This window comes from Pantoea stewartii subsp. stewartii (assembly GCF_008801695.1).
Taxonomy (GTDB): domain Bacteria; phylum Pseudomonadota; class Gammaproteobacteria; order Enterobacterales; family Enterobacteriaceae; genus Pantoea; species Pantoea stewartii.
The window spans coordinates 1-51404 of sequence record NZ_VZPF01000032.1; the positions used below are offsets into that span (position 1 = coordinate 1).

The following is a 51404-nucleotide window of genomic DNA, read 5'->3' on the forward strand; positions in this document are numbered from 1 at the left end:
AATGGAGGCGAAGCGCCTCAAGGAGCCATGTCCGGTGTTTCACGCGATAGTGTCCATTAAAAAATGATGGACACTATTTTCCCGGAACCGGAGCCCGCTGCACAGACGGTTTAAATGTGACGCTTACTTTCCATCCAAGAATACTCAATTGCACTTTCTCTGGATCGACAAAGTAATCGTTATTCATGATGAAAATATCATTCTCAGCTATAACAGAAAGTTCTTGGGCGATTTTGTTCATTAAATCACCTTTTACCGCTTTCTTTTTCGCTGTTAAGTACAGCCTTTTTTCATCATCGACAATCTCATGCTCCTGCATCAGATCATGATATATAATATCTTTGATTCTCTGATTATCGTCATTAATATTTTTGAATGAATGAAAATTAGTCACATCATCAAGCCAGATTTGCCACCCAGTTAACATATCTGTGGGAATTCTAAAAAATGTTTTATCACTAATAATGAGAACTCGCTCAACTGGTGTTTTGAGGAAATCCAGTACTGTATTAATGACATTTTTACCTCTTGGCATTAAATCACTAATCAGTAATTTAGATCTATCAAATTTTTTAGATGTATCTGTTGCAAGTTTCTGTGTGTTTTGTACGATAATAAATTTTTCAGTACTGCCTTTAGTGTTAAGTACCCGATTGATCATATTACATAATGAAGTAGTTTTCCCTGAACCACACTCAGCAGATACATACTTAAACTTGGTAAAAATAGATGTAGGATTAATCATTTGTATACGCTCCATATTGATAAATTTAGAAAGGCCGATTCATGCGAGTGAGTCGGCCTTTTTTTGAGGTGATAGATTAGTTGGTTAACTGGGGGCGGTGTAAATTCTTAAGTTTTACTTTTTGATACCAGTTTTTGTATTTCGTGAGTTTGTTACTTCTTAGCTTCTCTATGTATCCTTTTGGTAATCGCACTTTTAATATGTTACATATTCGTGCTGAGGTCATATCGCTACATAGAATGTTTTCATATTGATCAAAAGTAAGTGATATTTCTGATGAAATTGTTTTTTTACGAACTGATTTATTCAGCGTCTTTCTATTGGTACGTATTTCCCTTTTCTTCAATTGTTATTCTCCATAATTTTTTCTTTTGCTAAGATATTGTTGCAGCCATTTTGTTGCAACAATACTCATATCTGGTGGGGAATTGTTGAAATACATCGCTTCATCATATTCTTCTTCCAGTCTTTTTTGATTAGATAATATTTAATTTTCTAAATTATCTTTTACTTTCATTTTAATACCTATGTGTATAAGATTTGGTTTTCAGATTTTAGTATAGGTCACAAAAAAAACTTGTTTCATGAGAAAATAACAGTTAATTACTGTCTCAACAGATTATTCCTGTTGAAGGTAATTAAATAGCGGTAAGTAATGAATAAAGTAGGGTATCTACTTATTTTTCTAAACATGATTCAAAACTTCATTTGGCGATAATAATGATTAATTCTGTCCATAGTTTCTAACTATAACCGTTTTACATGGGTAAAGAATAATCAAGGTTTTTGTTTTCCTGTGGGGTACAAAATGGGGTACAGGCTGGGGTACTATGCTCAATAGTGAGATTCGTAAAAACAACCTTATACAAACAGGTAAACTTACATAACTCACTAATTAATAAAGAAATGTAATCTACATGACTCGGGGTGCCCTTCTTTGTGAAGGCTGAGAAAAACCCGTATTACCTGATCTGGATAATGCCAGCGTAGGGAAGTCTGATGCCTGACCGCATTCGCCTTCTTGTCCGCCGGTTGGGAGTTCTGATGACACATCAACCGCACCATCTTTCTGATGCGCAATGCGCGCCCATCCTGCAACAGTTTCGCCGTCAGTCACCGCTCGTGCACTGCATGACCAATGATGTGGTGCAAATGCTCACGGCTAATGTCCTGCTTGCTCTGAACGCGTCACCTGCCATGGTCATCGATCGCGAGGAAGCACCGCAGTTCAGCGGTATCGCGGATGCACTGTTAATCAATGTCGGCACATTAACGCACGAACGCCAGCAGGCCATGGCCGCGGCAATCGAGGCGGCTAATCTGGCAGGCACGCCCTGGACGCTGGACCCGGTGGCGGTGGGCGCACTGACGTTGCGTAACCGGTTTTGTCAGCAGGTGCTGATGCAGTCGCCTGCCGTGATTCGCGGCAATGCTTCCGAGATTCTGGCGCTGGCCCAGCAGGCTGACGGCGGACGTGGCGTGGACAGCCAGCACGCCGCCGAAAGCGCCCTGCTGGCCGCCCAACAACTGGCGCGTGAGTATCAAACCTGTGTGGTGGTCACTGGCGAGGTGGATTATGCCACCGACGGAATGCGTACCCTGTCGATTGTCGGCGGATCGCCCTTAATGACGCGGGTGGTCGGCACCGGCTGTGCGCTGTCTGCGGTCGTCGCCGCCTTTGCCAGCCTGCCGGGTGACAGACTGGTCAATATCGCCAGCGCCTGTCGGGTGATGGCACTGGCCGGAGAGAAAGCCGCACAGGCATCAACCGGGCCGGGCAGCTTTGCACCGGCGTTTCTGGACGCGCTCTGGACACTGGAGGCCACCCTGTGAAACGCATCAATGCTTTAACGATTGCCGGTACCGATCCCAGCGGCGGTGCCGGGATTCAGGCCGACCTGAAAACCTTCTCCGCACTGGGCGCTTACGGCACCAGCGTGATTACGGCCCTGGTGGCGCAAAATACCTGTGGCGTACAGTCGGTGTACCGTATTGATCCTGATTTTGTCAGCGCGCAGCTGGATTCCGTTCTTGATGACGTGCGCATCGACAGTGCAAAAATTGGCATGCTGTCCGACGCGGCGATCGTGGAGCGGGTGGCGGCTGGCTTGCAGCGCCGGGCAATCCCGTTTGTGGTGCTGGACACGGTGATGGTGGCCAAGAGCGGCGATGCCTTACTGAGTCCTGATGCCATTGCCTGTGTCCGCGAGCGCCTGTTGCCACAGGTGTCACTGATCACACCTAATCTGCCCGAAGCCGCCGCGCTGCTCGAATGCCGTATGGCCAGCAATGAGAACGAGATGCTGACGCAGGGCGATGCCCTTCTGGCGCTGGGTTGTCAGGCCGTGCTGATGAAGGGTGGACATCTGGATCATGGCGAAAGTCCTGACTGGCTGATCACGCCAGCGGGGCGGCAACGGTTCAGCACGCCTCGGGTGAAGACGCGCCATACGCACGGTACCGGTTGTACGCTGTCTGCTGCGCTGGCGGCCCTGCGTCCACGGCACAGTGACTGGGCGGAGACGGTTAATGAAGCCAAAACCTGGCTACAACAGGCCCTGCTGACAGCCGATTCGCTGGAGGTGGGCCACGGGACTGGACCTGTGCATCATTTTCATCAGTGGTGGTAACGGCTTCGCTCAGCGATTGTACGGCGCGCTACTCAGCCTCGAACCAGTCACGGTTTTGCCTGATCACGGGCGCGAGCGAAAACATCATTGCCTGCAGATGGTGACGCAGGGCGGTTTCTGCCTGGTCCGCATCGCGCGCTTTCAGGGCGGCAAAAACGGCTTCATGTTGTTCGATCAGCGTTTCAGCGGGCGCGACCTGATTCAGGGTGAGATAGCGCACCCGGTCCATCGTCGCCTTGATGTTTTCAATGGTTTCCCATGCCAGCATACAGTCGATGCTCTCCGCAATCAGACGATGGAATTCATCGTCCAGGCTGAAAAACATCTGGCTGTCGCCCCGGGCGGCAGTGATGCGCTGGAGCTGCAGATTATGCTCCAGCGCCATCAGTCCGCGCTGGCTTGTTTCCCGCGCTGCGCGGCGTATCACGGCCAGTTCTACCGCTTCCCGGATAAAGCGTCCATCTTCAACCAGCTTCGCTGAAATCTTACGCACAAAGGTGCCGCGCTGTGGAAGGATTTGTACCAGACCGGCTTCTGCCAGCTTAATGAACGCCTCACGTACCGGCTGGCGAGAGAGATGAAAACGGGCGGAAACCTCTTTTTCCGACAGCAAAGCGCCCGGCTGAATGACGCAGGTGACGATATCTTTGCGTAGATAACGGTAAATCTGCTGATTGACCGGTTCACTTGTCGTGATGGTGTAGGAAAGTGTCATGTTCTGTCCCTGTTAACATTAACCCGATTTCGCCAGCGCGTTAAAACGCCTTAGCCCTGTGCGATGGCCTGTTGCACGGCCGCCCGTGCCCCCACTTTCGTCAACTGTATATAGCAGGCGGAGAGCGCGTCAACAAAGGCTGTATTATCCGCCAGATCCTCGCCGAAAACGGTTTTCAGGCCCAGTAAGGCCCGCACCCGCTCCTGACCTTCCGCACTTTCTGCCACACAGGTGGCCAGCTGGGCTTTAAGTGGGTCACGGATCGCTATAGGTTCGCCTTTTTCATCGACCGCACCGACATAGCGCATCCAGGCGGCAATGCCCAGCAACAGCAGCGGGCAGGGTGTGCCGTTAGCGAGATGCCAGCGCACGCTGTCGAGAAAGCGTTGTGGCAGTTTCTGGGTGCCATCGGTTGCAATCTGGTAAGTGCGGTGTCTGATAGCGCGGTTGGCAAAGCGAGCGATTAAGGCGTCGGCATAAGCCGGTAGATCCACCCCCTGCGTGGTTAACGTCGGCGCCTGTTCGTTAACCATCAGCGCACGTGCAGCCGCCCGGAATGCGTCGTCAGCCATACAATCGCTGATGTGTTCATAACCCGCAAGGTAACCAAGGTACGCCAGAAAGGAGTGGCTGCCATTGAGCATGCGCAACTTCATTTGCTCAAACGGCAGCACATCCTCCACCAGTTCGGCACCGGCCTTGTCCCAGTCAGGTCGGCCACTGACAAAATGGTCTTCAATCACCCACTGAAAGAAAGGTTCAGCCTCAACGGCCACCGGATCGGACGAACCAATACGGGCACGTAACGCGTCAAAGGCGGCCTCATTCATTGCCGGAACAATGCGATCTACCATGGTGGAGGGAAAGGTGATGTTGTGCTGAATATAGTCCGCCAGCGACGCATCATGCTGCCGGGCGAGCTGCGTCACCACATTCCGTGTGACGTGGCCATTTTCAGGCATGTTATCGCAGGACATCACGCTGAAAGGCGCTAAACCCAGATCGCGTCGACGGCGGATGGCGGCGACAATCAATCCGGGCAGCGAGCGGGGCTGTGCGGGGTGCGCCAGGTCATGCACGATATCCGCATGTTGCAGATCGAGATTGCCGCTGGCGGGCAGGTGACAATAGCCTTTTTCCGTCACGGTCATCGACACAATCGCCACGTCCGGCTGGCACAGGGCCGTAATCACGGCATCAATGCCGTCCGTTTTGCCGTGCAGTGCCGCGGTAACCACCCCAATGACCCGGGTTTTCACGGCGTCGTCACTTTTTTCGGTCAACGTATAGAGAAAGTCCTGCTGGCGGAGTGCCTGAATCAGTTCGCCACTGTTAAGGTTAACCTCGCAGATTCCCCAGTCGCTACCCTGTTCGGCCAGTTTATCCGTGCACAAGGCCTGATGAGCGCGATGAAAGGCACCAAAGCCGATATGCACTATACGGGTTTTAAGCTGGCGACGGTCATAGGCGGGCAGATGAACATCCGCAGGAAGGTGATCGATGTGTAGCATAAAGCATCCTTGTGGCAGACGGACGGCAGGCCATGCTGGCATTAAGGATGAAAAATTACGCGTCCCGCTACTACCATACAAGTTGAAGTAGCGGAATTGTGAATGTAATCACGAACTGTTTACATTAAGGCCGGGAGCCAGGGCTCCCGTGAGAATTAACTCAGCAGGGCACACTGCGGCGGCAGGCGGCAGCTTAACGCGCCCGGCATGATATCGATGGTAAATGACTGGCCTGTCAGCGGTTCGCCATCCAGGTTAAAGGTCATTTCATGCGGTGAGCGAATCGTCAGGGACGATAAGCGCGTAGAAACGATGCCGGGATTCTCTTCATCGCCGGTCAGGGAATGCAGCAGGGTAGGCAGCAACTCCTGCGCGGTAACAATGCTGACGTCCAGCAGGCCATCGTTAATCAACGCCGACGGGCATAAACGCTGACCGCCTCCGGCCTGACGACCGTTGCCGATGCCGATGACCAGCGCATCGCCCTGCCAGTTAAAACCGGGCCCGGTAATTTCACAACTGTCCGGTTTAAGCGTGTCCATGCGCATCAACCCATGAATAAAATAGGACACGCCGCCCAGCGCGGATTTGAGTTTTTCCGGCGTCTCGGTCGTAATGCGCGTGCCAAATCCTCCGGTCACCATATTAATAAAATAGTGATGCTGGTTAACGCGGGCGAGGTCGATATCACAGGCTTTACCCTGGATAGCTAGGCGCAAGGCGTGCTCAATCTCTTCAGGAATGCCGACGCTGGTGGCAAAATCGTTCGCTGTGCCCAGCGGCAGAATCCCCAGAACCGGGCGCTCATCCGCGTTGACCGACGCCAGTGCGGTAGCGATTTCGTTGACGGTGCCGTCACCGCCGCCCGCCACTACGGTTTCCGCCTGCAGTTCAAGGGCTTCTTCCACGTAACGCTCACCGTCTCCTTTTTCATACGTCACGCGCACGGCTATGTTAAAGCCCTCGGCGCGCAGCTTCGTGATCGCTTCACGGAGATCGTCATTACCTGCGCCTTTACCATTCAGGATTAGCAGCGTAAGCGATTGTTTGTCCATTATCTGTTCCTTGGAGATCGAAAGCGTAGTTAGTGGTTATAGCATAGCCGGAAGAGAAAAATGATTGGCGAAAGGGAGAAAAAAGAAAACCCGCACGGGGGAGCCGGGCGGGTGAATGAGGTGGATCCAGTTACTGCTGCTGATAATTGTTACTCATTGGTAGCAGGCAGCACTATAGTTCAGTAAAACCGAGCCGTCTGTGATCCTGTTCTTGCTTTTGACAAATTTTGTCAGGCCGTGGCGTGAGCGGCATGCGGATCCTGAGTGTTCTGGCCTGGCGCAAAGTTACGCAGCAGCAAGGCAAACCGCAAATCTACCTCCGGCGGCACTTTCATCCAGACGCGATGCCCGTCTCCCGGGGCCACCTCTGTCGGTTCTCCACGGCTGTTTTGCAGGGCATCAAGGGTGCAGATCAGGTTACCGGACGGCGTCATGATCTCCAGGCTGTCATGCAGAACAAATTTATTCTTTACCCGTACTTCCGCCCAGCCCTCGCGCTGTTCACCGCTGAACTCCCCGACGAACTGCTGGCGCTCTGAGACAGAGTAGCCGGTCTGGTAATTCTGGTAGCTGTCGTGGGTGTGACGACGCAAAAAACCTTCGGTATAGCCGCGATGTGCCAGGCCTTCCAGGGTTTCCAGCAGGGCAGAATCAAACGGTTTACCTGCCGCCGCATCGTCAATGGCTTTGCGATAAACCTGTGCGGTGCGGGCGCAGTAATAATAGGATTTGGTGCGACCTTCGATTTTCAGCGAGTGAACGCCCATCTGGCTCAGGCGCTCGACGTGCGCCACGGCACGCAGATCTTTCGAGTTCATGATGTAGGTGCCGTGTTCATCTTCAAAGGCGCTCATCATTTCGCCGGGTTTCATTTTCTCCTCCAGCAAAAACACCTTGTCGCTGGGTTGCCCAATGCCCAATGTAGGCGTCACGTCCTGTACGCTGACCGGCTGATGAATTTCAACAATGTTGCCGACGTCATCTTGTCTGGCTTCCTGCAACTGATATTCCCAGCGGCAGGCGTTGGTGCAGGTTCCCTGGTTAGGATCGCGTTTATTCATGTAGCCCGACAGCAGACAGCGCCCGGAGTACGCCATACACAGTGCGCCGTGCACAAATACTTCCAGCTCCATGTCCGGCACCTGCTCGCGAATATCGGCGATCTCCTCCAGCGACAGCTCGCGGGATAAAATCACCCGACTTAAGCCCATTTGCTGCCAGAATTTCACCGTTGCCCAGTTTACGGCGTTAGCCTGCACAGATAAGTGGATGGGCATGGCCGGAAACGCCTCACGCACCAGCATGATCAGGCCAGGATCGGACATGATTAACGCGTCGGGCTGCATCTCAATTACCGGCGTTAAGTCGCGAATAAAGGTTTTCAGCTTGGCGTTATGCGGGGCGATATTCACCACCACATAAAACTTTTTACCCAGCGCGTGGGCTTCGTTAATGCCTTTCGCCAGGTTTTCATGGCTGAATTCGTTATTGCGTACCCGCAGGCTGTAGCGCGGCTGGCCGGCATAGACGGCATCGGCCCCATAGGCAAACGCGTAACGCATGTTTTTCAGCGTTCCGGCGGGGGAAAGTAATTCGGGTTTCATGATGTGCTCACTGATGTCAGGTCAGCATGTCGCCTGGGCGACATGTGCAGGGGGAAACCCTGCAAAAGGTGCGGAATTGTAGGCAGGGTGAAAACGGAAGTAAATTGATCTGGGTCAATCTAAATCAACTGGCAGACATCGGCTTCCCAGCGATAGCCCATGCCATATACCGCGCGGATAAAGGGTTGTTCGCTGTCCAGGCTTTCCAGTTTCCTGCGCAGGTTCTTGATATGGCTGTCAATGGTTCGGTCGGTGACAACCCGGTAATCGTCGTAGAGATGGTTTAACAACTGTTCACGGGAGAAGACTTTTCCCGGTTCAAGGGACAGCGTTTTCAGCAGACGAAATTCAGCGGGCGTTAAATCCAGCGGCTCATCACGCCAGCTGGCCTGAAAGCGGCTTTCATGAACTTTCAGCAAAGACGCGACGGGCGCTTCTTCGGGAGATCGCTTCACCCGGCGCAAAATGGTTTTGACCCGCGCTACCACTTCGCGTGGGCTGAATGGCTTGCAGATATAGTCATCCGCACCAATCTCCAGGCCCAGCAGGCGATCGATTTCTTCCGTGCGCGCGGTCACCATAATAATCGGCAAGTCGGAATCACGGCGAATCTCACGGCACAGCGTCAGGCCATCTTTACCCGGCAGCATCAAATCCAGCAGGATAAGATCGGGCGGCGTCTGTTTAACGTAGTCCAGTATCGCGTTGCCGTGCGCCAGATGATGCGTGCGATAGTTAGAAGCCTCAAGGTAATCAATCATCAGCTGTGCCAGCTTGGGTTCATCTTCAACCACAAGGATTAGCGGGTAAGTGTTTTCCCGGTTCATAATCTTCTAAACGGGAGGAACATAACGCAATTGTAGCGCGATTTTCAGCCCACCTAAATCCGCATGCGAGGCGCTGATGCTGCCACCGTGGGCATCAACAATGTTTTTACAGATGGCCAGCCCCAGGCCAGAGCCGCCGCTGGCGCGATTGCGCGAACCTTCTGTGCGGAAAAAACGCTCAAATATTTGTGCCTGTTGATCGCCTTCCACGCCGGGCGCGCTGTCCTCTACGGTGACGTGCCAGTAGGGCGCGTCATACCAGAGCCGCACCCGGACTTCGCCGCCGGCATCGGTGTAACGCAGGCTGTTTTCCAGCAGGTTAATAAACAACTGCATCAGTCGGTCAGGATCGCCAAAAAACGGCGCGTCATCCGGCATGTCGAGCTTCAGGGTTAAATCATGGCTACGGTAGCGCTCGGTAAAATTGCCTGCGCTGATCTCAATAAGCTGCACCAAATCGGTGGCCTGCTTGCGATAGGCCAGTGCGCCGACGTCAGAGAGCGAAAGCTGGTGCAGATCATCCACCAGCTTGGTCAGCAGCGCCACTTCGCTTTGCAGAGAGGTAATCGCGTCTGGCGTGAGTTTACGTACACCATCCTGCATGGCTTCCAGCTCACCGCGCAAAATCGCCAGTGGCGTGCGCAGTTCATGCGAGATGTCGGCCATAAAGGCCCGACGCATACTTTCATTTTTCTCCAGCGAACTGGCCAGCAGGTTAAAGTCATGGGCCAGCTGGCCCAGTTCGTCCTGGCTGTCAACCTTAACCCGTGTGGCTAAATTCCCCGCTGCCAGATGATGCGTACCGTCTACCAGTCTTTTCACCGGTGCCAGCAAGCCCCGCGCCATCAGCCAGGTGACCAGGGCGGCAAGCAGAGTAGAGAGGCCCACGATATACCAGCTGGTTCGTCGCTGCTGCTGATCAAAATTGATATCGGTGCTGCGCGTCAGGCGCTCTGGCGGCGAGCTGATGATCCAGCCCACGACTTTACCATTACTGAGCGTAATATCATGACGTATCCCTTCCGGGGGAACCTGTGAGCGCGGGCCGACCATCACTTTGTAGTGCTGATCGAGTACCCAGAACTGGGTGCGCCAGCCGTGAGGCGGTAACTGGTTACTGCTGTCCGGGTTTTGCTCCAGCGAGCGCAGCATAGAGAAGATCAGCCGGTCGTTATTACGCAGAAAATCCCAGTCGCCATGCTGTTCATACTGATCGGCCAGCGCCGCACCCAGCAAATTCAGCCGCTGTTCATTCCCGCGTTTAATATAGTCGACAAAGCCATGTTCAAAGCTGAGCCGGACGCCCCAGTGCATGGTAATCAGGACCAGCATGCAGGTGGAGAATATGGCCATGAATAATTTGGCACCGATGCCAAAATGCAGGAACGATCTCATTCACTTCTCCGACGTCGCAGATCGACGCTTTTACTCATCTCTTTCGGAACCCGCCAGAACACCAGCGCAGGCAGAATAATGATCAGCGCCATACAGAGATAAACACAGATAAACGCCTGATGGCTTAAACCCTGCTCCCCGGACGTTGCATGACCAAACGCGCCCAGCAGCAGGCACGCCACGGTTACGCCAATACTCATTGAGAGCTGCATGATCATCGATAACAGGCTGTTGCCGCTGGAGGCCAGGTCATCGGGTAGATCCTTGAGCGTCAGCGTGTTCATCGAAGAGAAGCGAATCGCATTCACCATGCCTTGCAGAAACAGCACCAGCGGCAGCATGACTGTCCAGCCGAGCATCGCCACCAGTGGAAACAGCAAGACCACCAGCGCCAGGCCTATTGTTGAACCCACCAGCACGTTGCGATAGCCAAACAGGTTAACAATGCTGACAACCACACGCTTCATGCCCATATTGCCCAGCACCATGGCAATCATCATCAAGCCGGCATGAAACGGGCTGAAGCCCATGCCGATTTGCAAGAACAGCGGCGTCATAAAGGGCAACATGCCGCTGCCGATGCGGCCAGTCAGACTACCGAGTAAGCCAATAGAGAAAATGCGGTTGTCGAACAGCTTCAGGCTGAACAGCGCACTGTCGTTTTGGCGCGCATGCAGCAGATAAAACAGAAGAGAGCCGGTGCCGATGAGGATCATCGCGGCCAGTAACAAGGCAGAGCCGCCGCTACTGCGTTGACCGTCAAGCGCCAGCGTTAACGTAGCCATTCCGTCGGCCAGCAGGACAAACCCGACAAAATCAAAGCGTCGCGGCGGCATCGCGTAGTTCGGCAGTAACTTCAACGTGGCGACGGCACCGATGATGCCGACCGGGATGTTAATCAGGAAAATCCAGTGCCAGCTGGCATATTCCACCAGCACACCGCCCAGTGCGGGCCCCAGCAGCGGCCCAATCTGGCCGGGCAGGGTGACAAAGGTCATCGCAGACATATACTGGTCACGCGGTACAATGCGCATTACCGTCAGCCGTCCTACCGGCACCATCATGGCCCCGCCAATCCCCTGAATCACACGCGCCATGATAAGCTGATTCAGCGTGCCTGACAGGCCGCACAACAGCGATCCCACGCTGAACAGCACAATCGCGCTAAAAAAGATATTTCTCACGCCAAACCGGTCCGCCAGCCAGCCGCTCAGCGGCAGCGTCACCGCCACCGTGAGCACATAGGCCACAATCACCGAATGCATATGCAGTGGGCTCACGCCCAGATCGTGCGCCATGGACGGGATCGCCGTGTTGACGATGGTGGTGTCCAGCGTCTGCATAAAAAAACCAAAGGCAACAATCCACAACTGCCAGCGGACCGTGACGCTCTGCATGATATTTACCCCTTAATGCTGAGTGGCATTCATCCTCTGGGTGCGCGTTTTACGTCGCAGTTTGTCCATCATTAAGTACACCACCGGCGTGGTATACAGCGTGAGGAGCTGGCTCATGATCAAGCCGCCGGCAATGGTGATGCCCAACGGCTGACGCAGCTCGGCGCCGTCTCCGCTGGTCAGCACCAGCGGTAACGCGCCAAACAGGGCCGCCAGCGTGGTCATCAGGATAGGGCGGAAGCGTAACAGGCAGGCCTGGAAAATCGCCTCGCGGGCGCTCAGATTGCCGTTGCATTCTGCGTCAAGCGCAAAGTCGACCATCATGATGGCGTTCTTTTTTACTATCCCGATCAACAACAGAATCCCGATCAAGGCAATCAGGCTGAACGGCGTATCAAACAGCTCCAGCGCCAGCAGGGCACCGACGCCCGCAGACGGCAGCGTCGAAAGAATGGTCAACGGGTGCACATAGCTTTCGTAGAGAATCCCCAGCACGATATAAACTGCCGCAACCGCAGCCAGCATCAACCAGAGTTGACTGCTTTGCGATTGCTGGAACGCCTGTGCGGTGCCGGCAAAGCTGCCGCGCACGCTGGACGGTACGCCAAGCGCCGTCATAGTGCGATCGATCGCCTCGGATGACTGGGAAAGCGACACACCTTCTGGCAGGTTAAAGGAGAGGGTTGACGCGGCAGACAAGCCCTGATGATTAACCGACAGCGGCGCGTTGGCCGGTTGCCATTTGGCGAACCAGGAGAGCGGGATGGGTTTGCCGTCGCTGTTAATCACAAACATCTGATCCAGTGAACTGATGTCCTGGGTATAGCGCGGATCCACTTCCATGACGACCTTGTACTGGTTCAGCGGCTGATAGATGGTGGAAATCTGACGCTGACCAAACGCATCGTTGAGCAACGCATTCGCTTCGGAAACATTAATGCCCAGCCGCGCCATGCTGGCCCGGTCATACGTCAGGGCCATTTCGCTGCCCTGATCCTGCTGATCGGAGTTAACGTCGGCCAGTTCCGGCAGGGCGGTAAAGGCCTGACGGATTTTCGGTTCCCAGGTGCGCAGCGCAGCCAGATCGTCTGTTAACAGAGAATACTGATAGCTGGCGTTGGCTTCGCGACCGCCCACCCGGATATCCTGCACCGCATTAAGATACAGGTTGGCACCGGGCTCCTTTGCCAGCTTGGTACGCAGGCGGGCAATCACCGCCTGTGCATTATCTTTGCGTTCGGACAAGGGTTTCAGGGAGATAAACATCAGGCCCATATTGGTGCGCATGCCGCCGGTAAAGCCCACCACGCTTGAGACATCCGGATCGGCCCCCACGATTTTCATGAAGTCCTGCAACTTACCGCGCATCGCCTGAAACGAAATGCTTTGGTCGGCAGAAATAAAGCCGGACAGGCGGCCGGTATCCTGCTCGGGCAAAAAGGTTTTAGGAATACTGATGAACAGCCACACCGTCAGGGCGACAGTGCCCACGAGCAACAGGATGACCCAGCGCGCATGGTTCAGCACGACGTTCAGAGAGCGGGCATAACCCTGTTGTACCGCCAGCAGCAGGCGGCCAATGCCCCGTCGCCGCGGCTGACTGCGCGGCGCATGGGGTTTCAGCAGGTAAGCACACATCATGGGCGTCAGCGTGATGGACACAAACAGCGAGATCAGAATAGCAACCGACAGGGTGATGGAAAACTCTGCGAAGAAGCGGCCAATCAGTCCGCCTGTCATCAGCAGCGGCAGGAAGACCGCGATCAGCGACAGGCTCATCGACAGCACCGTAAAGCCCACTTCACGCACGCCTTTGAGCGCGGCGGCCAGCGGTTTCATGCCCGATTCAACATGACGGGCAATGTTTTCCAGCACCACAATGGCATCGTCCACGACAAAGCCGGTGGCGATGGTCAGCGCCATCAACGACAGATTGTTCAGGCTAAAGCCGCACAAATACATGGCGGCAAAGGTGCCAATCAGCGAGACCGGCACGGCTGCCGCCGGAATCAGCGTGGCGCGACCTGAGCGCAGGAAAACAAACACCACCAGAATGACCAGGCCAACGGCGATAATAAGCGACTGCTCCACTTCTTCGAGCGACGCGCGGATGGTGGGTGAGCGATCCTGGGCAATCTGCAGATCGATCGCCGTCGGGATGATTTCGTGCAGTTCGGGCAGTTCAGCGCGAATACGATCAACCGTCTCAATCACGTTCGCATCCGCCGTTTTGCGAATCACCAGCAAAACGGCCGGTTTGCCCCGCGACATACCGGCGTTGCGCACATCCTGCACGGAGTCCTCAACGGTGGCGACATCGGACAACCGTACTGCCGCGCCGTTGTTGTATTGCACGATCAGCGGCTGGTATTCCCGGGCAGTTTGTAATGCATCGTTGGTCCGTAACTGCCAGCGCTGTTGCCCGTCTTCCAGCGCGCCCTGCGGACGGCGCTGGTTAGCGTTAGCGATGGTCTGACGCACCGCATCCAGCGACACGCCCTGATTAAATAACGCCTGCGGATTGAGCGCCACGCGCACTGCGGGCAGCGAGCTGCCGCCCACGGTGACATCGCCCACGCCATTAATCTGCGACAGCTTCTGTGCCAGCTGTGTCGACGCATAATCATAAAGCTGGGCTGGCGTGTACAGATCTGACGTCAGCGTCATAATCATGATCGGCGCGTCAGACGGGTTGGCTTTGCGGTAGGTCGGACGCGACGGCATGCCGGTAGGGAGCAGACTCTGCGCCGCGTTAATGGCCGCCTGTACATCACGTGCCGCGCCGTTAATATCACGATTAAAATCGAACACCATAATAATGCGGGTCGAGCCCAGCGAACTGGTCGAGGTCATTTCACTGACGCCTGCAATTCGGCCCAGCGATCGCTCCAGCGGCGTGGCGACCGAAGACGCCATCGTTTCGGGCGAGGCTCCTGGCAGGGATGCTGACACCATAATGACCGGAAAATCCACCTGCGGCAGCGGCGCCACCGGCAGCAGGCGGAAGCCCAGAATGCCCGCCAGCGCAATGGCCAGCGTCAGTAGCGTCGTGGCGACCGGACGATGGATAAACAAAGCAAAAAACTTCACGGCTGCGCCTCCGTCTGACCCAGGCGACGACGCAGGTTATGCGCCAGGCGGTCAAACAGCAGGTAGATTACCGGCGTGGTAAACAGCGTCAGAATCTGGCTCAGAATCAGGCCGCCGACCATGGCGATCCCCAGCGGCTGCCTCAGCTCTGCACCCACGCCAGTGCTGAGCATCAGCGGTAATGCACCCAGCAGGGCGGCCAGCGTCGTCATCAGAATCGGTCGGAAACGCAGCAGGCAGGCCTGATAAATCGCATCATAGGGCTTCATGCCCTGTTCACGTTCCGCCGCTAACGCGAAGTCGATCATCATAATGGCGTTCTTTTTCACAATACCAATGAGCAGAATGATGCCGATGATGGCAACAATATCCAGCTCATTCCCACTTATCATCAGCGCCAGCAGCGCACCGACGCCCGCCGTGGGCAACGTGGAGAGAATGGTGATGGGATGGATAAAGCTCTCATACAGCACGCCGAGCACGATATACATCGCCACGACTGCCGCCACAATCAGCCAGACGGTACTGGTCAGGGCAGCCTCGAAAGCCAGCGTGCTGCCCTGGAACTGCGTCATCACCTCTGACGGCATCCCCAGTTCCGTCTCTGCCTGGTTGATCGCTTTGGTCGCATCTTCCAGCGAATAGCCCTTCGCCACATTGAAAGAGAAGGTGGCGGAGGGGAACTGACTCAGGTGGTTAATCGTTAAAGGCGCATGGCGCTGGGCAATGCTGGCGATCGCGCTCAACGGCACGCTGCCACCGTCAGTGCTGTTCAGACGAATACCGTCCAGGCTTTGCAGGCCCGGCATGGTGCTGTTGTCCTGTTCCAGCACCACGCGGTACTGATTCGCCTGGGTATAAATCGTGGAGATCAGCCGCTGACCAAAGGCGTCATACAGCGCGTTATCTACGTCCGCCATGCTGATGCCCAGCCGGCTGGCACTGTCGCGGTCCACTTTGATATAGGCTTCCAGCCCCTGGTCCTGCCAGTCACTGCTGACGTCACGTAGCGCAGGGTGTTTCTGCAGGGCGTTAAGCAGGGCAGGGACCCAGGTGCTGAGCGAATCCAGCGAACCGGACTGCAGAGTAAACTGATACGGCGTACGGCTGGCCTGGGTGTCAATTGTCAGGTCCTGCACCGCCTGCAACCACAAGGTGACGCCAGGAATTTTGCTGATCTGCGCTTGCAGCCGCTGCTGAATCTCCGGAATACGCTCGCTGCGCATATCCAGCGGTTTGAGGTTAATCTGCAACCGGGCGCTGTTGAGTGACGGATTGGTGCCGTCCACGCCCACGAACGAGGTCAGAATCTGCACAGCCGGATCTTTCATAATCACAGAGGCAACATCGCGTGTCCGCTCCGCCATACTGGCATAGGATACCGACTGCGGTGCCTCCAGCGTCCCCTGAATAATGCCGTTGTCCTGCTGCGGAAAGAAACCTTTCGGAATGGCCATCCACAGCAAAACCGTCAGCAGCAATGTGCCGAGCGCCACGGACAGCGTCAGCCAGGGGTGATTCAGCACCCGGCGCAGCCCACGACCATAAACGGCAATGATGCGATCGAACATCGCTTCGCTGGCACGGGAAAAGCGGTTCTGCTTACGCAGTGACTCGGCGCTCAGAATGCGGGCACACATCATCGGCGTCAGGGTGAGCGAGACCACCGCCGAGATCAGAATTGCCACCGCCAGCGTCACCGCAAATTCGCGAAACAGGCGACCAATCACGTCGCCCATGAACAGCAGCGGAATCAATACCGCAATCAGTGAAAACGTTAACGAAATAATGGTAAAGCCAATTTCGCCTGCCCCTTTCAGGGCCGCTGTCATCGGCTTTTCCCCTTTTTCGATATAGCGCGAGATATTCTCAATCACCACGATGGCATCGTCCACCACAAAGCCTGTGGCGATGGTCAGCGCCATCAGCGTCAGATTATTGATGGAAAAGCCCAGGAAATACATTGCCGCAAAGGTGCCAATAAGCGACAGCGGAACAGCCACGGCCGGAATGATGGTCGCGGGCACATTACGCAAGAACAGGTAGATGATCATCACCACGAGCGCCATTGCCAGCATCAGCTCATGCTGCGTATCGGTGACGGACGCGCGGATATTGGTGGTGCGATCGGTGACCAGTTTCACATCGACGGATTTGGGCAGGCTGGCAATCAGCCCGGGCAGCATGGCGCGAATATTGTCGGCGGTTGCAATAATATTGGCACCCGGCTGGCGCTGCACATTCAGTACGATGGCGGGTTCACGGTTAGACCAGGCACCCAGCCAGCTGTTTTCGGCACCCTGTTCAATCGTGGCCACATCGGCCAGCCGCACTGGCGCGCCATTTTTATAACTGACGATCAGCTGGCGGTAATCCTCGACCGATTTCATCTGATCGTTGGCTGACAGCGTAACCGAGCGGGTCGGACCATCAAGACTGCCTTTCGCGGAATTTACGTTGGCGTTGGTGATCGCCGTACGCACCATTTCGCTGGTCAGGCCCATAGAGGCTAATGCCTGGGTGTTCATCTTAACGCGCACCGCGGGACGCTGGCCGCCGGTCAACGTGACCAGGCCAACGCCGGTCACCTGGGAAATTTTCTGCGCGACGCGTGTTTCCACCATGTCCTGTACCTGGGTTAAGGGCATGCTGGTGGTGGTGACGGCGAGCGTCATGATGGGCGGATCCGCCGGGTTAACTTTGCTGTAAACCGGCGGATTCGGCAAATCGCTGGGCAGCAGGTTAGAGGCAGAGTTAATCGCCGCCTGCACTTCCTGTTCTGCGACATCGAGCGGCAGCGAGAGCTGGAACTGCAGCGTCACCACCGAGGCGCCGCCAGAACTTTGCGAGGCCATCTGCTTAAGACCGGACATCTGACCGAACTGACGTTCAAGAGGCGCTGTAATCGACGACGTCACCAAATCCGGACTGGCACCGGGATACAGGGTAACAACCTGAATGGTCGGATAGTCCACTTCGGGTAACGCTGACACCGGCAAAAAGCGGTAACCCAGAATCCCCGCCAGCAGAATAGCAATCATCAGTAACGTCGTCGCGACCGGGCGCAGAATAAACTGGCGTGACGGTCCTCCGCTGCGGTCAGGAGGCATAACCTGCATTACTCTGACTCTCCTTTGGATGGCAAGCTGGCGCGGCTCTGTTTAGTTGCACTGCTCTGTGCTGCAACCACTTCCACTTTTGCCCCCTCTGTCAGGCGGTCAAGGCCATCCGTTACCACGCGGTCGCCCGCGCTCAGTCCGGCATTGATGACCACTTTCTGACTGTCCTGGAAACCGGCGGTCACGGTTTTCTTACTCACCTTATCTTCGCTGTTAATCACCCAGACAAAGTGGCCTTCGTTGCCCATCTGTAACGCGGCTACCGGAATCACGACGGCATCCTGCAACGTATTCACCTTCAGCCGGGCGTTGACGAACTGATTAGGGAAAAGCAGGTCATCCTGATTATCAAAACGCGCTTTGATTTTAATGGTCCCTGTCGTGACGTCGATCTGGTTATCCAGGCTGAGCAGTTTTCCGCGCGCAATCAGATGTTGATTGCTGCGGTCCCAGGCTTCCACCAGCAACGGTTCGCCACTTTTCTGCGCCTGCATGATCTGGCTGATATTGTTTTCGGCGACGCTAAAGACGACATCCACCGGATGCGTCTGAGTAATCACCACCAGACCATTGGTATCACCGCTGGTAATGTAGTTGCCAATATCAACCTGCTTCAGGCCGACGCGACCCGCAATCGGGGACGTAATTCGGCTGTAAGTCAGGTTCAGTTGTGCGCTGGCAACGCTGCCTTCGTCGGCCTTAATCGTGCCCAGGGTTTCACTGACCAGCGCGTTTTGCGTATCCAGATCCTGCTGGGATACCAGCGAGGTTTTCTCCAGCTTCTGGTAACGGGCTAAATCACGGCGGGCGTTCGCAAGCGTAGCCTGATCGCGCGCCAGCTGGCCTTGAGCCTGCATCAGGGCGACCTGATGGGGACGCGGATCGATCTCTGCCAGCAGATCGCCGGCTTTGACCTGCTGGCCTTCCGTGAAATGGATGGCCACCAGGTTACCATCTACCCGGCTGCGTACCGTTACGGTATTGGCTGCGGTCACCGTACCCAAACCGCTAAGGTATTGCGGCACACTTTCCGTTACAGCGCTGGCAGCCTGCACGGGCGCAAGCGGTTTATGTCCACCGTTGCCTCTTTTGCCGTGTTCTGACTGGCTGGATGTTTCGTTGCCTGCGGGTTGGGCTGGATGCTTCCACCAGTAATAACCGCCTGCAGCAGCGGCAATAACCACCGCTAAAATCAGGCCTTTTTTCATTCCAGGATGTCGGTTGTTCATTGTTATTGTTGCTCTCCAGCGATATCGTTCCAGGACGCGGGCATAAACGTTAGCCTGCAAACCACGAATTGTAGTCGTCCCTGCGGGTAAAAATTTGAAGGAATTAAGGATATCTGTCAGCGCACCGTAAGTATGTCGGTTTTTTGAAAAAACGGCGTTGGCAAAGAGTCAGATTTGATGTGAAACAAGGCGGACTACGCTGACCACAGCGCGCCGGATCATATCCTGCCTGACCAGGAAATACAGGATTAAAAACAACCTATCCTTCAGGAAGATGACACATTCATCACCCAGCGCTTTACGCAGCCGTGCGCAGCATGAAGAAGGTCAGCGTTTAACCTTACGTTATGCCTGCTGAGACATTGAGCGCTGAGCAAGGGGGCGCGGTGCAAAGAGGAATGAACATCATCGCCGATACCGCCGGGTCCGTCAGTAACGTGCATTGCCGGACCGGGCGCTATCCTTAACGCGGCAGAACCGGCTGACGCATGGTGCCGCTTTAACCCCGCTCAAGATTAAAGGGCAGAAGGGCTTTTTTTCTGAGGACAGGCACTGCATTCGTTTTGCCTTCACCGCAAAAGAAAGCACGGGCTCACATACTGTGTCGCTTTACCCGCGCGCAAACTGACAAAGCCAGAAGGGGCATTTTCCGCGAGGTATTCCGCAGCGCTGAGCGACCTGAAGGCACCGCGTGAGCGGCGCCAGGACCGCCGAAGCCAAAGTGCCTCTTCTGGCGATCTCACCCGCCGACATCACAACAATGGGTTAGCATCCCAAAACAGCTCAGCCTGACGTCTTCGCGGTAAAGGCAAACGAAGGAAAGGGAGCCGAAGCCAAAGTGCCCCTTCAGGCGATTTCACCCGCCGAGAGTGCTGCACTTTATTCGACTCCCCCCGCTGTCAGGCAAACATCACCTCAGCCCAGCGCGCCAGACCAGCGGTCACTGAGGCAAAGTCATCTCCGCCAGCAATCGGTGTACCCGGCAGGGCCTGCTGCAGCGCAGCGCGCAGCAGAGGCGAACGTGCACTACCGCCCGTCAGATAGATCACTTCCGGTTTAATATGGCTGGTTGCCAGCGCCAGATGTACCTGTTCTAGGATCTTCTCCAGCGGCTGGCTGATCGCGTCCTGCAGGATTGCCACGCTGATATCGGCCTGTAAATCCGCGCTGATAAAATCCAGTGCGGCGGCGAAGTCAGGGCGGTCGGAGAGGGCGATTTTGCTCTCTTCCGCAGTACGCACCAGACGATAGCTCAGCTTTTGTTGCCAGACTTTTAACAGGTGTGCCACGGCGGCAGGATTTTCGGCATCCCGTACCAGATCGCGCAACAGTTTGCCGCAGGCGGTACTGTAAAAATCGCTTTGTGCAGGCACATCGTTGATGGAGACGGCATTCCACCAGGGCAGGGCAGGTAAGGCCGTGCCCTTTTGTGTCTTCCCGCCCGCGCCCAGCAACGGCATCAACGCTTTAAACGCCAGCATAATATCCAGGTCGTTACCGCCCACGCGGCAGCCACTATGGCCCAGCAGGCTTTCCCGCCGGTCTGACAGATGACGCCACTGCGGCCCCATCAACAGCATCGAACAGTCGGTGGTTCCCCCACCGATGTCCACGACCAGCACGCGGGTTTCTTTTTCGAGTGTGGCTTCAAAGTCCAGCCCCGCCGCGACCGGCTCAAACTGAAACTACACCTCCCGAAAGCCCGCGCGTTTAGCGGCACGCAATAAGATGCCCTGCGCCTGCGCGTTGGCCTCTTCGCTGCCCAGTCCCTGAAAGTTCACCGGGCGGCCAATTACCGCCTGTTCAATTGACTGGTCAAGCTGTGCTTCGCCCTGCTGACGAATATGCAGCATCATGGCGCACACTAAATCTTCAAAGAAGGCGATCTGCTGGGGTTTTAACCCACTCGCGCCCAGGAAGGACTTCGGCGACTTCACGAACCAGACATCTTCCGGATCGACCATATAGTGCTGAAGCGCGGTCAGACCGAACTGCACGCTCTCGGAGAGAACATCGATATCTTCTTCACGGTTATAGCGCAGCGCCCGTTGCAACAGTGCCGTGCTTTCCTGGTCCGGCGTGGCAACCTGATGATGGCGATGAAGCCATTCCGTGACGGCTTCACGGGTCGGGGAGCAGATCATCGATGGCAGCAGGCGTTGACCGTTCTCCAGCGTTAACAGTCGTGGTGTGCCTTTTTCGCTGACCGCAATCGAGCAGTTAGCCGTACCGTAATCGAATCCAATGAACATTTTTCGCCCCCAGGCAGGAAAAAGGGGGCGACTTTAGCGCAGCTGTAAAGGTGAGGCAAGCGGCGAGCGGCAGAATTAGCGAATCGCAAAAAGGTGATCTTCACTCAGTTTGCTGAGCGGCTGGCGCTCGGCAACAGCACTGCCCCAGACTCCGTCAACATCCAGGCTGGTAAGCGTGGTCAGAACGGCCGGCACGGAGACTGGGCCCGCAAGCAATATAATATTACGTTCATTGGTCTGGCTTTGAATAATGGAAATCAGCATTTCATCCATCAGATTGTTATGCAGGTTCGCCACCAGCTCGGGGGCCAGAATCAGGCAGTCCACCACTTTACCGGTTAACTGATTAAACGCATCCAGGTTACGGCCAAACTGTTGCAGCACGATGCGACAGCCTGCCTGGCGCAGTTTCATCAGTGTACCCAAAAGCTGCTCGCCGCCCGATAACACGCTGGCGGCATGCAGCGCGATACCGCTGTTACTGTTCGCCAGACCGGATTCTGCAAAACGGACACAAAGTTTCTCAACGAAAACCGGATTATAAAGCGCGTTAACATCCACGGGCAAAATTAAGGCAATACCTTTTTGGCTCATAGCCGCAATGCGATGACGGAAAAAAGCCTCAACGATATTGTCTTCCAGCCGCTGTTTCAGCGCCGCGTCAGTCAGGTTGTTACGCAGCAGATGTTCATCCACCAGCAGTCCTTCCCGGGTAAACAACTGCACTTCAATCAACCAGACGCTGGCAGAGTGCGGCTTACCTGGCGGTGCGACAGCCCAGACCTGGAGTTCCACCTGCAAGGCATCCAGGGTTGCCTGATCCAGCGAATGGTGGCTACCGGTCAGGGCCAGCGGATGCTGTTCGTACACCATGTAGCGCCCGCGGCCGCTGCGTTTAGCGTTGTAACAGGCAATATCGGCCTGGGACAACACATCACTGCTTTGCCAATTATTTGGTGAAATTTGTGTCATGCCTGCGCTGGCCCCAACCTGATAGGCCCGGCCCAGCCATTCAAAACAGTAGTCGTTGACTGCACGCACGATACGCTGCACCACATCACGGGCCTGGTCCACCAGACATTCAGGCATGAGCACGGCAAATTCATCCCCGCCAAGACGGGCGAGAAAGTCGGTGCTGCGCAGGTGGTGACGCATTAAATCGGAAAGTTCGCTCAGCAGTGCATCCCCGGCGGCGTGCCCGGCGCTGTCGTTAACCGCTTTGAATTTATCCAGGTCAATAAACACCAGTACATGCTGATGTTGATGTTCAGCGGCATCGGACAGCAGTCGCTTCAGTTGCAACTCAAAACTGGCGCGATTGGGCAGGCGGGTTAACGTATCGTGCAGCGCGCTGTAGCTCAATCGTTTCATGACCTTACGTGATTCACTCACATCCTGAATGACCATCACCGCGCCGCGTTCGGTTCCCGATTCCGATTTCAGCGGCGTTATCGTGTAATGGATATCAATATGCTCACCATTCAGGGTGTGAAGCACCCACTCTTCCGACAGATAGGGCGCAGTCTTTTCAGAATGCGTGGGGTTGATCATCAGATTTTCCACCGGCGCGCCGTGACGGCCATGGGTGATGTGAAGCAGTTCACTTACCGGTCTGCCGACCGCGGCTTCCTGTGACCAGCCAGTCATTTTTTCAGCCACCGGATTCATGAAGGTGACGCGCATGGCCTGATCCGTACTGATGACGGCCTCGCCGATGGAATCGAGCGTAATCATCATGCGCTCTTTTTCCTGAAACAGGGCTTCGTTCAGGTTACGCAGCGGCGTAATGTCCTGTGCAACGCCCAGTATGCGCTCGATCCGGCCTTCCTGACTGAGTAGACGATTCGCCTGAGAACGTATCCAGTAATGTCCTTCTTCGCGCATCACGCGATACTCCATTTGAAACGCGCTGCTTTCTTCAATGGCCTGCTGTATGGTTTGCACACAAAATGCGCGATCGTCGGGATGCACCAGTTTGATCCACAAGTCGAAGCTGGGCACTTCATCCGACTGCAAACCGAACAATGTGTACATGCGTTTATCCCACAGCATTTCTCCACTGTTCATGTTCCATTCCCACACGCCAATGCCGCCCGCTTCGTTGGCCAGCGTGATACGTTCCATTAACCGCTGGTTGACCAACTCGCTCTGTTTTAATTCAGAAATATTCACAATCTGCGCAATAAAATAGAGCGGTTGTTGTTCGCTGTCCCGTACCAGCGAAACCGTCAGCCGCACCCAGACGATTTCATGGTCCTTACGGAAGTAACGCTTCTCCAGCGTGAACGACAAAATCTCGCCAGCCAGCAGCTTATCCATTTTGCCATCGTCAATACCCAGGTCGTCAGGATGCGTAATCTGCTGGAAAGTCAGGTTCTTTAATTCGTACTCGGGATAACCCAGCGTGTCGCATAATGATTTATTCACCTGAAGCCAGCGGCCTTCGGGTGAAACCAGCGCCATGCCAATAGCGGAATACTCCATGGCGTTACGAAAACGCGTTTCGCTTTCACTGATATGGCGCGTTTCATGGCGGAACGCATCCATGACCAGCGACATAATATGGCAGGGGATTAAGACCATCAGAAACGGCAGCCAACTGACAATCATGGCGTAATTCGTCGTCGTAGGCGTGACGATTATCCAGTCTAAAGAAAGCAGCAGCGCCATAAAGCTGGCGTTGAGAAAGAACAGGACAAACGCCTCCACCTTGGGCAGCCGAACAGCGCACCAGAACAGCACGACCAAAATGAAGGTAAACGGCCAGGGCAAAAAACGCAGCGACAAATAGCTGGCAATCAGCGTCAGAACGAGGCTGAAAAGTGTTTCAAACAGCGAGGCGCGCTTGAGGTAACCCTTAGGCAAGGGCCAGGAGAGCAGCAGCAGAACCGGCCCAAGCGCGAGCATGCCGATGATTTCCGAAATCACCCATGTATAAAAGAAGGCGAAAGAGGCCTGTTGTCCAACCTGTAAAACCCACAGCGCCAGTACGCCACCAATCAGTGGCGAAATCACACCGGTGGCAAAAACAAAGCGCAGCCAGTCACGCAGCGACACCAGCGGTGCCTCGCGGTTAAGCAACGCGCGCAGCAGCATGCCACCGATGCCCGCCTGCAAAAGGTTCAACAGGGCAAATTTTAAATTTGAAAGCGCAGGACCGATGACAAACGCATTGGCTGCAGCGGTGCCAATCAGGCAGGCCGCAAGGAACAACGGCAACTGACGTGATGTGCAGCGAAACACCACCACGGTCATTAAGGCGGTGGAAAACCATAAAGGCGAAATCTTGCCGCTCACTACGATCAGTTCAAGGCAGAACAAGGTCAGGACGAACGAAACCAGGCCAAGCCCGCAGGCATGAAGCCACGAATTAGGTGATTTATCTGACGAAGCCAGCGCATCAACGATCATTTATCGATCCAGCAGGGTACAAGGTATTGACATGGCAGGTGACGAGATAGCCATTCTGATTGAAGAATGCTAGCACATTTGTTGGAGAAAAAAGGGGGGAAATCATTAAATTGCGTTATTTGACCGATTGACGGGCTCGTCTGTGAGGCGAGCCCGTCTCGCCTTATTCAACGAAAAAGGTCGGCACGGGTATAGGGTTTTTCCAGGCCCGCGAGGCGGGCTGAAAAGTGCTCAAGAAACTGCTGCGTGGTGGCGATGCGTCCATGTCCCAGCAGCAGCACCGGCACCAGCAACGCGGCGGCAATCTGCGGCCAGCTAAACCCTTTTAATGCGGTTTCGCGTTGTGAAAGCAAAAAAGCTGTGCTCAGTGTAAAGCCTAACAGCAGTCCGGTCAGGACTTCGCTGAGGGAATGAGCATGGATGACGAGGCGGGAAAACCCCACCATTAAGGGGATCATATAGCCCACGCCAATGGCGAAACCGCGCCACAGGCTCGGCCAGCGTCCGGATATCAGCCAGAGCATCACGGGCCACAGGGTGGCAGACATGGCGCTGTGGCCGCTAAATCCGGTGAAGTTAAAACGGGCACTGCCAATGCCAAAGCCCAGAAAGAGAATTTTTGACAGGCTGACAACCAGCCCCGCCAGGCCAAAGGCAAAAAGCCAGTACCATACGGTGCGCCGGTTATCACTTTTCCACGGCAAAATCAGTGCAATAATCACCGCCGTGGGAATTAACAACATACTGTCACCAAAATAGGTGAGGGTCTTCCAGAGCATAGTTTTCCTTTATTTTTTTCGGGCCCCAAGCCCTTTTTGTTCAGGTTTGTAAGACCTGATACGTGCTGTGCATCGTCATGCTGTCTGAGAGGGCTAGTTTATCGATGAAATCATTCGAGTTAAAAGGGGAAAGTCTGAAAACCGGCCATGCCATTTCTCTGGCATCAAAAGACCGAAATCCCTATACTTAGCGCCAAATCACCCTCTCCGTTCAGCCCCATTAACTGGGTGCGCAGTTTGCGTACAGTTTCTGGCTCCAGTATCAGGTTTTTAAAAGTATGACTGACAAGTCCCATCAGTGCGTGATCGTTGGCATTGCAGGTGCATCCGCATCCGGTAAAAGTTTAATCGCCAGTACCCTGTATCGTGAAATTCGCGATCAGGTGGGTGATGAACACATCGGTGTTATTCCCGAAGATGCCTATTACAAAGATCAAAGTCACCTCACCATGGAAGAGAGGGTTAAGACCAATTATGACCATCCCAGCGCGATGGATCATGATTTGCTGTTACAGCACCTGCGCGCTGTCAAAGCAGGACAGGACATTGAACTGCCGGTTTACAGCTACGTTGAGCACACCCGCACGCAAGAGACGCTGCATCTCAAGCCCAAAAAAGTCATTATTCTTGAAGGCATTCTGTTGTTAACGGATGCGCGGTTACGCCAGGAACTGAATTTTTCCATTTTCGTCGATACGCCGCTGGATATTTGCCTGATGCGCCGAATGAAGCGCGACGTCAATGAACGCGGTCGCTCAATGGATTCCGTCATGAGTCAGTATCAGAAAACGGTACGCCCGATGTTTCTGCAGTTCATTGAACCGTCCAAACAGTACGCGGATATCATCGTGCCGCGCGGTGGTAAAAACCGCATCGCGATTGATATTCTGAAGGCCAAGATTAATCAGTTTTTCGAGTAGTTTACGTCTCAAAAGGCGTGACGCGAACAGGTTAAAAGCACAGATGCGCCCTGTTCGCTACACTTACTTCATGGAGTTACCGTAATGAGATTATGCGACCGCGATATTGAAGCCTGGCTCGACACCGGAAAACTGGCGATTACCCCACGGCCAACCGTGGAACATATCAATGGTGCAACGGTGGACGTGCGTTTGGGCAATCAGTTCCGGACGTTCAGCGGACATACCGCGCCGTTTATTGATTTAAGCGGCCCGAAGCACGAGGTCAGTGCTGCGCTGGATCGCGTCATGAGCGATGAGATCGTGTTGCCGGAAGGTGAGGCGTTCTTTCTGCATCCGGGCGAACTGGCGCTGGCGGTAACGCTGGAATCTGTCACGATTCCCGACGATCTGGTGGGCTGGCTCGACGGGCGTTCTTCACTTGCCCGCCTCGGGCTAATGGTTCACGTCACTGCGCACCGTATCGATCCGGGCTGGCAGGGCCGTATCGTGCTGGAGTTTTATAATTCAGGCAAACTGCCTCTGGCGTTGCGCCCTGGCATGTTGATTGGTGCGCTAAGCTTTGAACCGCTTTCCGGTCCGGCAGCGCGTCCCTATAATCGCCGTGAGAATGCAAAATATCGTGGCCAGCAGGGTGCTGATGCCAGTCGTATCGACAAAGATTAATTCATGAGGATGTGATGAGAAGAGTGATAACCACGCTGGCCATTCTACTGGTGGTGGTCGTAGCGGGATTAACGGCGTTGGTCATGCTGGTGAACCCTAACGACTTCCGTAGCTACATGGTGCAACAAGTCCAACAGCGTAGCGGTTATCAACTCACTATCGATGGCGACCTGCGCTGGCATGTCTGGCCGAAACTCAGCATTCTCGCCGGACGGATGAGCCTGACGGCACCCGGAGCGGCGCAACCGGTTGTTTCTGCCGATAACATGCGTCTGGATGTTAATCTTCTGCCGTTACTTTCCCATCAGCTCAGCGTAAGCCAGGTGATGTTAAAAAATGCCATCGTGCGGGTCACGCCAGACAGCGCCGCGCGGGCACCTGAGAACGCGCCGCGCGCGCCCCACAACAGCGAACCCACCTCGTCTGCCGGCTGGTCGTTTGACATCGACAATCTGCAACTGTCCGACAGCCTGCTTATCTGGCAGCAGCCGGGCGGGGACGCCTTTACCTTCCGTAATCTTAATCTGGATATGGAGCAGGATCAGTCCAGAATCGCCACGATCGGCCTGACGACCAGTCTGACCCGTAACCAGCGCACCGCTGTCCTGACGCTGAAAGGGCAACTGGACAAATCACGCTATCCGCATCAGTTGAGCGGCCAGGAGGCGCAGGTCGACTATAACCTGACCGGAGCGAGCCTGCCGCCAGAGGGCATTAAAGGCACGCTGAGCTTTCAGGGCAACTGGGACCTGGATAAAAATCGTTTTGACGTGAGCAATCTTAAGCTGACCGCTAACGACAGCGTGCTCAGCGGGCGCGCTGAAGGCGAACTTACGCCGCCGCAAAAGCTGGCGCTGGATCTTCATGCCAGCGCACTCAATATGGACAATCTGTTGTTTATCTCGACCCTGACCCAGCAGATGAGTGGACAAAACAGTCAGATTGCCCCGGCACCGGTCATCGCGGACCAGCCTGAACCGACCAATGCAGACTCCCCGCTTAACGACATTGATCTCGATTTGTCGCTGCAGGCCGATAGCGCGGTCTGGCGTGGCCTGAACCTGACCAAACTCTCCCTCAAAGCGGTTAATCAACAGGGGCTGGTAACCTTCAGTACATTATCAGGCAATGTGGGGCAGGGGAGCTTCTCTGTACCGGGCAGTATCGACATTCGTCAGCCTGTTACGCAGGTCGCTTTTACGCCGGTGCTGAACCAGATAGCTATCCAGCCTTTATTAAAAGCGCTGGCCTTGCCGCCGTCGCTGCAGGGAACCCTGAGCCTTAAAGGTGAATTGTCGGGTGAAAATCTGACGCTTGCGGATGCAAAACGCAGCTGGCAGGGCAAGGCCGATATCCAGGCGCATGATCTGAAACTGGCCCAGCTCGACTTACAGCAAATGGTGCGCAGTGCCGTGGCACGTGTCAGCGACCGTGTCAGCAGTGATTCTCAGGCGTCCGGACAGGGCATTGAGCAGGTGAGCGGACAACTGGCCATGAAAAATGGGCTGCTGACGTTAAGTCATCTCGACGGTGGAGGGAAGGCGCTGACGCTGCGCGGCGAGGGGCGTATCAATCTGGTGCAGCAACAGCTGGATGTGACGCTGGGCCTGACACTGAGCGACTGGCGCGGCGACGAAAAACTGGTGGCCGCGCTGTCCGATCAGGTGATTCCGTTCCGTATTTATGGCAGTTGGGCTAATCCGCAATATACGCTGCCGGTAGATGATGTCATGCGTGACAGGCTACAGAATGAGGCAAAATCCCGCCTCAATCAGTGGCTCGATCGTCAACAGGCAAAAGACAAGAACAGTACGCACCCGTAATCACCGTCGGCAGCCGGCGCTGAATTACGCTTTCAGCGCCGCACCGTCGACGTGAGGTACAATCCCTACCTTCTGAATCCGATGCTGGTCGACCTGTAAAGTCCGTAGCCGGTATTCGCAAAGCTGAATCTCTTCGCCTTCCTGCGGCACATGTTGCAGGCGATCCATCATTAAACCTGCGATCGTGTGGTAATGCTGTGTGTTTTCTCGCGGCAGCGTGACGTAAAGGGCCAAATCGTCCAGTGGCATATGGCCATTGGCAATCCAGCCGCCTGCGCCGTCAGGCTGAATGTCGTGGCGCGCCTCTGAATCGGCTTCGTTCGGCAGATTGCCCGCAATCGCCTCCATTAAATCGCTCAGCGTCACCACGCCTTCTACCGACCCGAACTCATCGACCACAAACGCAAAATGCGTCTGTGCCTGGCGGAACTGCTCCAGCGCCTGTAACACCGTTATTCGCTCATGGAAGACCAGCGGCTGACGGATCAGGCTACGCAGATCCAGGGCATGCTGATGCAGCGACTGATGCAGCAGATCGTTAACATGGACAACACCAAGCGGTTCGTTACCGTTTTCGGTGATAACGATGCGCGTATGCTGATTGCGGTCAAGATCGGCCATAATGACGTCGGGATCGTCGCTTAAATCAATGTGCTGAACATCATGGCGCGTGGTCATAATTGTGTCGATACGACGTTGCCCCAGTCCCATCACGCTGGCAATCATCACACGTTCCTGCCGGTTAAACAGGGCAATAGACTCACCGTCAGCCAGCATAGAAGCGGTTTGCGTATCCAGCTCGGCCTGTTCCGCTTCACCACGCAGCAGCCGCAGCACGGCTTCAGCTGTGCGCTGGCGAAGGGGCCGTCCGGCTGACAACACTTTACGGCGGTTAAACTGTGCCAGCTGATTCAGGGCTTCAATGACGACGGAGAAACCGATCGCGGCATACAGATAGCCCTTGGGAATCGCAAAACCAAACCCTTCCGCCACCAGACTGAAACCAATCATCAGCAAAAAGCTCAGACACAGAATCACGATGGTCGGATGGTTGTTAACAAAGCGCGTCAGAGGTTTACTGGCTAACAACATCAGTAAAATGGCGATAGTGACCGCCGCCATCATGATCGGCAGATCGTTGACCATCCCGACGGCGGTAATCACCGCATCCAGAGAAAAAATGGCATCCAGCACGACAATTTGTGCCACGACGGGCCAGAATTTAGCGCCGCCCTTTTGTTGAGTGTCCTCCGCATCGCTGCCTTCAAGTCGTGTGTTAAGTTCGGTGGTCGCTTTGAACAGCAAAAACAGCCCCCCGCACAACAGCAACAGATCACGCGCACTAAAGGCATGATGCGCGAAGGTGAATAAAGGTTGAGTCAGCGTTACCAGCCAGGAAAGCGAGGCTAACAGCAGCAGGCGACAAACCAGCGCCATGAGCAGACCAATAATGCGTGCGCGGTCGCGCAACGCCGCAGGCAGTTTCTCCACCAGGATAGCGATAAACACAAGGTTATCAATACCCAGCACCAGCTCCAGAACGATTAGCGTTACTAAACCTGCCCACAATGAGGGATCGGTCATTACCTCCAGCATGCGTTATTCACCTGAATGTCTAAAAATAAGCTTTGTCTGATGATAGTGGACAGACGGCGTCGAGACAAATAGCGGAATGACAGGCGCTTTACGCTTTATTTAGACACAGACCACTTTAATTACAGGCGAATTAATGGACGAAATGATTAATGCGGGAAGGACTGTAAGGGATAAAGGTTGCAGATTAATGTCACTACACTCGCCATTCAGAGGTATTTCTTATGCGATTAATCCTGGTGCCAACATGGAATAAATCTGATTTTTTTCTTCCCTGGCACCCAAAATGAGCGGCTTCAATACTTATTACTGGTAGTCTTTTTCCTAAAATAGTCCGGTGATGGCGGGGTCCACTTGTAAACAGGCCAGTAATAACTAGTATAGCAACGAGTTAGTTAACGCCTGCGTCTGAACCTGTAATTTGCGCAATCATCCGTCAGGGTAAGCAGCGGAATGTAAACGCATTCGGCAAGGGATGCGTTGTGCGCCTTCATTTGTGGCGCAGGGAGAACCCGAGGCTATCAAGGCGGTATTGGCACCGACAGCCAAGGGCGGTAGCGTGCCTGACTTGCCGCTGTGGTTTGATATTTAATCAGTCCTGTGTGGGTAAAGTCAGAGTAATCTGTTGGTATTGAGTACGGGATTATTGTTTTCATAGTCAATGACAATGGCGTAAATGCCGCAGGAGCTCCCCTCAGAAACGCTTCAGGCTCAACATCAGTACTGTTCACTTCAGGGTCTGGTCGTGGTGGGTTAAGGAAATAAAATAAAGAGTTAAATATGCGCGATAACCATTTTACGTTTAAAAGTCTTATCACCAAATTATTATTGGCTTGTTCTGATTTAATATGTTTCAACGCGGCATTATTTATCGCGATGATGCTAATTAATTTGACATCTCCGTCTCTTTTATCGGATATGTCTGACCGGGAATTAAATTTAAAAATTGCTACCCACATTTGCCTGTCAGTAATTTGCGTGGGCTGGTTCTGGGTCAGACTGCGTCATTACACCTATCGCAAACCTTTCTGGTTCGAATTAAAAGAAATTTTTCGTACCATTCTTATTTTTTCCGTTATTGAACTGTCAATCACGGCACTGTCTCAGTGGCAGATGTCCCGTTTTGTCTGGCTGCTGACCTGGCTTATCACGCTGGTGATTATTCCTGTCTGTCGCTCCGTTTTTAAACGCGTCTTAAATAATTATGGCCTGTGGAAAAAACAGACCATCATTATCGGCAGCAGTAAAAATGCCCAGGAAGCGTGGGAAGCGCTGCAAAGTGAAGAAGTCATGGGATTCGATGTCATTGCCTTCTACGACGTTGATGGGACCTGCCCTCAGGACGTCATGTCGGGCGTTCCTGTTCTGCGCGACGAACAGGACGTATGGAAGCTGACCAATGCGGACACCCAGTTCATCGTGGCGGTGGAATTCGAGCAAAGCCAGTACCGTGATATGTGGCTGAAATCACTGGCTATGCACAACTGTCGCTCCGTTTCTGTCATTCCGACGCTGCGCGGCGTACCGCTGTACGGTACCGATATGGCCTACATCTTCAGCCATGAAGTCATGATCCTGCGCGTGCAGAATAACCTGGCTAAGCGTACGTCACGCTTCCTGAAGCGCGTATTCGATATTGTCGGCGCGCTGTCTATCATCGTCATGCTGCTCCCCGCGCTGCTGGTGCTGGGTTTTCTGGTCGGCCGGGATGGCGGTCCACCGATTTATGGTCATGAGCGTGTGGGCATGAATGGCCGTAAATTCAAATGCCTGAAATTCCGTTCGATGGTGATCAACTCCAAAGAAGTGCTTGAGGAAGTGCTGCGTACCGATCCGGTCGCCCGTGCTGAGTGGGATAAAGATTTCAAACTTAAAAACGATCCACGCATTACCAAAGTCGGCCACTTCATTCGTAAAACCAGCCTGGATGAGCTGCCGCAACTGTGGAACGTCGTTCGGGGTGATATGAGTCTGGTAGGACCGCGTCCTGTCGTCGAAGACGAGCTGGCACGCTACGCCGGTGACGTGGATTACTACCTGATGGCCAAACCCGGCATGACCGGACTGTGGCAGGTCAGTGGTCGTAACGACGTAGATTATGAAACGCGCGTCTATTTCGATTCCTGGTACGTGAAAAACTGGTCGTTGTGGAACGATATCGCCATTTTGTTCAAAACCGTCGGTGTCGTGCTTAAGCGTGATGGTGCTTATTAACCGCAGGAAAAAGGTGCCAGCCTCTCTCTGACAGCACACGACAGGGGAGCGGGTTGGTACATTTTTCTAAAAAAAAGCGGCTTTGTTGAATAATAGGTAATCATTCTGTTTTGTCTGCACTGTTTTGGTAGAAAACGCTGATGCCAGACAGAACACCGTCATACGCAAGCATGTAATGCATTGATTTTATGTTATCTGAAACAACCGTTTTCATAGTACCACAGCATAAAATCCATTTATTCAACAAAGCCAAAAAAAGCGGTACGGCATTGATAAACAGCAATGTTCTGCTTTGCTTTATTTATTTCTGGGTAAAGCGCGTGATCGGTAAAAGACAGGAGCTAAGAATAATGAACGACATGTTCAGTGCCTGAGTCAGGATAGTTTACTTTTTTTGAGCGCTTACACAGCGGCGTACTTGCCTCTATCAAACATTAACTGATAGCGAAGATCTAAATGATTACAATGAAAATGAAGATGATACCTGTTTTGGTATCTGCCACGTTTATGGCCGGCTGTACCGTCGTGCCGGGGCAAAATTTATCCACTTCGGGAAAAGATGTCATTGAGCAGCAGGACAACAACTTTGACATCGACAAGTACGTTAACGTGTATCCGTTAACGCCGAGCCTGGTGGAAAGAATGCGTCCTAAGCCACTGGTAGCACAAGCCAACCCGTCACTGCAAAATGAGATTCAGAACTATGAATACCGTATCGGCATTGGTGATGTGCTCACCGTGACCGTATGGGATCACCCTGAACTCACCACGCCCGCTGGTCAGTACCGCAGTGCAAGCGACACCGGTAACTGGGTCCATTCAGATGGCACCATTTTCTACCCTTATATTGGTCGGGTCCGTGTCGCAGGCCGGACCGTAGGGGAAGTGCGTAATGAGATCGCGCGTCGCCTGGCACAGTACATCGAAAGTCCTCAGGTTGACGTCAGCATTGCTTCCTTTAAGTCACAGAAAACTTACGTAACCGGTGCGATGACCACCTCAGGTCAACAGCCTATTACCAACGTTCCGCTTACTATCCTGGACGCAATTAACGCCGCGGGCGGACTGGCTGCGGACGCCGACTGGCGCAACGTGGTTCTGACGCATAATGGCCGCGAACAGCGCGTGTCATTGCAGGCGTTGATGCAGAATGGCGATCTGAGCCAAAACCATCTGCTTTATCCGGGCGACATTCTGTATGTGCCGCGCAACGACGATCTGAAAGTCTTCGTTATGGGTGAAGTGAAACAGCAGGCCACCCTGAAGATGGATCGCAGTGGCATGACGCTGGCGGAAGCGCTGGGCAATGCGGCGGGCATGGATCAGACCACGTCGGATGCGACCGGTGTCTTTGTTATCCGTCCGACACGCGGCACAGACCGCAACAAGATCGCCAATATTTACCAGTTGAACACCAAAGATGCTGCATCGATGGTGATGGGTACCGAATTCCAACTCGAACCTTACGATATCGTCTACGTGACCTCGACGCCGCTGACGCGTTGGAACCGCGTGATATCGCAGTTGATACCAACCATAGCCGGTGTTAACGATGCGACGCAGGCCGCACAACGCATCCGCAACTGGTCGAACTAAGGTTTCGCCATGATTAAGTCTGTGTTAGTCGTCTGCGTAGGCAACATCTGCCGCTCTCCTACCGGAGAGCGCCTGTTCAAACGTGCGCTGCCGCAACTCTCTGTCGCCTCAGCCGGTCTGGGTGCCCTCGTCGGGCACGCGGCGGATAAAACCGCCTCTGACGTCGCGGCCGATAACGGGTTGTCACTGGAAGGGCACGAGGCCCAACAGTTAACGGCCAACCTGTGTCGGGAATATGACCTGATTCTGGTGATGGAAAAGCGCCACATTGAACAGGTTAACCGCATTGACCCGGCAGCGCGTGGCAAAACGATGCTGCTTGGGCACTGGCTCGATCAGAAGGAAATTGCGGATCCGTACAGAAAAAGCCGTGAGGCCTTTGAAGAGGTTTACGGGTTACTGGAACACGCCACTCAGAAATGGGTCAGCGTTTTAAGCCGATAGTTGGGATTATCCATGAATAGTAAAAATAAAGTCATGACCGCGCCACGCGAGGAATCGAATGGATGGGATCTGGCACACCTTGTGGGACAGCTGATTGATCACCGGTGGGTGATCGTCGCTGTGACCGCTTTTTTCATGCTGGTGGCAACCCTTTACACCTTGTTTGCAACACCCATTTACAGCGCCGATGCGATGGTTCAGGTCGAGCAAAAGAACACCAGCACCGTTCTGAATGAACTGCAAACGCTGATGCCGACCACGCCTGCTTCTGACACTGAGATTCAGATTCTGGAATCACGCATGGTGCTGGGCAAAACCGTTCAGGACCTCGGTCTGGACGCGGTGGTCTCACAGAACTATTTCCCGGTTATCGGTAAAGGTCTGTCGCGCCTGATGGGCAATAAACCGGGCGAGGTCGCGGTTTCCCGTCTGGAGATCCCACGCACTATCGACAAACGCAGCGTTAAGCTGGAAGTGACCGGAAAAGACAGCTACACCGTTTCGGCTGACGGGGATGAGCTGTTTAAAGGAAAAGTCGGGCAGTTTGAAAAACACGATGATGTCAGCATGCTGGTCAGCGATATCAATGCTGAACCCGGCACCACATTTACCGTCACCAAACTGAATGAGTTGCAGGCGATTAACAGCATCCTGTCTAACCTGACCGTCGCGGATAAAGGAAAAGATACTGGCGTGCTGGGCCTGCAGTATGTGGGTGAAGACCCGGATCAGATCAGTAAGGTGCTGAACCAGATCGTCAACAACTACCTGTTGCAGAACGTTCAGCGTAAATCTGAGCAGGCGGAGAAAAGCCTGGAGTTCCTGAAAACGCAACTGCCTGAAGTCCGTGCCAAACTGGATCAGGCTGAAGATAAGCTGAACGCCTTCCGCCGCGCGAATGAATCCGTTGACCTCTCACTGGAAGCGAAATCGGCACTGGATTCTTCCGTCAGCGTACAGAGCCAGCTTAACGAGCTGACCTTCCGTGAAGCCGAAGTGTCGCAGCTGTTTACCAAAGATCACCCGACCTATCGTGCGCTGCTTGAGAAGCGCAAAACGCTGGAAGATGAGCAGGCTGAGTTAAACAAGAAAATTGCGCAGATGCCGAAAACCCAGCAAGAGATTCTGCGTCTGACCCGCGATGTGCAGTCAGGCCAGGAAATCTACATGCAGCTGCTTAACCGTCAGCAAGAGCTGAGCATCAGCAAGGCCAGTACCGTGGGTGATGTTCGCATCATCGACCAGGCGGCCACCGCTAACGCACCGGTAGCACCGAAGAAGCTGTTGATTATCGCCGCCAGCTTTATCCTGGGCCTGATGGTTTCCGTGGGCGTGGTTCTGCTTAAAGCCCTGTTGCATCACGGCATCGAAAATCCAGAACAGCTGGAAGAGCTGGGCATGAACGTCTATGCCAGCGTACCGCTCTCCGACTGGCAGCGTAAGAAAGACACCGAGGCGCTGGCACGTCGTGGTCACAAGGTGAAAACCGATCCGCATGACACGCTGCTGGCGCTGGGTAATCCGACCGATCTGTCCATTGAAGCGATTCGTAGCCTGCGTACCAGCCTGCACTTCGCCATGATGGAGGCGAAAAACAACATCCTGATGATTACCGGGGCCAGCCCGGGCATTGGTAAAACCTTTATCTGTGTCAACCTGGCGACGCTGGTGGCCAAAGCCGGTCAGAAAGTGCTGTTTATCGACGGTGACATGCGCCGGAGTTATACCCACGAACTGCTGGGTGCCGATAATAAATCCGGGCTGTCAAACGTCCTGTCCGGCAAAACGGAGTTTAGCCCGGCCATGATTCAGCAGGGCGCGTACGGGTTTGATTTCCTGCCACGTGGTCAGGTGCCGCCGAACCCGTCGGAGCTGTTAATGCATCGCCGTATGAGTCAACTGCTGGACTGGGCAAGCAAAAACTACGATCTGGTCCTGATTGATACACCGCCGATTCTGGCCGTTACAGACGCGTCCATTATCGGCAAACTGGCCGGTACGTCGCTGATGGTGGCGCGTTTCGAAACTAACACCACGAAAGAAGTGGATGTCAGCTTCAAACGCTTTGCCCAGAACGGTATCGAAATTAAAGGGGTGATTCTGAACGCCGTGGTACGCAAAGCCGCTAACTCTTATGGTTACGGCTACGACTACTACGACTACGAATACGGTAAACCCACGAAAAGCTAAGCGCTAAGTGAGAAGGGGCGGGTTTCACCGCCCCTTTTGATCGCTGGCTTGCGATGACGACACGCAACGATTTGCACAGATGATTCTGGATAGAACGCACAATAAGCGACGATCTCACGTCAATCATCAGAATTCATCATCAACATGCCCTGGCCTTTCACGCAGACCCGCTGAGACAGCCCCCTGGAAGGGCATCAGCGCTGGCCACTGTTGGCATGTGAACTTGTGGATTTAAGGAATCACACCATGGCTCCATATTGGTCAATATCAGGGTTTTTGCTGCTGCTTTCGCTGTTCGAAATCTTGGTTAAAAAAGACGAACGCACAAATTATGCTTTAACCTGGCTGCTCTGTATTGCTGCCATGATTTTGATTGTTTTCGGCGGTATTCGCGGTCTGGGCACCGGCATGGATGACTTTCAGTACCGGAGTTTCTTCGAGGACTTCGTACGACGCATCCAGATTAACGGCTTTTTTAATACCGTCGCTTTTTTCCGTTACGAACCGCTGATTTTCGCCATGGCCTGGCTGACCAGCCTGTTTTCGCACAATGCCAGCGTCTTTCTGTTTGTGTTTTGTGCCATTGCAGTTTCCATAAATACCTACTTCTTTAAGAAGATGTCACCCTATCCGGTGCTGGCGCTGGCGCTGTATTCCGCGCACATCTTTATTAACAAAGACATAAACCAGATTCGCTTTGGCCTGAGCTCCGCGCTGTTCCTGGGTGTGCTGTGGTCCATTTACCTCAAGCGTTACTGGTGGGCATTTACCTTTTTTATTCTGTCATTTATGAGCCACAACACCGCCGTTATGGTGGTGACGCTGGTGCCGTTCCTGTTTATTCGTGACTGGCGCTGGTGGCCGGTGGTTATCATTCTCTTCAGTCTGCCGCTCTCCGTTGTCGGCGGTTCCAGCTTTATCGCGCTGATTGCCGGTCATCTGGGGTCGCTGGGTGAAAGGGCATCGGGCTATAACAATGACCCGTCCTACGCAATGGATGGCAGTATCCTGTCAGTCTCGAACCTGAAAAACATCATGCTGGTGTTTATCTTTTTCTATTTCATGCTGACGGAAGAGCTGAAGCGCGAAAATTACGCCCAGTACCGTCTTAACTATCTGCTGATTTTAAGTTTTGCTATCGGCGGGGCGATCAGGATCTTCCTGTACAATTTCCCGTCGGGTTCACGTCTGTCCAACTATTTGCAACAGGTCGAGCCGATTATCCTGACCTCGCTCATCTTTCAGGCCAGGCGCGTCTGGAAGCCCGCACTGTTCGGCATGCTGGTTTTCTTCCTGCTCTATTACCTCTACTACAACACCATCTCCACCAAACAGGCGGTTGTCGGCTACGAAGTGGCGCAGGAGTTTTGGTTGACTCGCTAATCAACCCGGCGATCGTCCTCCCGTGAAAGGTGTCACGCAGGGGCGGTTGCCAGTCATAACACAGGTTTTTCTTCGACCTTTGTCGATTGAATTGTTTATTTTTGAACTATTTTAATGAGGTGCTGGCAATGAAGGACATTCGTTTCTCCATCGTAATTCCGGCTTATAACGCGTCAGAATCGATTGTCACGACGCTGGATTGCGTTAAAGCACAGACGTATCGTCATTTCGAGGTCATCATCGTTGATGACAAATCGGCGGATGCCGCCGCGCTCGCCGAGGTGGTTCGCAGCGAGCGTTACCAGGACCTGGACATCAACCTGGTGTTGTCAGAGGTCAAGCTGAATGGCGCAGGTGCGCGTAACAAAGGCATTGAACTGGCCACGGGCGACTATGTCAGCTTCCTGGATGCCGACGATGAATGGCACGCCGATAAGCTACTGCAGGTCACAAAAAAAATTGCCGAACTTGAGGCGCAGGGCAAAGACAAGACCATTATCTTCAGTCAGGTGAATATCTATCAGGACGGCGCGTTCCTGAAAGTCATGCCAACGCAGCCGCCTGCTGAAAATGAAACGGTGGCGGAATATCTGTTCGGTTGTTATGGCTTCATTCAAACCAGCACGATTGTGCTGAAGCGTGAAGATGCCGCCAAAATTCAGTTCGATGCGCGCTTTATTCGCCATCAGGATTATGACTTCTGTATCCGTGCCGATCGGATGGGTTACCGGTTCGAGATGATTGACGCGCCGCTGGCTAATTATCATCTGGTGACCTCGTTCGGTTCAAAGCACAAAGGGGAATCGGTCAAATACTCCCTGTTCTGGCTGGATACCATGAAGCCGCACCTTACCGCGCGTGATATTCACACCTATAAAGCCTTTAAGCTGCCGCTGCGCTACAAAATGGACGGCAACGCCCTGATGGCGAGCGTGAGTTTTGCCCGCTATTTCTTGCTCACTAATAAAGACAATCGCACCTACTTCCTCAACCGCTTGAAAGACAAGCTGAAAGCGCGTTTTGGCGGTGAAAAGGCACTTTCCTGATTCTCTTAAATGTTGTGACGTTTCTGTGCTGCCGGAAGTCTCTCCCGGTCGCTCCGTCTTTTTATTTATTCAGGTATGAAAATGACTAATCACTCTGGTACCGTTGGTATCGTGATGCCTATGTATAATGCCCGCCAGACGGTATTACGCGCCGTGCAGTCCGTGTTAAATCAAACCTATCAGGACTGGCACCTCTATCTGATCAACGATAAATCCACCGATGACTCCCTCGCCTGGGTAACAGAACAGTGCCAGGATCCGCGTATTACGATTCTGGACAATGCCGTGAACATGGGCGCAGCCGAAACCCGCAATGTCGGCTTGCGCGCGGCCAAAGAAGAGATCATTGCTTTTCTGGACAGCGATGATGAATGGCACAGTGATAAACTGCGTCAGCAGATGCAGGCGATAGCCGATGGGGATAATCTGGTTATTACCGAATATCATTATAAAACCCGCAAAGCTGACCACGATATCCGCTACTCGAAGCCGTATTTACAGCAGGACAACTTCGTAAAAAAACAGTACCGTGTCTGCTTCTCTTCCGTGTGCTTTCGCCGTCCACCAGGCGGTATTTTTTTCCAGCGCAAAGGTCATGAAGACTTCCTTTTCCTCTACGAACTGTTTAGCCGTTATAAACAGGCCAGGATAATTCAGACAATTCTGGTGAATTATTATGAGCTGGGCGATTCTCTGTCGCGTAATAAAAATAAAGCCGCGAAATGGCACCTCGAACTATTAAGAATTATCTATAAAAACAATCCGTTAAAAATCTATTACTATTACGCCTGGTATATGGTGAACGGTGTGCTTTTTAGCCTGAAACACCGTTAAGCCGATCGGCAGGATTGTCTGTAAACTTTGAGGTGGATAACGTTTCATGAAAAAAATCGTCCTGGTGATCAAAGACGCTTACTCGTATGCCGGCACCGAGAATATCTGTAACTTTATGTCGGAATGCCTCGGTGATGAGCACGACGTCACCATTTACTCGCTGGAAGGGCACGGTCAGCCGTTTTACCCGTTTGAAAAGGTTAAGCGCATCGTCAGCTTTGAAGGGGAAAGTAACCCGATTAAAAGTGCGGTGGCACGTATCCAGCAGGAAGGCTTTGATACCGTGTTTATGATCAGCATGGGCCGCCTGAGCGTGATGTTTGCGTTCTGGAATCTGATGACGTTTAAAAAGAAACGTTTCAAAGCCTATGCCTGTGAGCACGTGGCCATCAACTCCTTTAGTAAGCCCATTAAATTCCTCAAATTCCTGCTTCTGCGCTACTACGACCGCGTGATTGTGTTGACGGATAAAGATCATCAGGTCTTTCAGCGCTGGCACATTCCCAGCCAGACTATCCCCAACCCGGTCGTATACAAAGCCTGGCAACGCACCTCGCGTCATCGCCAGGCGCTGGCAGTCGGCCGTCTGGACAATCAAAAGGGTTTTGACCTGCTACTGGATATCTGGCGCGACTTTGCCAAAGCCCATCCAGACTGGACCCTGGTCATTGCCGGTGACGGCGAGCTGCGCCAGCAGCTGCACGATCAGGCTGCCGTGCTGGGCATCACCTCCAGCGTGAAGTTCGTCGGCAAAGTCAGCAACATCAACGACTACTATCGCGACAGCGATATGGCGCTGATGACCTCGCGTTATGAAGGTTTACCGCTAGTTTTGCTGGAAGCCAAATCGTGGTCGTTGCCGGTGGTGGCGTATGACTGCCCGACGGGTCCTCAGGAGATCATCAATCACGGTGAAGACGGCTTCCTGGTGCCAATGAACAAGAAAAGCGAATTTCTGGCGCGGATGGAGCAACTGGCGAGCGATGATGCCTTGTTCTACGCCATGAGCGAAAAAACCCAACACACTGCGCTGAAATTTGACGGCAAACAGATTAAACAAAGCTGGCTGGCGCTGGTGTAAACGGGCTGGAGATGCTCATTTTTGCTGTGCCTCATGGGACACCTTTTATGGCTGAGTTTACAGCCTTCATGACGACGGGATTTACTGCATGAAAAGAAGAGAAGTCTTGCAAACCGCAGCCTCCGCCCTTGTCGGTGCGCTTTCCGTGAGCACGTTTTCCAGTTACGCCGCCAAAAATACAGGTCTGGCGCTGAAATCGGTTGATGCAACGGCGATCCCGAAAGGGGATGTTCCCATTCTTACCCCTGAAAATGTGTACGCCATGCCACCGCAGTTTTGGCAAAATTTTCAGGGGAAGCTGTGGATTGGCAGAGCAGGCAGCGATGCCCGCCAGCCCGGTAACCAGATTCCGGTCTTTTTGCGCGATGCCAACGGCAATCTGGCGCAAATCACCCAGCCGATTACGCTGAACAAAGGCAATTTTGATCAGTTCGTCAAAGACAACGCGGCGCTTATCGCTAATCCGTCGCACGCCATGGCGCTGGAGGACAGCAACGGACAGACCGTATTCAACATTCCGGATGTCAGTCAGCCGGGTCAGGCCGCTTTTAGTCAGCGTCTGGCGCAGCCTGCCGGTTATCAGCTCATCGGGGAAATTCCTTCTGTCGATGATCTGCGTAAAACGCGGCCGCTGTTTGAAGGGGCAAAGATTAAGCTGAAGAGCTGGCATCCCGGCCTGGAAGTAGGCGGGGGCGAGTTTGTTGGCAGTTTTCAACCCGCTCAGGACGATCAGGGCGTGATTTTCAGCGGCGACGGCTTTCACTGGCGCCGCGTGGTGGATGACTATAACCGGCTGTCGCTGTTTGACTTCGGCGCGATCGCCGACGGCAAAACCGACAGCGCGCCCGCCATTAAAGCCATGTATCAGTGGTCGCAACAGAGCGATCAGCCTATCTGTGTCCAGTTCCCGGCAGGCACCTTCTTCGTGACAGGCTGTGACTTTGGCGAAGAACAGCGTCGCTTTTTCCGTATCTCCGGGGCCATGGTCAACTTCGGCTACTTCCCGGCGACCACCATCGTTTCTGATGGTCAATCCCCGTTTGTGTTTGAGGTCAGCGCCCGCTGGGTGGAAATCTCCAACCTTATTTTCAATGGCAATACCGATACGAAGCCGAACAGGCAGGGCCTGTTGCGCAATACCTGTCCGGGAGGGCAATTCTTCCGGGGGGCCTGTCTGCGTTTCAACAACGTTGGTGGCACCGCGCTGAGCCTGCTGGATACGCTGGACTGTAAAATTGACCAGTGGTACGCCTCGGCCTGTACTGGTGATGTCATTCAGGCCGGCTGGTCAGGACAGAAGAAGGGCAACTGGGATCACAGCACGGCGATTGAGCTTTCCAACTTCAATGCGCAGCACTGTAAAGGTGGCAAGGTTCTGAATCTGCCGCGCTGCAGTCAGTCGCTGATTCATAACGGCTGGATTGAACACTGCGACAATCCCGGCGATATCTCCAATGGTCAGTGGATTATTGATGCGCTCAGTCTGGAAGATTGCAAAAACCCGCTTATCGCCTGGCACTCGCGCCTGAATACGCGCCAGACCAACCTGCAGTCGGGGAGCTGGATTGATAACTCAGAGCAGGGCGATCGCTGGTTAAGCGCCTGGGAGATGGGATCGACCCGCGTTGAATCCTACGGCGTCGCGATTGATGGCAGCCTGAAATACAACTATCTCACTTCGCGCTGGTTGCTGGAAAACAACACCAGTCAGCCCGTGTGGTACGAACTGGCTAACCTTTATTCTCCTACTGTCGGTGACTCGTGGGAAATCGAGGTCTTCGGCCAGTCGCAGTTTAACAACGGCACGGACAGCGAACCGCTGATGAATCTGATCGACGGCAGAAACACCGGTGGTCGCGCGGTGATTCATGTACAGCGTAAGAAAGATCATGCTGAAGCCAGCTGGTCAGCGGAAGGCAGCAGCCCGGTGCTGGACGTGCGTTACGTGGCGAAAACCGACACCGATACACAGGTCTTTATCAGGCTGGCAGGCTGGACGCCTTCTGCTGCCATCATGATTAAAAGCACCGCGAAGGACCGTTTTGTGACCGGCCGCTGCGCGCGGGTCGATGCCAAAATGGCTAAAGCCACGCCCGACAGTGGCAGCCATGCTGCACCGCAGCGCTTTAGTCTGCACAACGGCAAAGCGGGCGTCGGCGCAAATGAGCAAGGCGATCTCCTGCTGGCTTCCCGCGCGCTGTCGGCTGACAACGTGGATACCCGTAAACCAGAAGGTTTCGTGTCGGTGGTCATTAACGGTAAAACCGTTGCCTTGCCCTATTTTGCCATTAAAGCGTAATTGAGAGAGGGCTGCCCTTAGCGGCAGCCAGGGCCAACAGGATCTGGGCTGTTGGCGTGCATGTTATTGCTGTTTTTTATCAGTGTTCATTTTGCCCGTTTCGGAACTGGGCGGTTGTCAGAATTAGAAAAAATTTAATTCGGAGTTTTTATGAAAATTTTATTGGTGGGTAACCATCCCTGTGGGAATCGTGGGGATGGCGCGATTCTGCGTGGACTGATTGATTCAATTCAGGCCGCGCGCAACGATGTCGATATTGATGTGATTAGCCGTTATCCAACCAGCTCCGGTTATCTGCTTCAGCAACATATTCAGCAGGACAAGCTGTTCCTGCATAACAACTCCTCGGGGAAGGGCCTGATTGGCTCAGTCAAACGTAAGGTAGCGAACCGACTGATGCCCAACATCATGATGGCACACCTGGGTAAAGGCGGTCCTTACAAGTCATTTTCCGTGCCGCCGCACCTTAAAGCCTTTACGGAAAGTCTGAAGGATTATGATGCCATCATCCAGGTAGGCGGCTCATTTTTTGTAGATCTCTATGGCGTAACGCAGTTTTACCATGCGCTTTGTGCTCTGTTAGCTAAAAAACCTATTTACCTGATTGGTCACTCGGTCGGTCCGTTCCAGAATGCGCGCACCAACCAACTGGCAAATTTTGTGTTTGATCGGGTGTACAAGCTTATTCTGCGTGAATCGGTCAGTCTGGATCTGATGAAGCGGGATGGCGTTACCAGCTCGAAAGTGGTGGCCGGTGTGGATACCGCGTTTCTGGTTCGTGCCCGTGAAGTGGAAAATCCCAGCCACAGCCTGCAACACTGGCAGAGCGTGATCCGCTCGCGTAAAACCATTGCCATCACGGTACGCGAACTGGCCCCCTTTGATAAGCGTTTGGGCGTCACGCAGCAAGACTATGAAGCCGCATTTGGCCGGGTGATTAACGCGATGATCGCGAGCGGTTATCAGGTCGTCGCCCTGTCTACCTGCACCGGTATCGACAGCTACGCCAAAGATGACCGCATGGTCGCGCTGACCCTGCGTGACCACGTACAACAGTCTGAGCATTATCACGTCGTGATGGACGAGTTTAATGACCTGGAACTGGGTGTGCTGCTCAGCGAGTGTCATCTCACCATTGGTACCCGTCTGCACTCTGCCATTATCTCGATGAACTTCGGCACGCCTGCCGTAGCGATTAACTATGAGCACAAATCCATGGGCGTCATGAATCAGTTAGGCCTGCCGCAGATGGCGACCGATGTGCAGAGCCTGATGGACGGTTCCCTGATCGATAAGGTGCAGAGCGTCCTGGCCGACTACGACGCGATCAAGCAAAACGTTGCTGCTGCCGTGGCGCACGAAAGGGAAGTGGGTAACCGAATCACTGAAGAGATTCTAAACGTAATAGGATGATGTGATGAAACTGACTTTTTTCACGATGCGTTTCCCGGTTGCCTCTGAAACATTTGTTCTGAACCAGGTCACTCATTTTATTGATGCGGGCTATGACGTTGAGATTATCTCGGTATTTCCGGGGGATCTGGTCAACCGGCATGGCGCGTTTGATGAGTACGGCCTGGCAGCAAAAACGCACTACCTGCTGCCAGAAGAAAAAGTGTCGCTGACGGACAAGCTGGGACAACGCCTGAAACTGGTTTTGCCTAAAATCACCCGGGCATCCTTATTACGTTCGCTTAACGTGCGCCGCTATGGCGCACAGTCAAGCAAACTGCTGCTTCCCGCCATTGTCGCCAATGCGCGTCAGACCTATGAAGCGGATGTGTTCCTGGTGCACTTCGGCTATGCCGGTGCGCTGGCAAATAAACTCCGCGAACTGGGTATTCTGAAGGGCAAACAGGCCACCGTTTTCCACGGCGCGGATATTTCGCGTCGTCACATTCTTGACGAGCACAAGCAGGATTACCGCAACCTGTTTCAGCAGAGCGAGCTGATGCTACCGATCAGCCATCTGTGGCAAAACAAGTTGATCGAAATGGGCTGCCCGCCCGAAAAGATTCACGTGACCCGTATGGGCATCGAGCCAGAGAAATTCAACTTCCAGCCGCGCGACGGTTTTCACACGCCGCTGCGTATCGTGTCTGTCGCCCGCCTGACTGAGAAGAAAGGCTTGGATGTCGCGGTCAAAGCCAGCGCCATGCTTAAGCAGCGCGGCGGTCAGTTCCAGTACACGATTATTGGTAACGGCGATCAGGACAAGATGATGCGTGACTTCATTGCGAACGAAGCGATGCAGGATTGCGTCACCATGCCAGGTTTTAAACCGCAGGAGGAGATTCGTAAGGCGCTGAGTGATGCCGATATCTTCCTGCTGCCGTCGAAAACCGCCGCCGATGGCGACATGGAAGGTATTCCTGTCGCGCTGATGGAGGCGATGGCGGTTGGGCTGCCGGTGGTCTCCACCTTCCACAGCGGTATTCCTGAACTTATCGAAAACAACGTTTCCGGCTGGCTGGTCAAAGAAGATGACGCTGACGCGCTGGCCGACACCTTACTGAAACTGTCCCAGGGCGAGGTAGACGTTGCCCCCGTTGTTGCGGCCGCCAGACAGAAAGTGGAAACCGAGTTTAATCAGCATATCGCCTACCGCGAGCTGGCACAGATTCTGGAGCGAATGGTTTGAGTGGAATAAAGTCACAGGCGATTTGGTTGTTTGGCAGTACCTGTTTTTCAGCCGTACTGCAGGTCGCGCAACTGAGTTTTCTCGCCCGTAAACTCGAAACCCATGAACTGGGGCTGCTGGCCATTATCAACGCCATTCTGGCGGTGGCGGGCGTCCTGCAGGACATGGGAATGAGCAGCTATCTGGTACACCGCCAGGACATCACGCGCCGCGAGCAGAGCACGATCTATTGGGTTAACGTCGGCATTAGTTTCTGTACCGGCCTGGTTATGCTGGGCATTGCTTTCCCGGTTGCCTGGTTCTATCACCTTCCGGCGTTAACCGGACTGATTATGCTGACCAGTCTCAACTTCCTGGTGCTCGGTCATCTGTCTCAGTATCAGGCGCACTATATCAAAACCAAACGCATGGTTTCGCTGGCGAAAATTGAGATGGGCACGAAGCTGTTCGCCTTTCTGTGTGTTGTCGCCATGCTGGAGTTTACGTCGCTCACCGTCGCAGCAGCGATTCTGGGCCTGTTTATCAATGCGTTCACCCGTATTTTGTGCATGATTGCGCTTGGAGAGAAGTCCTGGCGGCCTACGCTGGAGTTCGACAAACAGACCTTTTTTAACGCGGTACGCTACGGAATTTACCAGCTCGGTTCGCAGACGATTAACCAGTTACGCACCCAGGCCGATGCGCTGGTGGTGGGGAAAGTGATGGGCGCTGACATGCTCGGTGTTTACTCACTGGCGAAAGAGCTGGTGCTGCAACCGCTCAAGCTGGTGTCGCCCGTGATTAACCGCCTGGCGCTGCCGCGCTTTGCCGAAAAGCAGCACGATCCAGAGCAGTTGAAGAAACTGTTCCTCAAGGGCACGCTGGTGATTATGTTGTTCAGCAGCGCGATGTATCTGGCTATTGGTATTTTGTCACCCGTCATTGTTCGCGTGCTGTATGGTGCCTCACATGAGCAGGTTTACCATCTCATTCCGTTGATGCTGCTGTTTGGCATGCTGCGCCCGATGGGCGGTCTGACTGGTGCTATTTCCCAGGCTAACGGTCGCACCAACGTGGAGTTCTACTGGAACATCGTCGCGAGTCTGGTGGTGGTGGCGGTACTGGCCACGACCTTTATCTGGCCGAACGTCCTCTATGTCGCGCTGACGCTGTCGATTTCGCAGGTGTTAATTTCCACCCTGGCGCATCCGTTCTTTATTAAACCGGTCATTGGCATTCGTTTTATACCCTATGCCCGACAGTGGGTGTCGGTCTCCGTACTGTTTGCGGGACTGATGCTGCTGGTCAATCACTTCAACCTTTTCGTGATGCCGGAATGGTTTGAACCGTGGCTGTAAGTGTCATTATCACGGGCGACTTCGGGTCGCCCGTGTCGTTTTATGGCTGGTCTTAAAAAGGGCAAAGGATGTTGCATTCGGACCGCCAGACACTCGCTTGTCTGTGAGATTGCGCTTTATTTCCAAACGGCGAAAACCCAGGGAAAATCCCGAATTTGTAAGATTTCACAGCGAGTTAGTGTGGGCTTTTCAGATAAAGATTATACTTCCTTTTCCGGTCCATCCGGCATAATTGACGCATGTCTTCACTTCATTAGATGGAATAAATATGACCAAGCTTAAAGCAGTAATCCCGGTTGCGGGTCTCGGCATGCATATGCTTCCGGCGACCAAAGCCATTCCGAAAGAGATGCTGCCTGTTGTGGACAAGCCAATGATTCAGTACATCGTTGACGAGTGCGTAGCTGCAGGTATTAAAGAGATTGTGCTGGTCACCCATGCGTCCAAAAATGCGGTGGAAAACCACTTCGATACAACGTACGAACTTGAAGCGTTGCTTGAAGCGCGCGTGAAGCGCCAACTGTTGAGTGAAGTACAGTCAATTTGTCCGCCAGGCGTGACCATCATGAACGTACGCCAGGCGCAGCCACTGGGCCTGGGACACTCCATCCTCTGTGCCCGTCCGATGATCGGCGATAACCCGTTTGTTGTCGTTCTGCCTGATGTCCTGCTGGACGATTCTACCGCTGACCATTTACGTTATAATCTGGCGGCCATGGTGGCGCGTTTTGAAGAGACCGGTCATAGCCAGGTTCTGGCGAAGCATCTGACCGATTATGACCTGTCAGAATACTCGGTGATCACGACGGAACAACCGCTGGAAAACCCGGGCGACGTCAGCACCATCAGTAACTTCGTTGAGAAACCAGAGCATCCGGCTGAGTTAAACTCAGACCTGGCGGCGGTAGGGCGCTACGTCCTCTCTGCCGATATCTGGCCAGAACTGGAACGCACCGAACCGGGCGCATGGGGACGTATTCAGTTAACGGATGCGATTGCCAGCCTGAGCAAGAAAAAAACGGTCGATGTGTCCCTGATGACCGGGCACAGCTTTGACTGTGGACGCAAGTTGGGTTACATGCAGGCGTTTGTCTCGTACGGTTTACGAAACAATGCGCAGGGCCGTGATTTCCGCGAAGCGATCAAGCATATTCTGGCGAAGTAATCACTGTATAATTCGCTGCGGTTAACGCGGCAGAAAGGGAGAAGTTGAGATGGCAATTTTGGTTACAGGCGGCGCGGGTTACATCGGCTCTCATACCGTACTGGCGCTGCTGGAGCGCGGTGACGACGTCGTCGTCCTGGATAATCTGTGCAATGCCTCGCGTGAGGCGATTAACCGTGTTGAGAAACTCGCCGGCAAGAAAGCCACCTTTATTGAAGGTGATGTCCTTGACCGCGCCTGCCTGCGCGACCTGTTTGCCTCTCACTGTATTTCTGCCGTGATTCACTTCGCCGCACTTAAAGCGGTGGGTGAATCCACGCGTATGCCGCTGGAATATTACGAAAATAACGTTGCCGGTACCGTTGTTCTGCTGGAAGAAATGCGTAACGCCGGCGTCTGGAACTTCATTTTCAGTTCCTCTGCCACCGTTTACGGCGCTAACGCGCCGGTACCTTACGTTGAAACTACCCCGATTGGGGGGACGACCAGCCCGTATGGCACCTCCAAGCTGATGGTCGAATTCATTATCCGTGATTTTGCCAAAGCCGAGCCGAAGTTCAAAACCATTGCGCTTCGCTACTTCAATCCGGTTGGCGCGCATGAATCGGGTGAGATCGGTGAAGATCCATCAGGCATTCCAAACAACCTGCTGCCCTACATCGCCCAGGTCGCTATCGGTCGTCTGGATAAACTCGGTGTGTTTGGCGGTGACTATGATACGCCAGACGGCACCTGCCTGCGTGACTACATTCATGTCGTTGACCTGGCGGAAGGCCACCTTAAAGCGCTGGATCATCTGGACAAAATTGAAGGTTATAAAGCCTACAACCTGGGTGGTGGCAAAGGCTTCTCCGTACTGGAGATGATCAAAGCCTTCGAAAAAGCCTCGGGCAAACCGATTCCCTATGAAATCAAACCGCGTCGCGATGGCGATCTGCCGGCGTTCTGGGCGGATGCGTCGCTGGCGAACCGTGAACTGGACTGGCGTGTGACGCGGGGAATTGACGCGATGATGCGCGATACGTGGAACTGGCAGTCGAAGAATCCGGAAGGGTTTCGTTAATATTGCCTATTACTATTTATTCATACCCGCGATGTTCAATGACATAGAAAGCATTTGAACAAGTGGGTTTTTTTACGATGTAATCCTGAGCTTGGTTTTTGTAAATTAACGGAGACTAGTGATAAATCATTAGAAAAGAATTGCCCTCTTTAATTTTACTCGTAAAATCAGTGTGTTGGGGTTGATGTGTGCTATTTTTTCAGGATATAGATACTTGAAATTGTTGATTAAATGTGCATGTTTGTAACGCTGAAAAAGTAATAATTATAAAATTGTCAAAAAAGGGGCTTTATAAACCTTGTCTCGAAGCCGGGATAGTACGAAAACCGCATGGTTTTATCGATTGGGCTGGGTTCTGGAAAAATAAAAACTTGGTAGGATAACGCCATTTTGCAATGCAAACTATGCTTAGCTATGGCTATAACCCACTTACGCAACTGGTTGCGATAGCCAGGGGCGGTAGCGTGGTTAAAATATGACAACTCAGCAGTGGTGCATACATGCAAGAGATCGTTTGCGTTTTTCTAAGTGCATTTGTGTTGCTCTTCGTTGCGCGCAAGATAGCCCGCAAGATCGGATTGGTTGATAAGCCGAATGATAGAAAGCAACATAAAGGACACATTCCATTAGTAGGCGGCGTTTCGGTCTACTTATCACTGTGGATACTTTACCTCATTCAGCCCCATTGGTTGCCTGACTTCTCAATATATATGTTTTGCGCCAGTGTACTTCTAGTTATCGGTGTGTTAGACGATCGTTTTGACCTTCCGGTGATGCCTCGCATAATCATTCAAGCCTTGATGGGGGGCATAATGATGTGGCACGGACATTACCTATATACGCTCGGTAATGTTCTGTTTGGATATGAGATCGTGCTAGGTATGTTTGGCTATGTAGTAACATTGTTTGCGGTTATAGGGGCTATAAATGCCTTTAACATGGTTGACGGTATTGATGGCCTTTTAGGCGCACTATCTTGCGTTACCTTCGGTGCATTGGGAATCGTTTTTGCACTAGGGAATAATTCGCATCTAGCATTATGGTGTACTTGTCTGATGGCTGCTTGTCTTCCCTATATACTGCTAAATCTTGGCATTCACTGGGGCAAAAAATTTAAAGTTTTCATGGGTGATGCAGGAAGCACACTGATCGGTTTCACTGTGATCTGGTTATTAATGCTAAATAACTGATCCTAATACCGCTACACTTTAGCCAGCCCATGTTTTCCCCCGGGGAATGGGCTGACGGTATTCATAAAGTGATGGACCTTTTTCAACAGTTGCCACATTGAACTGCACTGGTGATTTCGGGTTATTGTCTCATGAAGCGCCTGCCACAACCGTTCGACAT

At 53.5% G+C, this 51404-nt stretch carries 33 protein-coding genes, 3 pseudogenes and 1 riboswitch; of the genes and pseudogenes, 20 read left to right on the top strand and 16 right to left on the bottom strand.

Annotated elements, in window-relative coordinates; genetic code table 11:
- Positions 1 to 73 precede the first annotated feature (73 nt).
- Entirely contained in the window at positions 74 to 745 is a 672-nt protein-coding gene (locus F7Q90_RS11185; protein WP_167387059.1) for a DEAD/DEAH box helicase family protein, read from the bottom strand.
- A 913-nt stretch (positions 746 to 1658) separates the two neighbouring features.
- Positions 1659 to 1755, top strand: a riboswitch (TPP riboswitch).
- A 34-nt stretch (positions 1756 to 1789) separates the two neighbouring features.
- Here F7Q90_RS11185 and thiM point away from each other — a divergent pair.
- Together thiM and thiD are read left to right on the top strand one after the other, a co-directional pair.
- Entirely contained in the window at positions 1790 to 2578 is a 789-nt protein-coding gene (gene thiM, locus F7Q90_RS11190) for a hydroxyethylthiazole kinase (protein ID WP_006119896.1), read from the top strand.
- On the top strand, positions 2575 to 3375 hold the full coding sequence (gene thiD / locus F7Q90_RS11195) for a bifunctional hydroxymethylpyrimidine kinase/phosphomethylpyrimidine kinase (RefSeq protein WP_006119895.1): 801 nt from the start codon (positions 2575 to 2577) through the stop codon (positions 3373 to 3375). Before thiM ends, thiD begins: the two co-directional genes overlap by 4 nt.
- Positions 3376 to 3403: 28 nt before the next feature.
- On the opposite strand, the gene F7Q90_RS11200 is transcribed toward thiD, so the two are convergent.
- The 13 genes and pseudogenes from F7Q90_RS11200 to F7Q90_RS11260 all read right to left on the bottom strand — a co-directional run bounded on the left by F7Q90_RS11200 (position 3404) and on the right by F7Q90_RS11260 (position 25759).
- Complete coding sequence (locus tag F7Q90_RS11200) at positions 3404 to 4090, bottom strand: GntR family transcriptional regulator (RefSeq protein WP_006119893.1); 687 nt, start codon at positions 4088 to 4090, stop codon at positions 3404 to 3406.
- A gap of 50 nt (positions 4091 to 4140) precedes the next feature.
- On the bottom strand, positions 4141 to 5601 hold the full coding sequence (locus tag F7Q90_RS11205; protein ID WP_044242198.1) for a mannitol dehydrogenase family protein: 1461 nt from the start codon (positions 5599 to 5601) through the stop codon (positions 4141 to 4143).
- A 155-nt stretch (positions 5602 to 5756) separates the two neighbouring features.
- The gene (yegS, locus tag F7Q90_RS11210) at positions 5757 to 6656 is read right to left on the bottom strand and encodes a lipid kinase YegS (RefSeq protein WP_006119890.1); all 900 of its coding nucleotides are present in this window, start codon (positions 6654 to 6656) and stop codon (positions 5757 to 5759) included.
- A gap of 230 nt (positions 6657 to 6886) precedes the next feature.
- Positions 6887 to 8263: a prephenate-dependent tRNA uridine(34) hydroxylase TrhP gene (gene trhP, locus F7Q90_RS11215; protein ID WP_033740520.1), complete on the bottom strand. Its 1377-nt coding sequence runs from the start codon at positions 8261 to 8263 to the stop codon at positions 6887 to 6889.
- A 116-nt stretch (positions 8264 to 8379) separates the two neighbouring features.
- Positions 8380 to 9087 carry an envelope stress response regulator BaeR gene (baeR, locus tag F7Q90_RS11220; protein ID WP_006119888.1) on the bottom strand — a complete coding sequence of 236 codons (708 nt, stop codon included), beginning with the start codon at positions 9085 to 9087 and terminating at the stop codon, positions 8380 to 8382.
- A gap of 6 nt (positions 9088 to 9093) precedes the next feature.
- Positions 9094 to 10482, bottom strand: coding sequence for an envelope stress sensor histidine kinase BaeS (gene baeS / locus F7Q90_RS11225; protein ID WP_006119887.1), 1389 nt, complete (start codon positions 10480 to 10482; stop codon positions 9094 to 9096).
- Positions 10479 to 11879, bottom strand: a complete 1401-nt coding sequence (mdtD, locus tag F7Q90_RS11230) for a multidrug transporter subunit MdtD (RefSeq protein ID WP_006119886.1) — start codon at positions 11877 to 11879, stop codon at positions 10479 to 10481. The genes baeS and mdtD overlap by 4 nt, the downstream gene beginning before the upstream one ends.
- Before the next feature lie 12 nt (positions 11880 to 11891).
- The gene (mdtC, locus tag F7Q90_RS11235) at positions 11892 to 14969 is read right to left on the bottom strand and encodes a multidrug efflux RND transporter permease subunit MdtC (protein ID WP_006119885.1); all 3078 of its coding nucleotides are present in this window, start codon (positions 14967 to 14969) and stop codon (positions 11892 to 11894) included.
- A complete protein-coding gene (locus F7Q90_RS11240) occupies positions 14966 to 18088 on the bottom strand; it encodes an MdtB/MuxB family multidrug efflux RND transporter permease subunit (protein ID WP_006119884.1) in 3123 nt (1040 codons plus the stop codon). The genes mdtC and F7Q90_RS11240 overlap by 4 nt, the downstream gene beginning before the upstream one ends.
- A complete protein-coding gene (locus F7Q90_RS11245; protein WP_006119883.1) occupies positions 18088 to 19317 on the bottom strand; it encodes an MdtA/MuxA family multidrug efflux RND transporter periplasmic adaptor subunit in 1230 nt (409 codons plus the stop codon). The genes F7Q90_RS11240 and F7Q90_RS11245 overlap by 1 nt, the downstream gene beginning before the upstream one ends.
- 899 nt (positions 19318 to 20216) lie before the next feature.
- Positions 20217 to 21569, bottom strand: a pseudogene (gene yegD / locus F7Q90_RS11250) (molecular chaperone).
- A 75-nt stretch (positions 21570 to 21644) separates the two neighbouring features.
- Positions 21645 to 24980: a diguanylate cyclase gene (locus F7Q90_RS11255; protein ID WP_006119882.1), complete on the bottom strand. Its 3336-nt coding sequence runs from the start codon at positions 24978 to 24980 to the stop codon at positions 21645 to 21647.
- A 167-nt stretch (positions 24981 to 25147) separates the two neighbouring features.
- Positions 25148 to 25759 carry a phosphatase PAP2 family protein gene (locus F7Q90_RS11260; protein WP_006119881.1) on the bottom strand — a complete coding sequence of 204 codons (612 nt, stop codon included), beginning with the start codon at positions 25757 to 25759 and terminating at the stop codon, positions 25148 to 25150.
- 278 nt (positions 25760 to 26037) lie between these two features.
- On the opposite strand from F7Q90_RS11260, the gene udk reads away from it, so the two are divergent.
- The 3 genes from udk (at position 26038) to asmA (ending at position 29168) form a co-directional block, all read left to right on the top strand.
- Positions 26038 to 26679 carry a uridine kinase gene (udk, locus tag F7Q90_RS11265; protein WP_006119880.1) on the top strand — a complete coding sequence of 214 codons (642 nt, stop codon included), beginning with the start codon at positions 26038 to 26040 and terminating at the stop codon, positions 26677 to 26679.
- 84 nt (positions 26680 to 26763) lie between these two features.
- A complete protein-coding gene (gene dcd / locus F7Q90_RS11270) occupies positions 26764 to 27345 on the top strand; it encodes a dCTP deaminase (RefSeq protein ID WP_006119878.1) in 582 nt (193 codons plus the stop codon).
- A 14-nt stretch (positions 27346 to 27359) separates the two neighbouring features.
- Positions 27360 to 29168, top strand: a complete 1809-nt coding sequence (asmA, locus tag F7Q90_RS11275; RefSeq protein WP_006119877.1) for an outer membrane assembly protein AsmA — start codon at positions 27360 to 27362, stop codon at positions 29166 to 29168.
- A gap of 24 nt (positions 29169 to 29192) precedes the next feature.
- Here the strand turns inward: asmA and F7Q90_RS11280 are convergent, their stop codons facing one another.
- Complete coding sequence (locus tag F7Q90_RS11280; protein WP_006119875.1) at positions 29193 to 30764, bottom strand: TerC family protein; 1572 nt, start codon at positions 30762 to 30764, stop codon at positions 29193 to 29195.
- Positions 30765 to 31541: 777 nt separating this feature from the next.
- On the opposite strand from F7Q90_RS11280, the gene wbaP reads away from it, so the two are divergent.
- From wbaP to wecA, 15 genes and pseudogenes are all read left to right on the top strand, one after another.
- Positions 31542 to 32975: an undecaprenyl-phosphate galactose phosphotransferase WbaP gene (wbaP, locus tag F7Q90_RS11285; RefSeq protein ID WP_006119874.1), complete on the top strand. Its 1434-nt coding sequence runs from the start codon at positions 31542 to 31544 to the stop codon at positions 32973 to 32975.
- 456 nt (positions 32976 to 33431) lie between these two features.
- On the top strand, positions 33432 to 34571 hold the full coding sequence (locus tag F7Q90_RS11295) for a polysaccharide export protein (protein ID WP_006119873.1): 1140 nt from the start codon (positions 33432 to 33434) through the stop codon (positions 34569 to 34571).
- A gap of 9 nt (positions 34572 to 34580) precedes the next feature.
- Positions 34581 to 35015, top strand: a complete 435-nt coding sequence (locus tag F7Q90_RS11300) for an arsenate reductase/protein-tyrosine-phosphatase family protein (protein WP_006119871.1) — start codon at positions 34581 to 34583, stop codon at positions 35013 to 35015.
- 12 nt (positions 35016 to 35027) lie between these two features.
- Positions 35028 to 37205 carry a tyrosine-protein kinase Wzc gene (wzc, locus tag F7Q90_RS11305; RefSeq protein WP_151160894.1) on the top strand — a complete coding sequence of 726 codons (2178 nt, stop codon included), beginning with the start codon at positions 35028 to 35030 and terminating at the stop codon, positions 37203 to 37205.
- Between the two features lie 246 nt (positions 37206 to 37451).
- Positions 37452 to 38588 carry an EpsG family protein gene (locus tag F7Q90_RS11310; RefSeq protein ID WP_006119869.1) on the top strand — a complete coding sequence of 379 codons (1137 nt, stop codon included), beginning with the start codon at positions 37452 to 37454 and terminating at the stop codon, positions 38586 to 38588.
- A 128-nt stretch (positions 38589 to 38716) separates the two neighbouring features.
- Complete coding sequence (locus F7Q90_RS11315) at positions 38717 to 39634, top strand: glycosyltransferase family 2 protein (protein ID WP_006119868.1); 918 nt, start codon at positions 38717 to 38719, stop codon at positions 39632 to 39634.
- Between the two features lie 81 nt (positions 39635 to 39715).
- On the top strand, positions 39716 to 40468 hold the full coding sequence (locus tag F7Q90_RS11320; RefSeq protein WP_006119867.1) for a glycosyltransferase family 2 protein: 753 nt from the start codon (positions 39716 to 39718) through the stop codon (positions 40466 to 40468).
- Positions 40469 to 40514: 46 nt separating this feature from the next.
- Positions 40515 to 41549 carry a glycosyltransferase gene (locus tag F7Q90_RS11325; protein WP_006119866.1) on the top strand — a complete coding sequence of 345 codons (1035 nt, stop codon included), beginning with the start codon at positions 40515 to 40517 and terminating at the stop codon, positions 41547 to 41549.
- Positions 41550 to 41637: 88 nt separating this feature from the next.
- The gene (locus tag F7Q90_RS11330; RefSeq protein ID WP_006119865.1) at positions 41638 to 43848 is read left to right on the top strand and encodes a phage tailspike protein; all 2211 of its coding nucleotides are present in this window, start codon (positions 41638 to 41640) and stop codon (positions 43846 to 43848) included.
- Between the two features lie 150 nt (positions 43849 to 43998).
- Complete coding sequence (wcaK, locus tag F7Q90_RS11335) at positions 43999 to 45261, top strand: colanic acid biosynthesis pyruvyl transferase WcaK (protein ID WP_006119863.1); 1263 nt, start codon at positions 43999 to 44001, stop codon at positions 45259 to 45261.
- A gap of 4 nt (positions 45262 to 45265) precedes the next feature.
- Positions 45266 to 46489 carry a glycosyltransferase gene (locus tag F7Q90_RS11340; protein ID WP_006119862.1) on the top strand — a complete coding sequence of 408 codons (1224 nt, stop codon included), beginning with the start codon at positions 45266 to 45268 and terminating at the stop codon, positions 46487 to 46489.
- The gene (locus F7Q90_RS11345; RefSeq protein WP_006119861.1) at positions 46486 to 47826 is read left to right on the top strand and encodes a lipopolysaccharide biosynthesis protein; all 1341 of its coding nucleotides are present in this window, start codon (positions 46486 to 46488) and stop codon (positions 47824 to 47826) included. The genes F7Q90_RS11340 and F7Q90_RS11345 overlap by 4 nt, the downstream gene beginning before the upstream one ends.
- Positions 47827 to 48094: 268 nt before the next feature.
- Entirely contained in the window at positions 48095 to 48991 is an 897-nt protein-coding gene (galF, locus tag F7Q90_RS11350) for a UTP--glucose-1-phosphate uridylyltransferase GalF (protein ID WP_006119858.1), read from the top strand.
- 49 nt (positions 48992 to 49040) lie between these two features.
- Positions 49041 to 50054, top strand: a complete 1014-nt coding sequence (galE, locus tag F7Q90_RS11355; protein ID WP_006119856.1) for a UDP-glucose 4-epimerase GalE — start codon at positions 49041 to 49043, stop codon at positions 50052 to 50054.
- 500 nt (positions 50055 to 50554) lie between these two features.
- Positions 50555 to 51235 (top strand): annotated as a pseudogene (wecA, locus tag F7Q90_RS11360) (UDP-N-acetylglucosamine--undecaprenyl-phosphate N-acetylglucosaminephosphotransferase); the annotation flags it as partial.
- A 20-nt stretch (positions 51236 to 51255) separates the two neighbouring features.
- On the opposite strand, the pseudogene F7Q90_RS11365 reads toward wecA, so the two are convergent.
- Positions 51256 to 51404 (bottom strand): annotated as a pseudogene (locus F7Q90_RS11365) (IS630 family transposase); the annotation flags it as partial.

What these genes read in the sequence shown, in the direction of transcription:
- F7Q90_RS11300 (WP_006119871.1), top strand. Translation starts at nt 34,581, where the DNA reads ATGATTAAGTCTGTGTTAGTCGTCTGCGTAGGCAACATCTGCCGCTCT.
- F7Q90_RS11200 (WP_006119893.1), bottom strand. Translation starts at nt 4,090, where the DNA reads ATGACACTTTCCTACACCATCACGACAAGTGAACCGGTCAATCAGCAG.
- thiM (WP_006119896.1), top strand. Translation starts at nt 1,790, where the DNA reads ATGACACATCAACCGCACCATCTTTCTGATGCGCAATGCGCGCCCATC.
- F7Q90_RS11315 (WP_006119868.1), top strand. Translation starts at nt 38,717, where the DNA reads ATGAAGGACATTCGTTTCTCCATCGTAATTCCGGCTTATAACGCGTCA.
- F7Q90_RS11340 (WP_006119862.1), top strand. Translation starts at nt 45,266, where the DNA reads ATGAAACTGACTTTTTTCACGATGCGTTTCCCGGTTGCCTCTGAAACA.
- galF (WP_006119858.1), top strand. Translation starts at nt 48,095, where the DNA reads ATGACCAAGCTTAAAGCAGTAATCCCGGTTGCGGGTCTCGGCATGCAT.
- wcaK (WP_006119863.1), top strand. Translation starts at nt 43,999, where the DNA reads ATGAAAATTTTATTGGTGGGTAACCATCCCTGTGGGAATCGTGGGGAT.
- F7Q90_RS11185 (WP_167387059.1), bottom strand. Translation starts at nt 745, where the DNA reads ATGATTAATCCTACATCTATTTTTACCAAGTTTAAGTATGTATCTGCT.
- F7Q90_RS11320 (WP_006119867.1), top strand. Translation starts at nt 39,716, where the DNA reads ATGACTAATCACTCTGGTACCGTTGGTATCGTGATGCCTATGTATAAT.
- F7Q90_RS11280 (WP_006119875.1), bottom strand. Translation starts at nt 30,764, where the DNA reads ATGCTGGAGGTAATGACCGATCCCTCATTGTGGGCAGGTTTAGTAACG.
- wbaP (WP_006119874.1), top strand. Translation starts at nt 31,542, where the DNA reads ATGCGCGATAACCATTTTACGTTTAAAAGTCTTATCACCAAATTATTA.
- wzc (WP_151160894.1), top strand. Translation starts at nt 35,028, where the DNA reads ATGAATAGTAAAAATAAAGTCATGACCGCGCCACGCGAGGAATCGAAT.
- F7Q90_RS11255 (WP_006119882.1), bottom strand. Translation starts at nt 24,980, where the DNA reads ATGATCGTTGATGCGCTGGCTTCGTCAGATAAATCACCTAATTCGTGG.
- F7Q90_RS11205 (WP_044242198.1), bottom strand. Translation starts at nt 5,601, where the DNA reads ATGCTACACATCGATCACCTTCCTGCGGATGTTCATCTGCCCGCCTAT.
- baeS (WP_006119887.1), bottom strand. Translation starts at nt 10,482, where the DNA reads ATGAGATCGTTCCTGCATTTTGGCATCGGTGCCAAATTATTCATGGCC.
- F7Q90_RS11260 (WP_006119881.1), bottom strand. Translation starts at nt 25,759, where the DNA reads ATGCTCTGGAAGACCCTCACCTATTTTGGTGACAGTATGTTGTTAATT.
- udk (WP_006119880.1), top strand. Translation starts at nt 26,038, where the DNA reads ATGACTGACAAGTCCCATCAGTGCGTGATCGTTGGCATTGCAGGTGCA.
- baeR (WP_006119888.1), bottom strand. Translation starts at nt 9,087, where the DNA reads ATGAACCGGGAAAACACTTACCCGCTAATCCTTGTGGTTGAAGATGAA.
- galE (WP_006119856.1), top strand. Translation starts at nt 49,041, where the DNA reads ATGGCAATTTTGGTTACAGGCGGCGCGGGTTACATCGGCTCTCATACC.
- F7Q90_RS11330 (WP_006119865.1), top strand. Translation starts at nt 41,638, where the DNA reads ATGAAAAGAAGAGAAGTCTTGCAAACCGCAGCCTCCGCCCTTGTCGGT.
- F7Q90_RS11325 (WP_006119866.1), top strand. Translation starts at nt 40,515, where the DNA reads ATGAAAAAAATCGTCCTGGTGATCAAAGACGCTTACTCGTATGCCGGC.
- asmA (WP_006119877.1), top strand. Translation starts at nt 27,360, where the DNA reads ATGAGAAGAGTGATAACCACGCTGGCCATTCTACTGGTGGTGGTCGTA.
- mdtD (WP_006119886.1), bottom strand. Translation starts at nt 11,879, where the DNA reads ATGCAGAGCGTCACGGTCCGCTGGCAGTTGTGGATTGTTGCCTTTGGT.
- F7Q90_RS11245 (WP_006119883.1), bottom strand. Translation starts at nt 19,317, where the DNA reads ATGAACAACCGACATCCTGGAATGAAAAAAGGCCTGATTTTAGCGGTG.
- F7Q90_RS11310 (WP_006119869.1), top strand. Translation starts at nt 37,452, where the DNA reads ATGGCTCCATATTGGTCAATATCAGGGTTTTTGCTGCTGCTTTCGCTG.
- dcd (WP_006119878.1), top strand. Translation starts at nt 26,764, where the DNA reads ATGAGATTATGCGACCGCGATATTGAAGCCTGGCTCGACACCGGAAAA.
- F7Q90_RS11295 (WP_006119873.1), top strand. Translation starts at nt 33,432, where the DNA reads ATGATTACAATGAAAATGAAGATGATACCTGTTTTGGTATCTGCCACG.
- F7Q90_RS11240 (WP_006119884.1), bottom strand. Translation starts at nt 18,088, where the DNA reads ATGCAGGTTATGCCTCCTGACCGCAGCGGAGGACCGTCACGCCAGTTT.
- yegS (WP_006119890.1), bottom strand. Translation starts at nt 6,656, where the DNA reads ATGGACAAACAATCGCTTACGCTGCTAATCCTGAATGGTAAAGGCGCA.